The organism is Abiotrophia defectiva ATCC 49176, assembly GCF_000160075.2.
Lineage (GTDB): Bacteria > Bacillota > Bacilli > Lactobacillales > Aerococcaceae > Abiotrophia > Abiotrophia defectiva.
The window spans coordinates 1496082-1552480 of the sequence record NZ_KI535340.1; the positions used below are offsets into that span (position 1 = coordinate 1496082).

68 protein-coding genes (2 of these 68 cut by a window edge) are annotated in these 56399 nt (G+C 43.8%); 53 read left to right on the top strand and 15 right to left on the bottom strand.

From position 1 onward, the window contains the following. The 52 genes from GCWU000182_RS06935 to GCWU000182_RS07190 all read left to right on the top strand — a co-directional run. On the top strand, positions 1-99 hold the final stretch of the coding sequence (locus GCWU000182_RS06935; protein WP_023392101.1) for a lambda-exonuclease family protein. The gene continues 813 nt to the left of window position 1, outside the view; 99 of the gene's 912 nt are visible here — the last part of the coding sequence; its start codon lies off the left edge, out of view; the stop codon is at positions 97-99. A gap of 3 nt (positions 100-102) precedes the next feature. Beyond that, positions 103-300 carry a hypothetical protein gene (locus GCWU000182_RS06940; protein WP_023392102.1) on the top strand — a complete coding sequence of 66 codons (198 nt, stop codon included), beginning with the start codon at positions 103-105 and terminating at the stop codon, positions 298-300. Positions 301-319: 19 nt separating this feature from the next. Further along, positions 320-1234, top strand: a complete 915-nt coding sequence (locus tag GCWU000182_RS06945) for an AAA family ATPase (protein WP_023392103.1) — start codon at positions 320-322, stop codon at positions 1232-1234. A gap of 25 nt (positions 1235-1259) precedes the next feature. Next, entirely contained in the window at positions 1260-1733 is a 474-nt protein-coding gene (locus GCWU000182_RS06950; RefSeq protein ID WP_084796489.1) for a DUF669 domain-containing protein, read from the top strand. A gap of 25 nt (positions 1734-1758) precedes the next feature. Then, on the top strand, positions 1759-3870 hold the full coding sequence (locus GCWU000182_RS09670; RefSeq protein ID WP_023392105.1) for a DNA primase family protein: 2112 nt from the start codon (positions 1759-1761) through the stop codon (positions 3868-3870). 429 nt (positions 3871-4299) lie between these two features. Further along, a complete protein-coding gene (locus GCWU000182_RS06960; protein WP_023392106.1) occupies positions 4300-4740 on the top strand; it encodes a hypothetical protein in 441 nt (146 codons plus the stop codon). After that, positions 4733-4987: a hypothetical protein gene (locus tag GCWU000182_RS06965; RefSeq protein ID WP_023392107.1), complete on the top strand. Its 255-nt coding sequence runs from the start codon at positions 4733-4735 to the stop codon at positions 4985-4987. Before GCWU000182_RS06960 ends, GCWU000182_RS06965 begins: the two co-directional genes overlap by 8 nt. After that, positions 4968-5141: a hypothetical protein gene (locus GCWU000182_RS10210; RefSeq protein WP_023392108.1), complete on the top strand. Its 174-nt coding sequence runs from the start codon at positions 4968-4970 to the stop codon at positions 5139-5141. The genes GCWU000182_RS06965 and GCWU000182_RS10210 overlap by 20 nt, the downstream gene beginning before the upstream one ends. A 135-nt stretch (positions 5142-5276) precedes the next feature. Next, positions 5277-5621, top strand: coding sequence for a hypothetical protein (locus GCWU000182_RS06970; protein WP_023392110.1), 345 nt, complete (start codon positions 5277-5279; stop codon positions 5619-5621). Between the two features lie 188 nt (positions 5622-5809). Continuing rightward, on the top strand, positions 5810-6292 hold the full coding sequence (locus tag GCWU000182_RS09675) for a YopX family protein (protein ID WP_023392112.1): 483 nt from the start codon (positions 5810-5812) through the stop codon (positions 6290-6292). Next, entirely contained in the window at positions 6289-6714 is a 426-nt protein-coding gene (locus GCWU000182_RS06985) for a hypothetical protein (RefSeq protein WP_211234433.1), read from the top strand. The genes GCWU000182_RS09675 and GCWU000182_RS06985 overlap by 4 nt, the downstream gene beginning before the upstream one ends. Further along, entirely contained in the window at positions 6714-7055 is a 342-nt protein-coding gene (locus GCWU000182_RS06990) for a hypothetical protein (protein ID WP_023392114.1), read from the top strand. The genes GCWU000182_RS06985 and GCWU000182_RS06990 overlap by 1 nt, the downstream gene beginning before the upstream one ends. Beyond that, positions 7052-7276, top strand: a complete 225-nt coding sequence (locus tag GCWU000182_RS06995) for a hypothetical protein (protein WP_023392115.1) — start codon at positions 7052-7054, stop codon at positions 7274-7276. The genes GCWU000182_RS06990 and GCWU000182_RS06995 overlap by 4 nt, the downstream gene beginning before the upstream one ends. Next, positions 7270-7503 carry a hypothetical protein gene (locus GCWU000182_RS07000; RefSeq protein ID WP_023392116.1) on the top strand — a complete coding sequence of 78 codons (234 nt, stop codon included), beginning with the start codon at positions 7270-7272 and terminating at the stop codon, positions 7501-7503. The genes GCWU000182_RS06995 and GCWU000182_RS07000 overlap by 7 nt, the downstream gene beginning before the upstream one ends. Before the next feature lie 87 nt (positions 7504-7590). Then, entirely contained in the window at positions 7591-7809 is a 219-nt protein-coding gene (locus GCWU000182_RS07005) for a pyrophosphohydrolase domain-containing protein (RefSeq protein WP_023392117.1), read from the top strand. Positions 7810-7915: 106 nt separating this feature from the next. Further along, entirely contained in the window at positions 7916-8164 is a 249-nt protein-coding gene (locus tag GCWU000182_RS07010) for a glutaredoxin family protein (RefSeq protein WP_023392118.1), read from the top strand. A 2-nt stretch (positions 8165-8166) separates the two neighbouring features. Then, positions 8167-8451 (top strand): DUF3310 domain-containing protein, encoded by a 285-nt coding sequence (locus tag GCWU000182_RS07015; protein WP_023392119.1) that lies wholly within the window; start codon positions 8167-8169, stop codon positions 8449-8451. 195 nt (positions 8452-8646) lie between these two features. Then, the gene (locus GCWU000182_RS10215) at positions 8647-8823 is read left to right on the top strand and encodes a hypothetical protein (RefSeq protein WP_023392121.1); all 177 of its coding nucleotides are present in this window, start codon (positions 8647-8649) and stop codon (positions 8821-8823) included. A gap of 24 nt (positions 8824-8847) precedes the next feature. Then, positions 8848-9309 (top strand): sigma factor-like helix-turn-helix DNA-binding protein, encoded by a 462-nt coding sequence (locus GCWU000182_RS07025; protein ID WP_023392122.1) that lies wholly within the window; start codon positions 8848-8850, stop codon positions 9307-9309. A 177-nt stretch (positions 9310-9486) separates the two neighbouring features. Beyond that, positions 9487-9768, top strand: coding sequence for an HNH endonuclease (locus GCWU000182_RS07030; RefSeq protein ID WP_035364698.1), 282 nt, complete (start codon positions 9487-9489; stop codon positions 9766-9768). Between the two features lie 137 nt (positions 9769-9905). Further along, positions 9906-10220: a P27 family phage terminase small subunit gene (locus GCWU000182_RS07035; protein ID WP_023392124.1), complete on the top strand. Its 315-nt coding sequence runs from the start codon at positions 9906-9908 to the stop codon at positions 10218-10220. A 93-nt stretch (positions 10221-10313) separates the two neighbouring features. Further along, the gene (locus GCWU000182_RS07040) at positions 10314-11873 is read left to right on the top strand and encodes a terminase TerL endonuclease subunit (protein WP_169727605.1); all 1560 of its coding nucleotides are present in this window, start codon (positions 10314-10316) and stop codon (positions 11871-11873) included. A 42-nt stretch (positions 11874-11915) separates the two neighbouring features. Further along, positions 11916-13067: a phage portal protein gene (locus GCWU000182_RS07045; protein ID WP_023392126.1), complete on the top strand. Its 1152-nt coding sequence runs from the start codon at positions 11916-11918 to the stop codon at positions 13065-13067. 39 nt (positions 13068-13106) lie between these two features. After that, positions 13107-13859 (top strand): head maturation protease, ClpP-related, encoded by a 753-nt coding sequence (locus GCWU000182_RS07050; RefSeq protein ID WP_023392127.1) that lies wholly within the window; start codon positions 13107-13109, stop codon positions 13857-13859. Between the two features lie 4 nt (positions 13860-13863). Beyond that, positions 13864-15021, top strand: coding sequence for a phage major capsid protein (locus GCWU000182_RS07055; RefSeq protein ID WP_023392128.1), 1158 nt, complete (start codon positions 13864-13866; stop codon positions 15019-15021). Positions 15022-15082: 61 nt separating this feature from the next. Continuing rightward, positions 15083-15343, top strand: coding sequence for a head-tail connector protein (locus tag GCWU000182_RS07060; protein ID WP_023392129.1), 261 nt, complete (start codon positions 15083-15085; stop codon positions 15341-15343). A 4-nt stretch (positions 15344-15347) separates the two neighbouring features. Beyond that, positions 15348-15722, top strand: a complete 375-nt coding sequence (locus GCWU000182_RS07065; RefSeq protein WP_023392130.1) for a hypothetical protein — start codon at positions 15348-15350, stop codon at positions 15720-15722. Next, complete coding sequence (locus GCWU000182_RS07070) at positions 15709-16056, top strand: hypothetical protein (RefSeq protein WP_023392131.1); 348 nt, start codon at positions 15709-15711, stop codon at positions 16054-16056. The genes GCWU000182_RS07065 and GCWU000182_RS07070 overlap by 14 nt, the downstream gene beginning before the upstream one ends. After that, the gene (locus GCWU000182_RS07075) at positions 16057-16497 is read left to right on the top strand and encodes a hypothetical protein (RefSeq protein WP_023392132.1); all 441 of its coding nucleotides are present in this window, start codon (positions 16057-16059) and stop codon (positions 16495-16497) included. It begins immediately after the preceding gene. Positions 16498-16525: 28 nt separating this feature from the next. After that, positions 16526-17179, top strand: coding sequence for a hypothetical protein (locus GCWU000182_RS07080; protein ID WP_023392133.1), 654 nt, complete (start codon positions 16526-16528; stop codon positions 17177-17179). Positions 17180-17321: 142 nt separating this feature from the next. Further along, positions 17322-17666 (top strand): hypothetical protein, encoded by a 345-nt coding sequence (locus GCWU000182_RS07085; RefSeq protein ID WP_023392134.1) that lies wholly within the window; start codon positions 17322-17324, stop codon positions 17664-17666. 202 nt (positions 17667-17868) lie between these two features. Next, positions 17869-22521, top strand: a complete 4653-nt coding sequence (locus tag GCWU000182_RS09680) for a phage tail tape measure protein (RefSeq protein WP_023392136.1) — start codon at positions 17869-17871, stop codon at positions 22519-22521. Continuing rightward, on the top strand, positions 22511-23230 hold the full coding sequence (locus GCWU000182_RS07095) for a phage tail component protein (protein ID WP_023392137.1): 720 nt from the start codon (positions 22511-22513) through the stop codon (positions 23228-23230). Before GCWU000182_RS09680 ends, GCWU000182_RS07095 begins: the two co-directional genes overlap by 11 nt. Then, on the top strand, positions 23230-25371 hold the full coding sequence (locus tag GCWU000182_RS07100; protein ID WP_169727606.1) for a phage tail spike protein: 2142 nt from the start codon (positions 23230-23232) through the stop codon (positions 25369-25371). The genes GCWU000182_RS07095 and GCWU000182_RS07100 overlap by 1 nt, the downstream gene beginning before the upstream one ends. Before the next feature lies 1 nt (position 25372). Then, positions 25373-26698 carry a pyocin knob domain-containing protein gene (locus tag GCWU000182_RS07105; protein ID WP_023392139.1) on the top strand — a complete coding sequence of 442 codons (1326 nt, stop codon included), beginning with the start codon at positions 25373-25375 and terminating at the stop codon, positions 26696-26698. 16 nt (positions 26699-26714) lie between these two features. Beyond that, a complete protein-coding gene (locus GCWU000182_RS07110; RefSeq protein WP_023392140.1) occupies positions 26715-27989 on the top strand; it encodes a gp58-like family protein in 1275 nt (424 codons plus the stop codon). Positions 27990-28003: 14 nt separating this feature from the next. After that, on the top strand, positions 28004-28312 hold the full coding sequence (locus GCWU000182_RS07115; protein WP_023392141.1) for a hypothetical protein: 309 nt from the start codon (positions 28004-28006) through the stop codon (positions 28310-28312). Then, positions 28293-28817: a hypothetical protein gene (locus tag GCWU000182_RS07120; RefSeq protein ID WP_035364300.1), complete on the top strand. Its 525-nt coding sequence runs from the start codon at positions 28293-28295 to the stop codon at positions 28815-28817. The genes GCWU000182_RS07115 and GCWU000182_RS07120 overlap by 20 nt, the downstream gene beginning before the upstream one ends. Further along, positions 28798-29064, top strand: a complete 267-nt coding sequence (locus GCWU000182_RS07125; RefSeq protein WP_023392143.1) for a hypothetical protein — start codon at positions 28798-28800, stop codon at positions 29062-29064. Before GCWU000182_RS07120 ends, GCWU000182_RS07125 begins: the two co-directional genes overlap by 20 nt. 63 nt (positions 29065-29127) lie before the next feature. Further along, positions 29128-29496, top strand: coding sequence for a hypothetical protein (locus GCWU000182_RS09685; protein ID WP_023392144.1), 369 nt, complete (start codon positions 29128-29130; stop codon positions 29494-29496). Between the two features lie 2 nt (positions 29497-29498). Continuing rightward, positions 29499-29780: a phage holin gene (locus tag GCWU000182_RS07135; RefSeq protein WP_023392145.1), complete on the top strand. Its 282-nt coding sequence runs from the start codon at positions 29499-29501 to the stop codon at positions 29778-29780. 17 nt (positions 29781-29797) lie between these two features. Beyond that, positions 29798-31396, top strand: coding sequence for a glucosaminidase domain-containing protein (locus tag GCWU000182_RS09690; protein ID WP_023392146.1), 1599 nt, complete (start codon positions 29798-29800; stop codon positions 31394-31396). Between the two features lie 235 nt (positions 31397-31631). Continuing rightward, positions 31632-32063 (top strand): hypothetical protein, encoded by a 432-nt coding sequence (locus GCWU000182_RS07145; protein WP_023392147.1) that lies wholly within the window; start codon positions 31632-31634, stop codon positions 32061-32063. Beyond that, positions 32053-32460, top strand: a complete 408-nt coding sequence (locus GCWU000182_RS07150) for a hypothetical protein (RefSeq protein ID WP_023392148.1) — start codon at positions 32053-32055, stop codon at positions 32458-32460. Before GCWU000182_RS07145 ends, GCWU000182_RS07150 begins: the two co-directional genes overlap by 11 nt. Positions 32461-32471: 11 nt before the next feature. Then, positions 32472-32882: a hypothetical protein gene (locus GCWU000182_RS07155; RefSeq protein WP_156905298.1), complete on the top strand. Its 411-nt coding sequence runs from the start codon at positions 32472-32474 to the stop codon at positions 32880-32882. 332 nt (positions 32883-33214) lie between these two features. After that, positions 33215-35047: a translation elongation factor 4 gene (gene lepA / locus GCWU000182_RS07160; protein ID WP_023392150.1), complete on the top strand. Its 1833-nt coding sequence runs from the start codon at positions 33215-33217 to the stop codon at positions 35045-35047. Positions 35048-35199: 152 nt separating this feature from the next. Beyond that, the gene (locus GCWU000182_RS07165; RefSeq protein ID WP_023392151.1) at positions 35200-36261 is read left to right on the top strand and encodes a zinc-dependent alcohol dehydrogenase family protein; all 1062 of its coding nucleotides are present in this window, start codon (positions 35200-35202) and stop codon (positions 36259-36261) included. Positions 36262-36348: 87 nt separating this feature from the next. Next, entirely contained in the window at positions 36349-37098 is a 750-nt protein-coding gene (locus tag GCWU000182_RS07170; protein WP_035364303.1) for an NAD-dependent protein deacylase, read from the top strand. A gap of 63 nt (positions 37099-37161) precedes the next feature. Next, positions 37162-38703: an ABC-F family ATP-binding cassette domain-containing protein gene (locus tag GCWU000182_RS07175; protein ID WP_023392153.1), complete on the top strand. Its 1542-nt coding sequence runs from the start codon at positions 37162-37164 to the stop codon at positions 38701-38703. A 395-nt stretch (positions 38704-39098) separates the two neighbouring features. Then, a complete protein-coding gene (adhE, locus tag GCWU000182_RS07180) occupies positions 39099-41735 on the top strand; it encodes a bifunctional acetaldehyde-CoA/alcohol dehydrogenase (RefSeq protein ID WP_035364305.1) in 2637 nt (878 codons plus the stop codon). Between the two features lie 119 nt (positions 41736-41854). Next, positions 41855-42376, top strand: a complete 522-nt coding sequence (gene msrA / locus GCWU000182_RS07185; protein WP_051372939.1) for a peptide-methionine (S)-S-oxide reductase MsrA — start codon at positions 41855-41857, stop codon at positions 42374-42376. Between the two features lie 4 nt (positions 42377-42380). Next, positions 42381-42830 (top strand): GNAT family N-acetyltransferase, encoded by a 450-nt coding sequence (locus tag GCWU000182_RS07190; RefSeq protein WP_023392156.1) that lies wholly within the window; start codon positions 42381-42383, stop codon positions 42828-42830. Positions 42831-42878: 48 nt separating this feature from the next. On the opposite strand, the gene GCWU000182_RS07195 is transcribed toward GCWU000182_RS07190, so the two are convergent. The 13 genes from GCWU000182_RS07195 to GCWU000182_RS07255 all read right to left on the bottom strand — a co-directional run bounded on the left by GCWU000182_RS07195 (position 42879) and on the right by GCWU000182_RS07255 (position 54561). Continuing rightward, positions 42879-43733: a helix-turn-helix domain-containing protein gene (locus GCWU000182_RS07195; protein WP_023392157.1), complete on the bottom strand. Its 855-nt coding sequence runs from the start codon at positions 43731-43733 to the stop codon at positions 42879-42881. 73 nt (positions 43734-43806) lie between these two features. Further along, complete coding sequence (locus GCWU000182_RS07200; protein WP_023392158.1) at positions 43807-44193, bottom strand: iron-sulfur cluster biosynthesis family protein; 387 nt, start codon at positions 44191-44193, stop codon at positions 43807-43809. A 108-nt stretch (positions 44194-44301) separates the two neighbouring features. Next, positions 44302-45069 carry a M15 family metallopeptidase gene (locus tag GCWU000182_RS07205; RefSeq protein WP_023392159.1) on the bottom strand — a complete coding sequence of 256 codons (768 nt, stop codon included), beginning with the start codon at positions 45067-45069 and terminating at the stop codon, positions 44302-44304. Positions 45070-45083: 14 nt separating this feature from the next. After that, a complete protein-coding gene (locus GCWU000182_RS07210; protein ID WP_023392160.1) occupies positions 45084-46109 on the bottom strand; it encodes a YdcF family protein in 1026 nt (341 codons plus the stop codon). A 100-nt stretch (positions 46110-46209) separates the two neighbouring features. Then, entirely contained in the window at positions 46210-46974 is a 765-nt protein-coding gene (locus tag GCWU000182_RS07215; RefSeq protein ID WP_035364307.1) for a CPBP family intramembrane glutamic endopeptidase, read from the bottom strand. Positions 46975-47022: 48 nt separating this feature from the next. Next, on the bottom strand, positions 47023-48792 hold the full coding sequence (locus GCWU000182_RS07220) for a glycerophosphoryl diester phosphodiesterase membrane domain-containing protein (protein ID WP_023392162.1): 1770 nt from the start codon (positions 48790-48792) through the stop codon (positions 47023-47025). A gap of 135 nt (positions 48793-48927) precedes the next feature. Further along, positions 48928-49269, bottom strand: coding sequence for a zinc ribbon domain-containing protein YjdM (locus GCWU000182_RS07225; protein WP_035364310.1), 342 nt, complete (start codon positions 49267-49269; stop codon positions 48928-48930). Positions 49270-49339: 70 nt separating this feature from the next. After that, positions 49340-49696: a conjugal transfer protein TraF gene (gene traF / locus GCWU000182_RS07230; RefSeq protein WP_023392164.1), complete on the bottom strand. Its 357-nt coding sequence runs from the start codon at positions 49694-49696 to the stop codon at positions 49340-49342. A 70-nt stretch (positions 49697-49766) separates the two neighbouring features. After that, a complete protein-coding gene (locus tag GCWU000182_RS07235; RefSeq protein ID WP_035364312.1) occupies positions 49767-51476 on the bottom strand; it encodes a hypothetical protein in 1710 nt (569 codons plus the stop codon). Positions 51477-51589: 113 nt separating this feature from the next. Next, complete coding sequence (locus GCWU000182_RS07240) at positions 51590-52768, bottom strand: CapA family protein (RefSeq protein ID WP_023392166.1); 1179 nt, start codon at positions 52766-52768, stop codon at positions 51590-51592. Between the two features lie 14 nt (positions 52769-52782). Next, complete coding sequence (locus GCWU000182_RS07245; RefSeq protein ID WP_023392167.1) at positions 52783-53454, bottom strand: thermonuclease family protein; 672 nt, start codon at positions 53452-53454, stop codon at positions 52783-52785. An 8-nt stretch (positions 53455-53462) separates the two neighbouring features. Further along, on the bottom strand, positions 53463-54026 hold the full coding sequence (locus GCWU000182_RS09695; protein ID WP_023392168.1) for a GNAT family N-acetyltransferase: 564 nt from the start codon (positions 54024-54026) through the stop codon (positions 53463-53465). A 70-nt stretch (positions 54027-54096) separates the two neighbouring features. Continuing rightward, entirely contained in the window at positions 54097-54561 is a 465-nt protein-coding gene (locus GCWU000182_RS07255) for a PTS sugar transporter subunit IIB (RefSeq protein WP_023392169.1), read from the bottom strand. 201 nt (positions 54562-54762) lie between these two features. Between GCWU000182_RS07255 and GCWU000182_RS07260 the strand changes: the two genes are divergently transcribed. Then, positions 54763-55926, top strand: coding sequence for a helix-turn-helix transcriptional regulator (locus GCWU000182_RS07260; RefSeq protein ID WP_023392170.1), 1164 nt, complete (start codon positions 54763-54765; stop codon positions 55924-55926). Positions 55927-55983: 57 nt separating this feature from the next. Here GCWU000182_RS07260 and nrdH read toward each other — a convergent pair whose 3' ends face one another. Beyond that, entirely contained in the window at positions 55984-56211 is a 228-nt protein-coding gene (nrdH, locus tag GCWU000182_RS07265) for a glutaredoxin-like protein NrdH (protein ID WP_023392171.1), read from the bottom strand. A gap of 187 nt (positions 56212-56398) precedes the next feature. Then, position 56399 carries a 1-nt sliver of an LD-carboxypeptidase gene (locus GCWU000182_RS07270; RefSeq protein ID WP_035364315.1) on the bottom strand. Its footprint extends 839 nt past the window's final position, so a 1-nt sliver of its 840-nt coding sequence is all that appears in the window; its start codon lies beyond the right edge, outside the window; the stop codon is cut by the window's right edge — 1 of its three bases falls inside, at position 56399.

Sequence of the window (56399 nt, forward strand, 5' to 3'; positions counted from 1 at the left end):
GGTCTCCAAATCAAATATCCAGACATCTACGAAGAGTTTGAGACTGAGACTAAGAAATCAGGCTATGTAAAAATCACAGAAAAGAAAGGTAAGGAATAAACCATGATTAAGAAATTACAGACAACCACTAAGTACTATGCCAAAACAGAGGATGAAGCAGAAGGCGCAGTGATCGCAGCCGAGTCAAAGACAAAAGGGCGCATCGTTAAAAAGTCTATCCAACGCAAGACCTCAAAAGATTCAATTTACTATGAGGTAGTTATCACTGAAGAATTTACCACCTCAAAAGAACAACTATAAAAAGAGGAGCTGATCTAAGATGGCAGTCAATTTAGCAACGGTATTACCACCAAACAAGAAACAAGCAACAGTAGACACACCGCGTAACTTCTTCCTTTATGGGCAAACCATGAACGGTAAGTCTTACCTGGCAGGTGAGTTTCCTAACCCACTCTTCCTAGACACAGACGGTAACGCCAAGGCTAATCCGTTCCCATCACTTGAGTTGCGGAATATCCGAGGTAAAGACGGTAAGATTGAACGTTCAATCATCGACCAACTGGACGACATCATCACTGCCTTGCAGACTCAGAAGCACACTTTCGAGACTTTAGTCCTTGATGTTATTGACGACATCGTAGTCATGATTGAAGCAACTATATGTGACCGCGAGGGCGTCGAGACATTAGCAGACATCGGTTACGGGAAAGGCTATGCAGCATTCAAGTCCATCTTCCAACAGTTGGTGATTGAGCTAAAAGCTTTGCCAATGAACATCGTGTACGTGAGCCGAATCAGCACCAAGATTGAAAACAACGTGACGATTGAAGAACCATCGCTCCCAGAGAAGCACGTTAACATTGTCAACGGTAACTGTGACTACATGATCCAGTGCAAGAAGATTGGTAAGAACTACATCCGACAAGTCAAGATGAAACGCAAGAACTATGTGCGCGAACAAATTGACGATGAAAACATCTTAGCTATCTTAGACACAGTGACCGGGGCATTTGAACGCAGCCGGCAAACGAGCAAGAAAGAGCAAGATGCTATCGTGAAGAAACTTGAGGAAGCTCAAGAAGAAGTTATCAAAGGTGCAGATGTATTTGAAGAAATGGAAGAAGAGGTAGCTCAACAAGTAGCTGAAGCTTTAACCAAAGAACCAGAGCCAACACCTGCCGCACAACCAACACAAGGACTCAAGTCAAGCCGTCCTCGTCCAAAGCTTAAATAACCAAATAGAAAGAAGGAACTAAATTATGTCATTACGAAATCTTATGCAACAAGTTACAGCTAACTACGACCCAAAAACTAACCCATCTCAAGCAGAAAGTATTCCTCCAGGTGAGTACGATGTGGTCATCGAAGCAGTTGGTCACACAGTCTATGAATCAGGCTACGACGCTATCGCAATCAAAGCTAAAATCGTTGGCGGTGACCACGCAGACCGCATCGAGTTAATCAACATCAATGTGGACCCTGGCAATGAGACTTATACTAAATGGCCTAACTTATTGAACAACGCCATCCGGTCAATGACCCAGTTCATCTACGCAACCGGCTTACAACTTACCGACGATGATTGGGAAGACCAACTAACATTAGGACAAGCGGTGGGTGAAGCACTTGGTAAACAATGTGTGCTCCGTATCACTGATACAACTTCGAAGAAATCAGGCAAGACTTATCGTAACTATGAGTTCTTAGCTTATGACGATATGCCTGCTTTCTAAAACTAACTAACAAGGAGATGTAAATATGCCAACTAAATACAAGGTGCATTTGCATCCTATCCCGTACGAATACAAGCCAAATAGCGTTCAAGTGGCGAGCCTAAGTAAAACTATTACCTCGCACACAGAAGAGCTCACAGCGCAAGAATTAGCCGAAAAATTAGCCCAGGGACACACAGTTGTCCTTGGGTTGATGAATGGCGAACGTAAAAAAGCAAACTTCATCTCTCAGCAAGTCTTGATGTTGGACTTTGACAACAAGGTAGGAGACGAGAAAGCCAAAGGGGATGACTATGTCACGATTGCTGATATCTTGGCAGATGACTGGTTCAAAGCTAATGCAGCCTTTATCTACAAGACTTTTTCGTATCAAAAAGACTGGGAGAAATTCAGAGTGGTGTTCTTACTAGATCAGCCACTGACCAAACACGAAGATGTCACTGAAGCTTATAAATGGCTCATGAAGGCCTTCCCTCAAGCGGACCCATCGACAAAAGATTGCAGCCGTCTCTTTTATGGCGGTGAGGAGTACATCGAGATTAACTTTGACAACACCTTGACGATACCGAAGAAAAAAGATGTGACACAGTCAACCACACACACACATCAACAGTCTCATCATTATCCTAAGACCGTCAAGCCTTTAACCAAGCGTCAAAGCAGTCAGATGATACGCGCCTACATCGAACGAGAAAAAGACAACCTGCAAGACTATGGCAACGCCCTCTCAGCAATCACAGTGATTGCGAAGGCAGCCCTGGTCGGTGAGATTGATGAAGAGTCAGCAAGAGAGTATGTCAAACTCTTGGCCATGGATAAGCACATCTGGGAAGCAGAGAATGAACTCAAGCTTAACGAGTTCCTAGGTAAGCGACCTGAAGATATCTATACCAACTACACCTTCCGTCAGAAGTTCGGAGCAGGTGGCAAAGGCAAGAGTGATTTTGATGTCTTCGAGTATGCCAATGAGTTTATCGAACGCTATCAAGTGGTCTACTATAATCAGGCCTTGTTCTTTAGAACAGGCGTGTCGTGGTCAAGTAGTGATAATAAACTGCTTCGCCTGGTGGACCAAGAGGTCAACCTCAAACGCTCAGCTGACACTGAGTTGTTGCATCAGCTAATTAAAAAGGCCCCTCTGATTGAAGAGGAGATTCTCAACATCCAACTTAAGAACGACTACCGCATTGAAGGTGGCAAGGTCAAAGAGGGAGCGGTTGAGGACTTCACACCTTATCTATTGGATGTGGCCTATGATCCAAAAGCCTACGACCAAACAGTTGATGACTTCCTTAACTTCTTAGTCAAGGACAGACAGGACTTGCGACTCATCATTGAAGAGTTACTGGGTCATATCATCATGCTTCAAGGTTTTCCTCATAAGGTCTTCTTCCTGGTAGGGGAAAAGGGTGGTAACGGTAAGTCCACCTTCCTAGAGATGCTGAACAACTTTGTAGGCGAGCTAGGCAGCAATATCAACTTGGAGAACTTCAAAGACCACACTTCAGTGGCTAGTTTAGAGGGGAAGTTAGTAAACATCGGTGACGATATCGACGCTAGCTACATGGAGAAGTCTCAAATCTTCAAGACCCTGGCATCTGGTAACAAGGTGGCCCTTCGTCCAATATACAAAGAGCCATTCACACTGAAGAACAGAGCAACGCTCATCTTCACTGCCAACGACATGCCAGTCTTCAAGGATAAAACAGGTGGGATAGAACGACGCTTAGTTATTCTTCCCTGCGATAACGTAGTTAAGACAGCTGACTTTGAGATTGATAAGAAGCTGTCATCTGATCAGGCAAAGTCCTATATCTTAAACCTCGCCCTCCAAGGTTTGGAGAGGATACGGAGAAACGGTGGGAAGTTGTCTGAGTCTGAAACATTGAAACACGAATTAGAAAGTTACATGGAAGACAGTGACACTGTCCTCAGTTATATCAACAATAAGGGCATTGACCCGAACATGGACCGCAAGATGGTCTACTCCGATTATGTCCAGTACTGTGCTGAGATTGGCCAGACTCCTCATAAGGCGATTGCTTTTGGTAAGCGGCTAAAAGCAAAAGGCTATGAGACGAGAGAGACCAGGAGAGCAGGCGTCAAAATGTTCCTGTATGAGAAGGTAGATGCTTGACCTAAAACAGCCCCTAAGTAGGTAAAAAGGCGAACATCCTTTCTATGGGCTGAAATATCGTTGATATGACGCGGTTTCTGAGAATCAGCCCATAGATAGCCCATAGATGAATTTCAACTTATGGGCTGGTCTAAACCCTTGGGAGAGTAAGCGTCAGCCCATGTCAGCCCATAAGTCCTATATTTTTTTCTATCTTTTAGAGAAAAAAATAATAATAATACATAATTATTAATTATTATTATGAATTTATAGAGAAATAGGAAAAATGGCCAAAAGTTTGGGACTTATGGGCTGAAAGTGGGATAAACGTTGATATGACGCAATTCTTTCAGCCCATAGATGGCAATTTCATCTATGGGCTAGCCCCAAGAAATCTATGGGCTGCTCAAAGATGCGCAAAGTTTGCGACTGATTGAAGAGGTGAATGATATGAACTCACGAGATTGGCCAGATGGTTGGGAGCGAGTTTTGGCGCTGTCAAAAACAGATAGCCAAGGTCGAGCCATTGAGATAACAGACGAAGAGGAGAAAGAACTCAAGCAACTAGGTAGATACTTCTGGGGTAAAGAGACCAGGGGAGAAAGTTCTCCGAAAATTAAAGAGCAGGTGCGAGAGATGCGGCTGAAGTTGGTGAAAGAAAACATCGATGCTATCAACAAGTTTTTACGCAAGCACAAACTCTCTTATGCTGAGTTTGCAAAACTGACAGGTCTGTCGAGAACCTGGTATCCAACCATGGTAAAAGATAAAACGGTCGTTGCTACGGATGTGGCAGATAGGTTGAAAGAAAAGTTCGGTTTGGTCCTGAATAGCAAACGAGACTATAGCCGGATGAGATCTAGAATTTTAAGAGGTGAGAATAATGAGTGAGTTAATTTTGGTAGTTGCGTTACTGATCGCTCTAGGCTCGTGGATAGGCTTAGGGGTTATCTTGTACAAGGAACACCTGGAAGAGCGAGAGAGAGTGACTGAAGAGTGGCGCAGACGAAACGCTAAACCAACAGCTGAAGATTGGCGAGCAATTGGAAAAGATATGGAAAAAGCCATTGAAGGTGTAACAAACAGCATTGACGCAATTTTAGGAAAGGGACGAGAGAATGAAAAAAGTAATCATTGAATTACCAGACAATGCAGGGATGCTCACAATGACTGCCATCGGAACGCAGCAAATAAATTTTCAGATGAGAATAATGGCGGACCAAAGAATTGTTACTCTTAGTGAGCAGGAGACTAAGGTGACGGTTGGTGAAGGTTGGGAGAGTGAAGAGTGATGAATGAAGAAATTGAAGAACTGAAAAAGAAAGTCGAATTCCTGGAGTTGCTCATTGATGTTAAAGACGAGACGATTGATAAGCAAACGAAGACAATTAAGCTACTTATGGATTATCTGAGGAAGGTGAATAGTAATGGACACACAAGTAAGTAAAATTTTAGACCTACTAACAAAAGGCATGGAAGGTGTTCCGGATATTGCTAGCCAGGCATTTCAGATTATGGTGCGAGGGAAGTTCGTTAATGGTGTGGCAACAATCGTATTGGGTGTCATATTGCTCGTGTTTTCTGCTATCGTTGCTATCGCCATCTGGTCGAAGATGAAAGATGATGATGACGGGTATTATGAATGGAGTGTGTTTTTAGCTCTGTTGATTCTACCAATCATATTAGGATTATGTTACCTGTATGGCGGTATCACTAGCGTGATGGCACCAGAATACGACGCGGTGATGACGCTGCTGAAAATGGTTAAGTGAGGGCGATGAGTAATGAAAACATACGAAGAACTACTAGCCGAAAATGATAGATTGAAATCCTGTATGAAGTATATGAATGAACTGATGGCATTGGAAATCTTACAGGTAAATCAACTACTGAGAGAGAGGGATAGCCTGAAGCGTCGCATTGCTTATTTGGAACAAAAGATTGAGGGGTTGGAGAAGCGATGATACCAAAATTCAGAGCGTGGTACAAAGGAAAAATGTATAAGTCCAGAGTTATTGTATATAACGGACAGGTGTTCTTGAATATGGCAGACTTTAATAGCTGCATGGTAAGAGACGGAATCGAATTGATGCAGAGTACAGGATTGAAAGACTGCGACGGTCAAGAACTCTTTGACGGGGATATTATCGAATTTGATGACACCATTTGTTATGAAGATGAGTCATACGGTGAAACTAATGAAGTTACCGGCGGAGAATGCGATATAAAGAATTTAGCTGTTGTTAAAATCAAAGAAGGTCTGGAGATGATTCTGGAAGATTACAAGTATGGTGGAGATTTATCAGAAGATAGCGCATCCGAATTACTCGCCTGTATATATGCCGAATATATTGATTTGAATGAGTTTCTATCTAACCCTACAAACTTCAAAATTGTTGGTAATGTCTACCAGAACAAAGACCTATTGGAGGTTAAAGAGTGATGAACGAATTACAACCAGGAAAACACTACAGACACGTTAATTCCGGCAAGGTGGTAATGCCTGTAGGAATAGCCTTAGAAGAGGACACCTTTCGGAAAGTTGTCGTTTATGTTGAGAAAGTCCCATTAACCGATAATGTTTGGACCAGGCCATTAGACCAGTTTATGGATGGGCGTTTTGAATTGGTGGAAGATGGCAAGGAATTAAGACCGGTTGCCGGCTTTCCAGAATTTAAGCCAGTGCTAGATCCAGAAAAAATATTGGCTGAAAATGAGGAACTCAAATTACAGGTAAATAGCCTGCGCTATCAAAGGTCCGAGATGAAAGATGAACTATGGCAATTGAAAAGTGAAAATAAAATGCTCAACCGACGCATTGATGATTTGAAGTGGAAAGTTGAGACAAGCGAGGTGCCGTTCTGATGAATAAAAAACGCATCAAACAACTCATCAAGAAAACACCTGCTTATGATTACCAGAATCAAGTATTAAGAAAGCATGGCGAATTCATCCATCAGTATTGTGCTGACCGTATGGAACAAGCCTTGTACAACTACCTAGGAGCCACGATGATGGTGCTTCGTGATAAGTACGGTTTCGGCCGGCAAAGGTTAGAGAACACGATGAGGGACATAACTGTCCAAGTGGGCCACATCACATCCAAGCATGCTACTGCTGAGGATATGATAGCCCTTATCGAGAGCGAGACAGGTTTTAATTTACCTGCTTTCGTTGCCAAAATGTATGAGGAGAACAAGCGATGAAACTATATACCATTTTGTACAGTGATCGTTACGAAACAGGTGCAGATATGCCATCTGTAGACGGTCAAGCATTTAAGACTAAGAGTGAAGCCAATTCTCATTTAATGAATAATAACTTCAAGTATCATCATGGCTATTTCTATCCTTACTACAAGCGGAAGGCGAGAAAAGAAACAATGGCAAAAATCATTGAATTGGAGTTAGGGGACGAAACATGTTAGATGTATTTTTAATCGCCACAATCGTGGCACTCATTCTATTGGCTGCGGTCGGCTTAGACCGTATCGTGTGCCATGTGATCAGACGCAAGCAAGACCGAGATAAGATTGAACGTAGCATTGCTATCTTAGGTCAGACAAGTACTGACCTGGCGGAAGGTATGATTGAGCTTCTGGAACGTGTGGAAGCCCTCGAAAATAAATCAGAACAAGGAGACAATCAACAATGAACAACAAAACATTAGATGAACTAGTACCATTGGTTAACGACTGGTTCCAAGACCGCAACCTAGCCTTTTGGTGATGGCTTAGGTCAGTTGCAGAAACTGCATGAAGAGGTTTACGAGCTGGCTGAAGCTCGCATCGTCAACGACTTCGGTGCTGAGGTGGATGCGATTGGTGATATTACCGTCGTGCTAATCGGCTACTGCTTACAACGTGGTCTGACATTAGAGCAATGTCTGGAATCAGCCTACAATGAAATCAAGGAACGTACAGGTAAGGTAGTCAACGGTGTATTCGTCAAGGATAACTAAAATTTGCTAGAATCTAGGAGTTTTAAGATTGAAGTAATATAAATACTTGCCTTTGGCTTAAAACGCCTTAGAATTGAATTATTTGAGTTTTTGAGAGGTGTAAATTATGGAAAAGAATATTACAGTCTATGGTAAGCCAAATTGTCCGCATTGCGAGTTAACGAAAGCTTACCTCAAAGCAAAAGACATCCAGTTCAACTACATCGATGTGACAGTGGATGCTGCTGCTTTGAATTCGATTCAAGAGCATGGCTACCAACAGTTACCTGTGGTATCTATCAATGACTTCGAATCTGCTTGGTCCGGACATAGCGTGCCTGCGTTAGTTCGGCTAGCGATGTGGGATGGTGAGTGAGGATGAAGAAGAAGGAGATTTATTTGGGCGGTGAGTTAGTTTATACGAGTGACGACACACCCGATACTGACCCTGTCCAACCTAACCACTACCGCCAAGGCAAGACAGACTTGTTTGAAACTTGGTATCTAACCTATCCGTTTAACGAGTTCCGAGCGATTATGAAGTCTCATATCGCCAAGTATCTCCACCGTTACCAAGACAAGAACGGAACAGAGGACCTGGACAAAGCGTCTTATTGTATTAAACGCCTACGTGAGTACGAGGAGCGTGAAGCAAATGTCTAAGCCTTCCGAGTTAGAGTTAAGAGTCAGAGAAGAGCAGCGCGCCTTTCTCAAGACCAAAGCCACTCAGTACCGCAAGTTAGCTATCTCGCACATGTATACCAACGTGCCACGATACAATCAGCTTATTCGTGAGGCTAGGAAGTTTGACCTGTGCGCTGAGTTGATTTGTCAGACAGTCAGTGAGGAGGAAAGTGAATGATTTGGATCATCGTAATTATCCAAACGATTGCTATCGTGAGGTTGTGGATAGTAGTTGATTACTTGATTGAGTGGATAGGAAAATTAGGAGACGACCTATTGGAGCTTGATAAACTCCAACAACAAATCATCGATAGCAACAAACAACGAATCGAGGCTCTTGAGCATCGATGACTTTAGCACACTAGAAGAAAGAAGGTGAGTAGCATTAAGTTCGAATGGTTAAGAGATTACATAGAGCGTGAGGAACGTATCACTTATCTCAAGTGGAACCTGGCCAAGTCAAAAGCTGAATTGGCTAGATGGGTCGAGGGGGATTTGCAAAATGTACGATTGACCCAGGGCTCACTTTCTGCGAATTTGGAAAATAACATTATCCTTTTAGCAAAAGAGCTCGACACTCTTTATGCTGAACAGGACGAACTCAACTCACTGATTCAAACGTTCAAGGGCGTTGACCAACAGATTGTGCGGCTCAAGTATATCGAGGGACTATCATTGGAAGCTATCGCTGAGACACTAGGCTACTCCGAGTCACACATACAGAAGAGACATGCAGAGATACGCAAAAATGTTTGTTTTATATCTGAATACATGGCTAACATCCATAAGTACCACAATGAGCTAGAAACCATCTACAAGGATACCTCAATAGAGTAGTTGCACAAAAGTTGCACTATTTCAGTGCATGGTTCCATTGAATCTTATGAGGTATGATGGTAATGTCAAAAGATTACACAAGAAGCTACTGGCCTATGCTAGTGGCTTTTTACTTTAGGTGGTGAGGTTATGGGACATGACTTAGATCAGCTAATTCATCTAGCACGCAAGCAAGACATGGAGACAGAGTTCAACAGTCGGACAAAGCGCAACCAGTTCTATTGGTCAAGCGAATGGAGGAAGCTGAAGCACTCAGTCCTTAAGCGTGACCATCACGAGTGTCAGCTGTGCAAGCGTGAGGGTAGACTCACACTTGATAACCTAATGGTTCATCACATCAAACCACTAGAGTACTATCCATTGCTTCGACTCGATGCGGACAACCTGGTGACTCTGTGTAAAAACTGTCATAACAAGGTGCATGGACTGGTATCCCAGTACAGTGACGAGTGGTGGTAAGTTGTGAAAATCTAATGAAAATTTAATTTTTGACCCCCTCAAAAGATTTTTGAATTTTTAGAAAGCTCTTTCAGCGGGCGTCCAGTCGACTCCGGCAAAAATTAACTCATTTTTACAAAAGAAGGGAGGGAAGACGCGTGAATGCTATTCCTCGTACTAAGATAGAGAAATATTGGTTAGACCAGTTTGATGCTAACGATATCCAGGCACAATTGTTGGTACAACGCTATTCTTTGTTTATCAAGAACCAACGTTCGCTTCAAACAGAAATCAACAAGCAAGGTGTTCAAATTGTGGTCAAGAATGGTAGCCAAACATTCAACAAACCTAACCCTCTCTTGAAAGAATTGCGTGACCTGGAAAAGGAAATTGCAAAAATGGAGAAAGAATTAGGTAAGCGTGCGGAGGCAACCGCAAAGGCAAAACCTAAGGCGCGACAGGGGCTGGTCTAGATGCTTCGTCAGCAATATGTTGATGCGTATATTAGAGAAATAGAGTCCTGCCGATATGTCGTAAACGAACATCGACTCTTGGAAGTCCGATGGATGGAAGAGGTCGTACTTAAGTTAAAGGGTGCTTACTACGATGAGGAGCAGATAGAGAACTGCATCAAGTTCGCAGAGAAGTATTTCTTCAAACTTGACCTATTCCAAAAATATCTCATTGCCAATGTCTTCCTCTTCTATGCTGACGGGGAAGTCGTTTTCGATGAGTTCTTCATTACCATGGCTCGTGGTAATGGTAAGAACGGGTTCATCAGTGTAATGGCCAACTACTTCATTAGCCCACTGCATGGCATCCAAGAGTACAACGTGGCTATCACTGCCAACAGTGAGAACCAAGCCATGACATCCTTCAAAGAAGTGCACAACATGCTGAAGCGCAACCCTGACCTTACGGACAGTGGTTACTTCAAGAATGGTACTTCTAAGATTATTGGCTTGGACACTCAAAGTGAGTTCGTCTATCGGGCCAACAACGCTGCCACTCAAGACTCGTTCCGAGACGGTTGCTTGTTCTTTGACGAGATCCACCAGTTTGAAGATTATAGCGTGATTGATGTTCAGACTTCTGGTCTTGGTAAGCGTAAGAACTCAAGAACCTTCTACATTGGTACTAATGGTTTTGTTCGTGACTCTGTCTATGATGACATGTGCTCACGAGCCAGAGACATTGTAGAGTCGGAAGAATTGATAGACCACATGTTTCCTTTCGTGTGTACGCTCGATTCTCCTGATGAAGTCGAAGACGAGAACATGTGGCAGAAAGCTAATCCGATGTTCCATGGTAATATGAGTGATTATGCAAAGACACTGTTTACTAAGACACAGCGTCAATGGCAGAAACTCAAGCTTGGTATTGGTGACAAGGCTAGATGGCTAACTAAGAAGATGAACGTGCTAGGCATCAAGCAGTCTAGTAACGTGGCCACGCAAGAAGAGATTATCAAGGCAGCGCGTCCTTACGGATCACACGAAGGGCACAAGTGTATTGGTAGTGTCGACTTATCCAGTGTTAAGGACTTTACGGCCGTTGGCTTACTTTACTTGGATGATGACGAGAACTACAACTGGTACACTCATACCTTCGTGCTTAAAGAGTTCTTGGACAGTGAAGCCTTGGCTGCACCAATTGATGAATGGGAGAAGCAAGGACTGCTGACCATTGTAGATGGGCCACTCATCACAGAGACGATTGTTGCTGACTGGTTCGATGAACAATCTTCTCTATTCGACTTTGACACTATCGTTATTGATAGTTACAGGGCTAGTGTCCTGCGTCCTGTGTTAGAAGATAGAGGGTTTGAGGTTGAGGTCATCAGACGCTCGCCTGGTGTACAAGCGATGATAGGCACATTGCTAGAGTCGCTATTCGCCAATGAGCAAATTATCTTTGGTGACCCAACAATGATGCGTTGGTACACGTTCAATGTTGTGGTTAAGCGTGATAAAGACGGTAACCCACGATACGAAAAGAAAGAACCTATCAAGCGTAAGACTGACGGGTTCATGGCGTTCATACATGCTTTGTATGTGTTCAACGAAAACATCACAGAGTATCAGCAACCACAAGAGTTCCTGTTCTCTGATTTTTATAGTGGATAAATTTTTGACCTGTCATAAGTCGTAAAAAGGGGCGGAAAAGGGGTGACAATTATTGGGCTATTAGATTGGATTCTTAGACGCAATCAAGACTTTGATATCTTGGACTGGGACGAGCTTAAGTCTGTATACAAGACAACTCACTTGAAGCAATCGGCTGTTGACATTGTTATCGGCAAGATCATCACGATGAGTTCACTTGTACAGTTTAGGTCGAAGGATGAAACCTTAAACCGAAAGCTGAATGTAAAACCTAACCCAAACCAAAACGCACAAGAGTTCAGAGCAGAGTTGATTAAGCGGCTGCTTTGCGACGGAGAGTGTTTGGTGGTTAAGCTAGGCAACGACTTATTCATTGCTGACGGGTGGGTAGCAGATGGTTCTGTGACCAAAGAAAGAACCTACAAGCAAGTGTCTGTAGGGCAGTTGAGCCTGACCAAAGAGTTCACTTCTTCTGAGGTCTTCCACTTCAAGTATCACAACGATAAGCTGAATCAGTATCTCAAAAACCTAGATGAGTCATACGCTAAGTTATTCCAACGTATGATTGAGGTCCACATGAGAGAGCAGCAGATTCGGGTCTACGCTAATTTCAAGGGTATGAAATCAAAATCAAACCTGAATGATGATGCGAAGAAAAACGTTGATGTCTTTACAAAGTTCTTAGCAGGGATGAAACGAGAGTTGGAACAATCTTCAGTTGCTGTGGTTCCTCGACAAGGGGATGACTACGATATTGAAGAAAAATCTCAAAACCACCTTGGGCGGAACGTTGAAGAGGTCGGAGTCATTGAGAACATGTACATCGCTCAAGTGGCCAAGGCACTGCAAGTGCCAACGCCAATGTTTAGTGGTGACCTGGCGGATGTCAGTCAGCATAGCGAGAACATGGTTCGTTGGTGTATCAAACCTTTGATGACTTTGATTGCGACTGAGATTAACGCAAAATTCTTTACTGAGTCAGACTTGAGCAAGGGCAAAGGTGTGAAGGTCAACTTGATAGAGGTCCTTTACAGTTCTGAACTTCAAATGGCGTCTCACGTAGAGAAGATGATAGGGTCTGGAGTGTGGACTATCGATGATGCCTTGGAGATTCAAGGCAAGCCACGAGAGAACACAATTGTCACAACTCGTCGATATCTGACGAAGAATATTGCACCACTTGATGAAAGCACTGGCGCACCGATTAACGGTTAGCTAGGGCTATTTTTGTGGTCTTAGGAAAGGAGGAAGAGGATGTCAAAACTTAAAAACGTACCGTTTGAGTTCAAGAATGAAGCAACCGAAACAGGACATATCCTGACTTTGAGTGGGGCCGTACGGAAGAGATACTGGACAGATGATGATGCTGTCAGTGCAAAGCTAGTACGTGACTCTTTGGAAGGTGTAGATAAGCCAATCTTAATCAAGCTTAACTCTCCAGGTGGAGATGTGTTTGAGGGGATTGAGATTTACAACTATCTCAAGAACCACAATCAAAGCGTCACAGTTGAGATTACTGGTGTGGCTGCTTCCGCTGCTTCCATCATTGCCATGGGGGCGGACAAAATCATCATGAACACTGGTACAACACTCATGATTCATGAAGCATCTAGTTTTGCTTTCGGTAACAAGACCGACATTCAGAAGGTGCTGAACGCCCTGGAAACGATTGATGCTTCTTTAGTTGCAATCTATGCAGAGCGCACTGGCATTGACACTGATGAAATCAAAGACTTGTTGAATGCAGAAACGTGGTTAACTGCGGAAGAAGCTGTCGACAAAGGCTTTGCCGATGAAGTGAAAGCCAAGTCGAAAGAGGAACAAGAGAGCGAAACGGAAGAAGAGAAAGTAGAAAATTCTATCAATATCAACGTTGACGCCAAATTGATTTCTGGTCGCTTAGATGATCTGGAAAAGATGATTAAAAATGTCATCCAAAACAAACAGGATGAGGAACCTGTCGCAAAACCTCGAAACTTAATGTCTAAACTTAGAGGAGGACTATAACTTTATGGAAAAATTTAATTTAACACCTGAACAAATCAAGGATAAGTTACGCGCATCATTGAAAGACTCTGATGCTACTTTAGAAAACCAAGTGGACGCAATCGTGGAGAACATGTTCTCAATCGCTGAGAGCAGCGCAAAACAAGTGAAAGCAGAGTATGCTGAGCTTGGCCACGTACAAGACGAAGCTATCTTAGCAGCTCGTGGTATCCATGTGTTGACCGCTGAAGAAACTAAGTTCTATAACGAAGCTTCTAAGAGCGGTGGCTTCAATTCAAACACTATCTTGCCTGAAACAATCATCGAGCGTGTGTTTGATGACTTACAAAAAGAACACCCATTACTTAAGTTAATCAACTTTGGCTTAGGTGTGGCGAAAGAGAAAATCATCCGTTCTCGTCGCAAAGGTAAAGCAGTTTGGGGCAAGCTCCACAAGGATATCGAAGGGCAATTAGATGCTGACTTCGGTGCAGAAGAAATCACTCAACTTAAGTTGACTGCTTTCATGCTTATCTCTAACGACACCTTAGAACTTGGTGCTCGATGGATTGACCGTTACGTTCGTCTCTGCTTGTCTGAAGCTATCTCTGAAGCTTGGGAAGAAGCAATTATCGACGGTGACGGTAAAGACAAACCACTTGGTTTGATGCGTAAAACTTCTGGCGATACTGGCGGTGTGTTCCCTGCCAAAGAGAAGAAAGGTGACTTAACCTTCAAAGACCCTGCAACTATCATCAAAGAGTTCGCTGCATTGATGAAAGGTTTGTCAACTTACAAACGTTACATTGGTTCAGATGACACTACCGGTTCTGATGAAGTCCGGAAAGTGGACGGTAAAGTTCATTTAATCGTGAACCCTTCCGACTACTACGACATCGTGGCACGCGCTACTGTTCAAAATGTCAATGGGGCTTACGTAACGAACTTACCATTCATCCCTGCTGATCACATCATCGAATCAATCTTCGTACCAAAAGGTAAGTTGATTGCGTATGTTGAAGGTGAGTACAACGCTGATGTTGCGATGAAAGACAGCATCCGCAAATCAGAAGACCGCTTCATCATGGAAGACGCTACAGTCTACGTTACTAAGTTGTTAGGTCATGGCCGACCAACTAACGCAGACGCAGCGCACGTTTACGACATCAAGATTCCCAGCTAATGCCCCGGCAGGACCTGGGGCACCGGCTTCACCTTCTCCAGTACCGGGAGGGTGATAGTGAATGGAGACTTATCTTCAGGAGCTAAAACGTAGACTTCACATCTTACATGATGATGACGATGACAACTTAAAGAGTTTAATTGAAATCGCCCACGCCAAAGTAAAACACTGGTGTGGCGATTTTGATTTAACTGATCCAGTTGGTCGTGACTTAGTCTTTGAACAAGTCCGGTTCATCTACCATGGCAAGACTGAGTTGTTCTACACACTATTCGCAAGCGACTTAAGCCAGTATGGTTTCACGCTAGCGACAAAGGAGTAAAGAAATGCAATCACCAATACACCAGGTTTACAACGATGGTGTGGTGACCTTCAGTACTAAAGAGCCTAATAAGGATAAATTTGGCACACCGATTGGTGGCCAGGCAACAAAGAAAGTCTGGCGCAAGTATTGGTTCAAGGATATCTGGATGCGGTCTGAGGAAGTGGTCGCTATGGCATCGTTAGGAACAAAGGAAACGAAAAAGATTGCGGTAGATGGTAAGCAACAGATTGACTCAAGCATGATTGCGACGATTGGTGGAATAGACTACGAAATCTTTTCGTGCAACTATTCAGAGCGTCGCGACAGGACCGAACTATCCTTGGTGCTGCCAAGGACGAAGGAACGGAAGGTAGGTGCAAGACATGACAACAACTAAGGAACGCATCTTTGATGCTCTAAAAGACATTGAGGGTCTGTCAGTAGTCTATGCACTAGATTATCAAGATGATATAGAACTGCCTTATGTTCGGTATCAACTGTTAGAATCGAACGCAATTTACCTCAGTAATGAAGAGCATAATACAAGAGCACGCTACCAACTCGATTTATACAGCCTACAAGCCCTTGATGTACAGGGTGAAGGTATTTTATCGACTGTACGTTCAAAACTCCGTACAGAGCATCTGAGGGCCACTCAGTGGCAAGAAGCACCCTACACTGATTCTTCAGCAGAGGAGACAGTCTATCGTTACATGATAGAGGTGTGGTAGATGTCTCATAGTTTTGGGTTTGACCTTGCGCTTAGTGATGTTGAGAAATACACCAGGCGCGGGAGAACAGTCAAACAAAAAGTCGGTGAATATGCTGACCAGGTTGTAACCAAGGCTCAATCTATCGCCACCTCGCGCGGTCTGTTTAAGACTGGTGCGGGGGTTGGTGGTATTGAGAAAGAAGACAAAGGAAGTGGGTACGATGTGGGTTGGGCCAACCGGCCAAACTTCCACTTGTACTTTCACGAGATTGGCTTTCACGCTTTGGACAACCGTCATGGTAAGCAGCGTATAAAGCGAGATAGCAAGGGCAAGAGACAACGGTCTTACCGAGGGTCACGCGCCACTTATGTAGCACCTACACCTCATTTAAGGCCCGCATGGGACCAACTTGAGGGCAAGTATTATGCAGAGATTCAACGGTATTTAGCCGGTGAATAAAATCAACTAATAAAGGAGACAAAATTTTATGGCATTAGAAACAGTAAAACGCGCTCTGTTGACCGGTGTTGGCAGTATGCACGTACAAAAGATGACAAACGGCGATTTAGTTAGTTCATCTGTAAAACCAACTTATGATGAAAAGACATTCGCAACTCCATCTGTTCAGAAGTTAGGTACAGCATTAACTATCGTGGACAAGAAGGTTTATCTTTCTAACCAACTCCACACACTGATCAAGAAAATCACCAAGGCAGAACTTACACTTGATGCAGGTTACTTCCCTGAAGGTTTAGCGGAAGAACTACAAGGTATGAAGAAAGTAGGGGAGAAAGGCGCATGGGCTATGCCAAGCAACCCTAAACCAATTCCTTTCCGTTTAGGCGTACCTTTCACTGATGAGAACAACAACTCATTGGTTATCAACTTCCCTTACTGCTTCTTAACTCCAGTAGAGCAAAGTGCAGAAACTGAAGGTGAAGACTACAACGAACAAATCAAACAGTTCAAGATTGAAGCTTTACCTTTACCATTCGAAGTTGAGATTGACGGTCACAAAGACAAGTATGTATTCCACCAAGTTGACTTGTCTAACTCTGACTCAGCTGCTTACTACGACGAGAAGAAATTGTTGCAACAAGGTTGGTTTGACGCTGAAACTTTAGACGCAGCAAAAAAGTAACAACCCCTGCTTCACCATCGCCTGCATCACCTCAACCAGGTGCAAGTCCAGGCGGTGTACCAGTGGTACCAGGGGGATAATAAAAATTAGTTGGAGGGGCACACAATTAGTGTCCCCTTCATTTTTATAGGAGTGAAAATTAATGAGTATCTTCAAGACACAATTAAAAAAGATGAAAACAAGAATTTTGGGCCACGAAGTAGAGCTCAAGGTTAACAACGCAGTCTATTTATATCTTCAATCGTTATTTGGTCTAACTCAAGGGTCATGGGGCGAAGAGTATGAAAAAGAAAATGTTATCGGCGGTGCTAAATTCGTGGTTGCGGTATTGGCAGCCAATGGGTATGAAACCACCTTAGAAGAAGTGTTAGAAAACACAACCTTTATCGACATTCAAACTTTCTTAACCGACTACCAACTCATCATCTTGTCTGATGCTGAAGAGCAAGCAAAAGGTGACTCAAAAAAGGGAAAGGCGAAGAAGTAGACTACGACCACCTCTACTTCCTTTGCAGAGAATGGTTTGGGATGACCAAGGAAGAGTTTATGTTTGAACACGATCTCCATTCGGTGGCGTATTTGTTAGAGAAACATGCAAAGTTTAATGGTATGGGTTCTAGTGACAAGGAAGAAAAGCTCACTGAAACATCCGCTAAGTCATTCTTTAGTATTTAAGAAAGGGGGACACTATGGCACTAAGAAAAGCAGGGTTATCCCTGACGCTCGAAGGTAAGGCGGAGTACCTATCCGGCTTACAGAGCATTGACAACCAACTGCGTATTAGCCAAGCTCAACATAAGGCGATGGCAGCAGCATTAGGTAACAATGCCGGCATCACTGCTACTTACAAAGCTAACATGCTAGGTCTATCTAGCAGTTATCAGTTAGCTAGTCAGAAAGTAGATGCTTTAGCCAATCGTCAGAAATTACTTCCTGCTATCCAAGGTCAATTAGAATCGTCTATCCGTAAGACAGCTAGTGCCTTGGACGAAAGCCAACGCAAGCAGGACACGCTAAAAATGGCCTACGCTCAAACTAAGACTGCTTCAGACCAACTCAAACAATCACAGTCACAACTCACTGCTGAGTACAAGACTTCCTTGTCTGATACTAAGTCATTAAAGACAGCCTTAGACGAAGCGAGACAGGCCCACAAGCGTAACTCTGATGAGGTCAAGTCCGCTAAAACTGCCTATGAGCAGTCTAAGCAGAAGACCGCAGAATTAAAAGCCAAGTTGGTTGAACTTAAAACCGCAACAGGTGAAGCCAGTGCTAGGACTCAACAAGCAAAGGCTGCTTATGATGCGTCAAAGAGCGCAACCAAGGGTTACAAACAGTCATTAAACGAACTGACGAAAGAACTTGAATCAGTTAAGAAAGAAGCAGGTGATTTACCACTTAAACTTGCACAGGCTCAAGAGTCAATGAATAAGTTGCGTAACGAACAGCAACAACTTCATAAGGCCTGGAGAGATAAAGGTGGGTGGTTAGCTGACCCGGCGCAACAACTTCAAGGTTTCGGTAGTAAGTTGATCCAAAATGGCGAGCGAATGAACGCTCTGGGTAACACGATGACATCTAGGGTTACTGCTCCTATCCTAGCAGGGTTTGGGGCGGCCACTAAAGCAGCTGCCGACTTCCATTCTCAAGTTGGTGCTTTTGGTCCGTTGTTATCAGGTGGTAAGCCAATCACCAATGAAATTCGTCAAGAGATGAATCAGTTAGGTTCAGCAAGCCGACGCATGGCCATTGATTATGGTGCAAGCACCTCAGAGATTAACCAAGGTATGGCCGAACTTATCCGTACCGGTTACTCGTCTCAACAAGTGCTAGGTATGTTGCCTAACATCTTAAACGCGTCGATTGCATCGGGTGACAAGTTCGCCGATGTCATGAGCGTATCGTCTCAAGTCTTAAGTCAGTTTAACCTTAGAGGTAAGACTTACGAAGAGACACTTAGAAACTCAACACGAGTCACTGACTCACTGACCTACATAGCAAACGCCACCTCTGCAGGTTTTGCTGACCTTGGGGAAGGTATGTCTTATGTCGGTCCGGTTGCCCACTCACTTAATATGAGCGTGGAAGAAACCGCGTCTATCTTAGGTATCTTGAGTGATAATGGTATTCAAGCATCTAAAGGTGGTACTGCCTTGCGTGGTGCCTTATCACGACTCTTGAAACCATCCAAGCAAAACCGAAAGGCCTTTGCAGCCATGGGGGTTGCAGTAGAGGACTTCAAGAAAGGGACTATCAAACTCCCTGATATCATCGACACCATCAAGAAGAACACCGCAGGGTGGACAGATGAACAACGTGCGGCAGCCTTAGCTATGGCCTTTGGTACTGAAGCGCAGACTGCTATGAACGCATTGGTTATGCAGGGTGGTGATGCCTTGCGTAACATGACTAAAGAAGCTGAAGGGGCCAAAGGGGCTACTGAAGCTATCGCTCAATCGATGAAAGAACTGCCTGAGTTTAAGTTCAAACAAGCAACTGCTCAACTGAAAGACTTAGGTATTGAAATTGGTAGTAAGTTACTACCGCATGTTTTGAAAATTGTAGAGGGTGTCCGAGCTTGGATAATGGCCTTTGAGTCATTAAGCCCTGCCACACAGAACGCTATTATTAAGGCCGGTCTGTTCTTAGCCGCCTTGGGTCCAGTGTTAAAAATCTTAGGTAATTTAACCAAGGTAACGGGTCTAGCGTTTACAGGTGTAGGTAAATTGTTCCAAGCATTAGGTAAGTTCACTACTCCTTCTGGTATCCAAGGAGCTAAAAATGCACTAGAAGGTGTCGAAGGCGCAGCAACTAGAGCAGGTGCAAGCGCAAGCTTGTTCAGCAGTCCTTGGTCAATAGCAGGTGGTGTGGCAATTGCGGGTGTTGCAGGTTTCGTAGCTTACTTAGCTAATGAAGCAGTGGCTCCTATTGCAGCACACCAACAAGCTGTGGCGTTGACTAAAGGTAAGTATCAAGAGTGGTTCACTGCAGTTACATCAGGTAAGGGACTTCTAGACAGCTTAAGCAAGGCAGCGAAAGAGCACGCTGACAATTCTACTAAAGCCTATGAAGAAAATATGAAAGAAGTTATAGCCACTAACCGTCACATCCAAGAGCTTGGTAATAAGCTTTTCAGTAATAAGAATTGGTGGGAAAACCTCACATATGATCCAAAGAAACTGATTGATATTAACGGTAACTCGACAGTTCTTCGCTTCGATGACTTGCGTGCCAAAATGAAAGAGTTTGGCGTAGTCGCTGAGGAAGAGGTTCAACGAGTCAAGAATGCCATGCTTGAGTACAATACTTGGCTTGGCGATTCGTTGGGTCAAACAATCTCAGCATTCAATAAACATAGAATTATTGATGAAACATGGGCCAATGCCCAAATGACCGCAATCGGTAACGTAACTAAATCAGTTGTCGAAAACTTAAACAAACAACAACAAGCTGATGTTGAGCTCCTCAATCAAAAAAGGCAACACTTTAACTGGGATGATGAAAGGTACAATCAAGAAGTAGCTAAAGTTCAATCGGCTTACGATCAGAAACGACAAGTTATTACCGACGCTGAAGCAAGCATTCAAACTATCCTTCGCAACGCAGCCAAGGAAGGGCGAGAACTGACGGACGCAGAAGTACTGTCAATGATTAAGTCGTATCAAAAACTCGCTGAAGGTGCAGGTCAGTCGTTATCCTCTGTTGAAGGTTTGATGAAGACCTTTGGTAACAACTTAAGCATCCTTGTTACTAGTACTGGTTTAGACTTCTTACGCCAACAAGGCATTATCGATGAAGCAACAGCTAAGACGATTGCTAACCTTGGTAGCACAGAAGAAAAAGTCAAAATGCTCAAAGAAGCTTTAGAAAAAGTCAATGAGGTTGAACCAGAAGTTAAGGTTAACGTTGATACTTCCGAAGCGGCCGCCGCCCTAGACTTCGCCAAAGCATGGAACGAGTTCACACCAGAAGAAAAACTACTAGCGTTGCGAGAACGCGGTGCTGATGTCGCTCAGAAGATGCTTGAAGAAATGGGCAAGTGGGACTCGTTAACACCTGAAGAAAAAGAACTGGTGACTAACATCAAGAGTCCTGAAGACTTCGAGAACGTGATGCACCAATTAGTAGACTGGAATACCCTCCCAATGGAGACAAAGATTCTCAACTTGGAATCCCAGGTGGCGAACCAACAACTACTTGAAGCAATTCGAGGAGCTGACCTTTGGAACAACCAAGAATTTTTCGCTAAGTTCATCAAGATTGACACCAACAGTCCGGATGCGCAAACGCAAATTCAAGCGTTAGTTAATGAGTATCTCCAAACTCAAGGCTTGCCACCGGTCAACCTTCAAACCGACTCCAATGCTGAGGAGACTAGCGAAGAGTTAGATAACTTAGACGATACAGTCGGTAAGGTAAACGGCAAGAAAGCCACGATCACTGCTGAAGCACACACAGAGCCAGCTAAGACTAATCTCTTAGACCTCAACTTAGCTACCGCAGGGATGATGACTTACAACGGACGCAAAGCCACGATATCAGCAGAGACTCCTGGGGTGCCTGAAGCAACTCAGAACACCAATGCTTATAACTTGGCGGCGGCCGGGGTTGAGAGCAAATCTTCAACCATTACCACCGACATTTTCTCTATGGTGGCCAACACCTTGGCAATCTTAGGGTATAACATTGCGACCGGAGCGATGAAGAACACGAGTTCCACTGCTAACTCAAGTACTCCTGGGATGCTAGGAAATACAACCTCTATCTTGGGGTATAACTTAGCAAGTGGTGCGATGCGTAGTACGTCATCTACTGCATCAACTTACACGCCTGGCATCTTCGGTAACATCGCTGCGGTATGGTCGTGGATAGGGGCCTTAAACAGCACCTATTCTAAGTCTTCGACTTTAACCACTTACGTGGATAAGGTTTACCGGACTTTCGGGGCCCATGCCAAGGGTGGACACATTGGCTTACACGCTACTGGCGGTCATATCCCTATGTTCGCAGGCGGTGCGGGTAACGTACCAGTTGGCTACACAGGTATTGTGGGTGAAGCAGGTCCAGAGATTTTCCAAGTAACCAAACGCGGTGTGACTATCACGCCATTGAGTACTGGTGAGAAGATGAGAGGTATTGAAGATGTCGTGCGTCAAGCCACTGGCAACGCTGGCAAAGGAGCTGGTCAGTCAATCACTATCAACATCACTATTGACCAACCAACAGTAAGACAAGAGTCTGACTTAGAGCGACTCAGTGATATGGTCCAAGGGGCTATCACTAAGGCACTTAAGCGAGACAAACTAATGATGAAGGGAGTGGCGGTGGGCCATGCTACATGATAATGCGCTAATTATTAACGGTAAGTCGACCGCTGACTTACCTTTTTTAGTGGCCGTTGAAGAAAATGATGCGGTCAGATACGCCAAGCGAAAGGATAAGGTCTTTGAGGAAGAGCGGGTAACCGGCTACCTTAAACAATCTATCGAAGCTTATGAGGGTATCAAGAAGTCCTACAAGCTATGGTGTAAGACTGACAGCAAGAAAGAGTTGCGTAAACTCAAGGCTATGTTATCCGAGGAAGGGTGGTTCACACCTTCTGATGAGCCTGACTTACGTTACTACTACATCAGCTTAGACACTGAATGGGAAGTGTTAGATGAGGTCATGGGCTATCCTGTGACGCTTGTATTCTACTGCCAACCATTCGGCATGGAGACACCTCAAGTGCAGACAATGACCAACGGTCAGAAGTTAACCAACTACACCAATGCTCCAATGTTCCCACTGATTAAGGTAACTGGTAAAACAACTAGTGAGACCTTTGTTCAGATTGGCGAACAGAAGATGTATCTGAAAGAGTTGCAAGAGGGCCAACCGGTCTTTATTGAATGTACACCAGGTAAGCAAGATGCTTACACCAACGGAAAACAGTTACTCAATGAACGTGTCAGAGGTAATTTCTTCATCGTTCATCCTGGTGATCATATCGTTAACTTCGGAGAAGGCATCACCAACTTAGAAATTACTTGTCGATGGGGGTGGCGTTAGTGATTAGCTTATACCCACCAACGCAGACAGAGTTTAACTACCATGGAGACATCATCAATGCAGCCTATGACTGCCACGTTAAACGAGACGATACATTCTATGTAACTTTCAAAGTGTTGATTGATGACACAGAAGAATACAAGAAACTCAAGCGTGAGATGATTGTAAGAACCTACACTCCAGACGGTCTTGATGCTTTCCGTATCTGGGATATTGAGAAGCACAATGACTACATCCAAGTCGAAGCTATGCACGTCATCTACGACATGCTGACCTATGAGATTGACAAAATCAATATCAACAATGGGACCATGCTAGATGCGCTGACTTCTTTCAAGAGCCAGTTAAGACCTGGACATCCTTTTACTTTCCACACAGCCATTGACAAGAGACGGACCTTTAATACCGACAAGGAACACAAAGGTAAGTTTCCTGCTATGGAAGTATTCATGGGTGGTAAACACTCTATCGTCGGTACGTGGGAAGCTGAACTGTTGCTTAACGGTTATGATATCCGACTCGTAGAAGCACTGGGCCACCACACCCAGGCTTTGTTATACGAGCATAAGAATATCAGTAGCTTCGAGGATAAGACTTCTAACAAAACGCTTGTCACACGTATTCATGCACGAAGTGAGTTTCATCATCATGATACGGAAGAAGAAAAGGAAGCTAAGCAAAAGAAAAAAGAAGAGGATGCCAAAGAAAAGGCCCGGCTCAAGAAAGAAAAACACGATCGTGAGCAGGCTTATTATAAGAGTCTGAACAAGTATCAAAAAAGAGTCTATCGTGAAGCGCAGAAGCGCCAACGAGAGAAAGAGAAACTTGAAGCCGAGAAGAAGAAGGAAGAAGACAAGAAACGTAAGAAAGAGGAGAAAGAGGAAGCCAAGAAACCTACTATCATCGAGGTGACGGTTGACAGTCCATTGATTGACCAATACAGCATGGTATATGAAAAGTCTTACGAGAACAATGAGATTGAAGACCCTGACGAGTTGATACGTTGGGCTATGGCTAAATTCACTCACGAGAAAGTCGACTTACCTTCGCGCAGCATCAAGGTTGAGACCAACATTATTGACGGTACACCTATTGCTTACGGTGACACTGTCATGCTGAGATACCTCACGCATGATGTTGAAGAAGAGATTAGATGTATCGCTTATGACTATGACGGTATCAACCGAAACTACCGTAGCATTGAAATGGGCTCTACCGTACCTACTGTGGCCGAGACCTTATCTCAGACAGTGTCTGACAAGGTTGAGGTCAAAGAAGCGGTAGAACGGCAAGTAGCATCTATTATGGCGGCCAACGGTAGCAATCGTGTCTACTTCGGGCCGGAGCAACCGGACAGACCACGAGAAGGGGATATAAGATTCTACTATCCTCAAGACCACCCGGAAGATATCACGACTCAAGTGTTTGAGGACGGGGCGTGGGTCGACAAGATTAATATGTACACTGCCGAACGTATTCAGGAAGCCATCGACGATATGGAAGCAAGGGCCGATGAAATCACAGAGAACCTTGACGGTATCGACGGTACTAAGATTGAAGACATGGCCAAGAAGATTCAAGCACTTGATGATCAGGCGAAACTTTCAGTCGGTATCATCGGTAACGATAAAGAGCAAATCTTCTCTGCTAACCGCATCCCAGTTGAGTTTGACACCGAGCATGGTGTCACTATCACAGTGGAAGACGGCAAGATAAGCTTCAAGCACAACGGTTCGGGTTTTACTCCTGGTCAGCCTTATACGCTAGCAGGTATTAACCGGTTTGTAGAGCGTCCTTTTAGTCTGCTTACGGTAACTGGTAGCTTACCAATGACGGTAACTGCCAAGCCTAATAACGTTAAATACCCTACTCGTGGTGGGCAAGGTAATAGCGTAGAAATACCAAAGGCCTACCATGACACCTATGTCGTGACAGCAATCACTCAAGGCAAGGTGCCAAGGGTGTATCAAGCTCATGTCGACAAACCAACTACTGTAAAAGTTAGCCAAGATGATGCGAGTGCACATGAGCTCGTTGAGGTTGACGGAACAGTAAACAAAATTACCCACACAGGTAGAGACGCATACGCTCTGTGTTTGCTACCTCATGTGGAAACAACTATAAGATTGGGGGACTGGTGATATGGCATTTAGCCAATTACAACTAACCAACGCAGGGACCAGGGAGCTTGCCAAGGGTGGCGCACTGGTCTTGACTAAAATAGCCCTGGGAGACGGTCAAATGGGTGATGTGGCCACAGCTAGTGGTCTCGCTCGAAAAGTCTGTGAAGTAACGCCTACGGTAACATCAGACAACGAGTACCAGGTAATTGAGGGTGTGTTCGACAACATTGCGCTCGACATCACTGCAGAGAAGAACATCCAAGAAGTTGGGGTCTTTGGCAAGGTAGGGGAAGGGGCCGATGTGCTCCTTTACTATGCCAAAGGTAATGCCTTTGTGTTCCCACCAAAGACGCAACAACAGATGACGGTTAAGATACCGTTTAGGGTTAAGATTGTGGGCAATCGAGAAGTGACCGTAAGTCTTAACACTCAGATGAGTGGCATGGCAACTGCTGATTCGGTGAATCGGGTGAGTGAAACTTTAGGTAAGTTGAAGAGTGGCACAACCATTGAGCAGGCGCTAGACCTACCCGGCCTAAAGGTCTTGCTTGGGTCTACTGGTAAACAACGAGCACCACAAGACCTAGACACACTAGGAACGCCGGGGATTTACTGGTACGAGCAGAGCCACAACGCAAGCAGTAAAGGCATTGCTTCCGGTTATGGCTTTATCCTTGTGTTTAGCAATATGGTAGGCAGTCCGGGTCAAGCCGGCAACTTTACTTGGCAAGTGTTTTATGGAACTAACGGCCGCATTTGGGTGAGAACACGCGTAAATAATGGTGCTTGGAGCGTTCAACCGGTAGCGAGCGGTGAATACCTAACTAACACACTAAAACGCCTTGGGCTTGATGAATGGGGCCTGGGCTTCAATATCGCCACTTGTCCTAGTGGAACTAACTTTGGCACCTTCCTAGCATCAAACACGGTGCCTATTGGCTTTAATATCGTCAAGGACAACAACGCGCCAATGAAGGAAGTATTTGTATGGAAGTCTTCCAATACATACGCTTATTGCTTTTCGCCACGCCACAACGGCGGTTTCTTAGTAAACTCATTGCAGAACGGGCGCTTTGGAGAATGGCGAGACTTAGGCCAAGGGCTTACGGTACAAGTAAGTTCTAATCAGGACTTTGGCGACTACTTGCGAAGCAATGCGGTTCCTATCGGTATTTCCGCGCAAAAGGACAGCAGAACCGGTGCTTTCGGTACGGTCACTAAGATAGATAACAACAACATCTACTTCACCGGGGCCATGAGAGAGCAAGGTAAGACTTACCAGGTAGCTTATGCTATTGTCGACGGTGTGGTGCCTAGTGCCTTTACTAAATGGGCCCTCACGTAAGGTCGGGTGATGGAACATGAGTCTTAACCTAGACATTGAAGTGAGCGGTCTGATTGAGCGAAAGACGCTGATTGCAGGTGACGGAGACTTCTCTATTACCTTTATCCCTAAGACTCCAGACGATGTTATCACTTTGTACAACGCTAGCATCTTCCCGGATATGTTGGGGGATAACATTCTGACTCAACTAAGACTTGTTCATGGTTCAGACCCTGGGCCATATATCAAGAACACTTCTGAAGCGAGTCGTATTGCTCAAATCTTTAATCACTTACAACAATTTAGACTGGACTTCACCTCGCTTAGAGGCGACCTTGAAAGCCAAATTGTCTTGAGTCGTACTGGGCTATTGGCTCAGTTCGTGGACAATAACAACAATGTCAGAACTGACATCGCAAGTATTGCAGGCAAGTTACTCAGCAAGGCAAGTTCGACTGCTGATGATAAAGTAAGTAGTTTAAGAGAACAGACTGAGCGTATGATCCTGGACAAAGTAACATCACACAATTATGAGTCTATCTACAAGCAACAAGCGGACAGTATCTTAGCTGCCTTGAGACAACCGGGCAAGCCAGACGCCTTAGTGAGTGTCTTAAACCTCACACCTGAAGGTGTACGCATTAAAGGTAAAGTCATTGACTTAGACGGTGATGTCAACATTGACAGTGCTTTTGCTAAGAAACTGACCACTGAGAGTCTGTCTGCTGAGAACATTGAAGCGGTCATGGGTAACTTTGGTTCCATCGTCGCACAGAAATTAGATGTTAATAAGATAAGCGGTAATAAATCAGAGTTCCTTCAATCGCTTTGGCGAGATACCACTAGCGTGGTAGAGGTCAATGGGAAAGGGATAACCGCTATCCATAACGACGGGTCCAAGACAATGATAACTGCTGAAGGTCTCTATCACGAAGAACAAGGTGGAAGCTTCAAGACCTCTTACCTAAAGGATGTTATCACCGTAACGAACATCATAAACGATGGTCGCGAAAGTGGCGGTGAGAGCATCGGTGTTCGAGACGGTTATAAGTGGGTTCAGTTACCTGACATCTACAAAGGTAAGCAATTCAGAGCGCAAGCAGCAATCTCTGATACTGAGACTTGGCGTGCCGGTTCGGACTATAACGAAGGATACTTGCGCTTATTGCGTACGGTGTCTTATGTGGTCCAAGACAAAATAGACTATAAGAATGCGAGGGTGCCAATAGTTGGGTATGCTCACGTATTCAACGCACGAACAGGGAGCCGATACAACTATCCTATTGTGGCTCAGTTGTTCGTTAACTATTAAAGGAGGTACTCGATTTGAAGAATAGCGAAATACTAACGCTCCAAGCGGTAATGAACCAGGTAAAGGACCAACCAATCAAGGGCGGTCTTAAGTTCAAACTGTTGAAGATTTTTCAAGTCTTGGAGCCTTCTGTACGCATCATTATTGATGCGCTAGAAGGATGCAACGAAGAAGAAGCCAAAGAAGTATTGGCTCAAACACAAACAATTGACTTACCAACACTGACGATGACAGAGCTAGAAAGCCTTGAGTTATCTATCTCTCAATTGTCGGTGTTGATTGAGTTAGCAGGAGGTGAACAAGATGCCGGAAATGAAAATTAACAGTCGATTCTTACTACGAGACGGTGAAGCTACACGCGTCTATATCTCGTCAGTAAGCGGTGACTACACAGCATTTGAGCGTGAGATTGAGGGGAACCACTTAAGCACCCCCGACTTAGATTTAGCAGAATTAGTTATGCAGGCGGTCTACAAAGACACCTTCCAAAAGTACGCTATGAGCGACGCTATCAAACAAGCGGACCAAACAGCAGAACAGGTGCATAAGTTGACTGAACTGCTTCAAAAGTCTAACGCAACAATCGAAACGCAGGCTACTCAATTATCGGAAAGCAACAAGCTGATGCAGACCGTTAAAGAATCAATCCTTGAACAAGCAAACAACAACGCCAATCTGTTGGATCATACAGACTTATTGGACTTCCAACTTAAGGCGGTAGCGAAACATCTTAACATTACTTTGCCTGCAGAACTTCCTGAGGAAGAAGAGGAAGCTGAGGAAAAACATGAAGAAGGAGATGAGCATCATGTGGTGGAAGGTTCTTAGAGAGAAAGTATCTGTCTACATTGCTAACGTTCGGTTCATTATGAAAGGGGGTGAATCATTCGTGGCTACTTACATGTTATATGCGTTGAACATTGCAGATGCTGAGCAAGCATTTAGTTCTGTTCCGCGTCGTTACAAGAAAGGCGTTCGCCGCCAACTCGAAATCTTAGGCATGCCTGAGTTAGAACACATGACCTTAGATGAGCTTAAGGCTCGTAAGGCCGAAGCTGAAAAAGGTGAAGAGTAATCACCTAAATAAAAAGAGCGTCTAATTTAACAGACGCTCTTTTCTTTTGAAGGAAGTGAATCTATGAGTGTAACTGAGTTCACCGCTGTGCTTGGCGCGTTTGGGGCGGTGGTCAAAATTATCTGGGATATGGTCCAATCAAACCGGAACATATCCAAACAAATCTCTGAGGTGTTGGAGAGAATGAACACCTTGGAAATTAATCAAAAAGACCTGCATGATGTGGGACAAGCCAACAGTTTGGCTAATAGAAATTTAACACGCTATCGTATCAGGAAAGAGATGATGAAAGCAATTCAGAACGGATACGAAACGTATGACAACTTTCAAGAGGTTGTCAACTTAGTAGATGGCTACCATGCCACTGGTGGCAATGGGGCCATTGATGCACTGTATGAAGAATACAAAAAATTACCACGGAGGGGAAAATAATCATGAACATTAACTGGAAAGTAAGATTTAACAAAAAGAACGTAGCATTCTTAGCACGTTTCGCGATTGCTATCTTGATGCCTGTATTGGCTTATCAAAACCTCAAGCTTGAGGACTTAACAACATTTGAGACATTAGGGAAACTGTTTGTATCTCTGTTCAGCAATCCTTACTTAATTGGATTGACATTTGTCAATGCCTTTAACCTTATCCCTGACCCTACTACTGCTGGGCTAGGAGATAGTGAACAAGCATTAACTTATGAGGCTCCTAAAGAGTCCTAAGAAAGGGGTGAAGCCGTATGTTGCAATACGGTAATTACACGCTCTCGGATGACTTGATTAGCAAGATGCAGAAGGTGGCTAGGCATTATGACCTAGTCCCTTCTTTTGTCATTTGCCAATTATGCCACGAGACTGGTTGGGGGCAACATCCTAAGTCAACATCTGCGAGGACAGATAACAACTGGGGTGGCGCAACATGGTACAAAGATTCAACTGAACCGTTCACAAGAGGGAGTGGAGTCACTGTAAGACCAGGTCTAGCTCGCCCATCTGACGAGGGTGGCTACTATATCCACTATGAAAGCGTTGAAGACTACTTAAAAGACTTTGGATGGCTTCTACGAAACGGTGGCTATTACAAGTGTAGTGGCAAGAAAACACTTAGAGAGTATGCTTTAGGGCTATTCAAATATGGCGGAGCTGTCGCGGACTACGCTGGTGACGGAACCAACTCCGAGAAGGTCTTTAATTCTTACTACAACAGCATGAAAACAATCCACGATGCGCTCAATGCAGATGGCTCGTTGGATAGAATCGACAAGGGGGAATCTAGCAATATGGCAAGTGCTCAAGATGTATTAAATGTATTCAGGAACTGGCTAGGTGGGCAAATGTATGGTGGGGTTCATAATGAAATCTTATCCATTTACAATTCTCAAAGCCCTCTGCCGGTAGGTTATAGAATGACTAGTGATGATGACTGGTGCGATGCAACGGTCACCGCTGCATTTAGGAAAGCTGGCCTATCATCGTTGGTAGGTGGAGAATGTGGCGTACAACGCCATATTGCTATTTTCCAATCAAAAGGCATCTGGATTGGTAAATCATATCCACAAGCCGGGGACATTATCACATTTGATTGGGACGGTGGCGGTTTTGCAGACCATATCGGTATTGTTGAGTCTGTTAGTGGCAATACGGTAAATACCATCGAGGGTAATTCTGGCTCCCCATCGGCTGTTCGGAGACGGTCTTACGCTTGGAACCACTGGCAAATCAAAGGGTACGCTAGACCTAGCTATGGCTCTGGTTCCGCTTCATCTACTGCTTCAAGTGGCTCTAAATCAGTTGTAGATGTAGCTCAAGAAGTCATTAATGGTCAATGGGGGTCTGGCGAAGATAGAAAAGCTCGCTTGACAGCTTCCGGTTACGACTACAATGCAGTCCAAGCTAAGGTCAATGCTATCTTAAGCGGTGAGTCTGTGGGCTCTTCCGAGGTGAAAGAAACCGGGTGGCTTAAGAACGAGACCGGTTGGTGGTACAGAAACGAAGATGGCTCATGGCCAGCAGACCAATGGCTCAAACTGTACGATTACTGGTACCTCTTTGACGAGGACGGTTATGCTTATGCTAAGCGTTGGGTGTATCGTGACGGTAAGTGGTACTACTTTGACGAGGCCTGCCGAATGGTTATCGGTTGGGTTCGATACGAAGACAAGTGGTATCACTTGGAAGACAACGGTGAAATGTCATCTAAGGAATACGTTCCAGGCGGCGACGGTCGTTTGTACTATGTCAAAGAAGATGGCTCAATGCTTGAGAACACTGAAATTACAGTTGCTGAAGATGGTTCTCTGATTGAAAAAGCAACTGGCAACATCGTCGGTAAATTCTAGGTCCAATATTTTAGACCAAAACAAATAAGTCCGGTATTCCGGACGCTTTTTATGACATTACCCCTGGGCTTCGGCCTGGGGGTTATTTTTTTTAACCAAAAGTAAATATTTGTTGAAATAAAGGAAATGATTTGCTATCATGAAGCCAAAGAGAGTTACCGTAAGTAGTTATAGGTGGTTATAGGTAATTATAAGTGGCTATAGGTGATTGTAAGTAACTAGGAGGAGACATAAGATGTTAGGAAGATTGTTTTTGTGTCAAGGTTCAGATATCTCAGGAGATGACACGATAATCACTAATCCGATACTATCGCAAGTCGTTACTTCGCTTCCTGCAAAGGTATCTTTTACTATCGTTGGATGTGTAATGGTAGAAGACGTAGACAAAGAGGCTTATAACGTTGTTATAAATCTAAAGGATTCTACTGGATTTATTATAAACAGAATTGATGGAACCATTGAAAGACAAGGTGACGGTTCTGGAGTAGAAAAATGGAAAACTGCAATTGTTTTTAATGTTGGTGTTCAAGACATGGATATTGTAAGCGATGGTATGCACACATACGACTTATATGTAGATAGAGAATTAGTTGATACATATAGTTTTTTTGTAAGCGTAGATAATCAGCTAGTTGATGCGAGAGGTGTTGATAAAAATGAAGAATAAAGCTTTTAGCAACGCAGGCAAAGTTTTTGCCATAACTGCAGTGGCTGTAAATTATCAACCTGTAACAATCCAATTACCAGAATCTGATAATATCCCAGGAATTGTTCAATCAAATACATTGTATTTTGAAAAAAGTGAAGCTAATAAGTCAAACAGCATCGAGTTAAAACTTGTACCTAACATAGATAAACTATCCGCATTAGTCAAAAACATTTATGGAAATGACTATGAAGAGAGATATGGAAAAATAGAAATTCATCAAGAACCAGGGGATGCCATTGGTTTCTTCCATGTATTCGCTGATTCTAAAAGTTTTGAAGAAAAGAAAGAAATGTTAGCGTTACTTAAGAAGGAAATTAAGAAAGAGTCACTTCCATACGCAGCACTATTAGGGTGATATATATGTATATGTATCAGTGGGATAACAACGAAAGGATTGCAGGTCGGCTGTTTGATATTGCAGACAAAGCTGGGAATGATTCTGGTTTAAAAGATGGCGCAGAAAGAGCAGCAATCGGGAGATTGTATTACGCTTGTTATAATATGGCTAACGACATTGTGCTTAATCATTTTATATACAGGGAGAATATACCACAGTTTAATGGAGGTTCCCACGAAAGAACAATAAACGCACTTTCATCATGCCCTACACATGGATATAGTGAAGAAGAGATAGCAAAAATCATTGATGAACTTATAGACCTTAAGGGGTATAGACACCACGCAGACTACATAAAACGTAGCCCTATAAGTGAAGATGAAATTAAAATTGCGAAAGAACTATATGAAAGCTTGCGACTTAAGCTATTCAACTTCTAGCGTTGGGTTTGTCCAACGCTTTTTATTTACCACATGGGGCATTCATGGGGCAGACTTACCTATCATTTATCTTTATGTATCTGATTGAGTCTTTTAGTAGCACTGTCATATATAGGTTAATCCGTATTGGTCTGAGTGAGTCCGTACCTTGACATGTTTGAAGGCAAATAAGTCTAAAGGCTGGAATCTTCCAGCCTTTTTCTTTTCTTAATTTTAGTCAGCATTCCTTGGCTTAACCCTAGTCTTAGAGCCAAAAATTTGGTACAATAGACCAGTGTATTAGTGCCAGATGGCACTCCCATCTAGATAAATCTGTACGAAAGAGGAAGCCTATGAATCCACAAGAATTACAAGCACTCCGAGCCCGCCAGGAGAAAATTCGTAACTTCTCCATTATTGCCCATATTGACCACGGTAAGTCCACTCTGGCTGACCGTATTTTACAGTTGACTGAGACGGTTTCGGACCGGGAAATGCAGGACCAACTCTTGGACTCCATGGACTTGGAGCGGGAACGAGGCATTACCATTAAACTTAACGCTGTTGAACTGACCTATAAGGCTCAGGATGGGGAAGAGTATATCTTCCACCTAATTGATACCCCAGGGCACGTGGACTTTACTTATGAAGTGTCACGTTCACTGGCAGCCTGTGAAGGGGCCATCTTGGTCGTCGATGCCGCCCAGGGGATTGAAGCTCAGACTCTGGCCAACGTTTATTTGGCTTTAGATAACGATTTAGAAATTCTGCCGGTCATTAACAAGATTGACTTGCCAGCGGCTGATCCTGAGCGTGTTCAAGTTGAAATTGAAGACGTCATTGGCATTGACGCTAGCGAGGCCGTTTTCGCCTCAGCTAAATCTGGTATTGGGATAGACCAAATCTTGGAGCAAATTGTCCACAAGGTACCAGCCCCTCCAGGCGACCTGGAAGCACCGCTTCAGGCCTTAATTTTCGACTCTGTCTACGATTCCTATCGCGGTGTTGTCTTGAATATCCGGGTCATTAATGGTGTCGTGAAACCTGGCGACAAGATTCGTTTGATGTCCAACGGCAAAGAATTCGATGTAGTGGAAGTCGGGGTCTTCAGTCCTAAGCCCGTCCAACGCGACTATCTCATGGTAGGGGATGTGGGCTATATCACGGCTTCTATTAAGACCATTCAAGATACGCGAGTAGGGGATACCATTACCTTGGCCAACAATCCGGCCCAAGAACCCCTAGACGGCTACCGTAAGCTTAATCCCATGGTCTATTGCGGTCTCTATCCAGTCGAGTCTAACGACTATAATGATTTGCGGGATGCCTTGGAAAAACTCCAACTCAATGACGCGGCCTTACAATTTGAGCCTGAAACTTCGCAAGCCCTAGGCTTTGGATTCCGTACGGGTTTCTTAGGCTTGCTGCACATGGACGTTATTCAGGAACGTCTGGAACGTGAGTTCGACATCAACCTGATTACTACAGCACCTTCGGTTATTTACAAGGTCAAAAAGACCAATGGTGAGGAAATCATCGTGGATAACCCGTCTGCTATGCCAGATCAAACCGTCATCGATGAAATCTACGAGCCCTACGTTAAGGCCTCCATTATGGTGCCTAATGAATATGTTGGCGCAGTCATGGACATCGGCCAACGTAAGCGGGGTAACTTCATTACCATGGATTATCTGGATGATTACCGGGTCAATGTGGTCTATGAATTACCCTTGTCAGAAATCATCTATGACTTCTTCGATAAGCTAAAATCCAATACCAAAGGCTATGCATCCCTTGACTACGAATTAATTGGCTACAAACCATCTAACCTTGTTAAGATGGATATCCTGCTCAATGGCGACCTGATTGACGCCTTCTCCATGATTGTCCACAAGGACTTTGCTTACGGTCGTGGCCGTGAATTAGTAGAAAAACTTCGCGGCATCATTCCGCGTCAACTCTTCGAAGTACCTGTTCAGGCTGCTATCGGTAATAAGATTCTAGCGCGTACCACCATTAAAGCCTTGCGTAAAGACGTAACGGCTAAACTCTACGGTGGGGACGTCAGCCGTCGTAAGAAGCTCCTCGAGAAACAAAAAGAGGGGAAAAAGCGGATGAAACAAATTGGGACGGTGGAAGTCCCACAAGAAGCCTTCATGGCTGTCCTACAAATGGACGAAGATTAATATCTATCAAGCTCCCAGCCACTATGGTGGGAGTTTTTTTTGTATAAACAGAAGGTCAAAATAATTAAGTAATCGCTTGCAATCATCTAAGAAAAGGTTTACAATATAAGTGTAGTATATTTCACAAATTTCACAATAAGGAGGAGAATACTATGAAAGCATACACTTATGTTGAACCTGGCCTAGCTAAATTCGTTGACAAGCCAAAGCCTGTCATCTTGAAGCCAACGGATGCAATTGTTCGTATGCTTAAAACGACCATCTGTGGGACAGACCTCCACATCATCAAGGGTGATGTGCCAGCTGTCCAAAGTGGGACGATTTTAGGGCACGAGGGGATTGCGGTTGTCGAAGAAGTTGGATCCAGCGTGACTAACTTCAAGCCTGGCGATAAAGTCATTGTTTCTTGCGTCTGCTCCTGCGGTAAGTGTTATTACTGTAAGAAGGGGATTTATGCCCACTGTGAAGACGAGGGTGGTTGGATTTTCGGCCACTTAATCGACGGTACACAGGCTGAATATCTCCGCGTTCCACACGCAGACAATACCCTCTATAGCCCACCAGCAGGTCTTAGCGATGAAGCCTTGGTTATGATTTCAGATATTCTACCAACGGGTTATGAAATTGGGGTCCTCAAAGGTCGGGTAGAGCCAGGTTGTAATGTGGCTATTATTGGTTCTGGACCAGTTGGTTTGGGCTCACTCTTAACCGCTCAGTTCTATTCTCTTGCTAAGATTATCATGGTGGATATTGATGATCACCGCCTAGATACCGCCCTCAAGTTCGGCGCTACCCATAAGGTTAATAATTCCGATACTGCCAAAGCCATCAAGGAAATCTTTGACTTAACGGATGGTCGTGGGGTTGACGTGGCCATTGAAGCGGTTGGGATTCCAGCATCCTTTGACTTCTGCCAAAAGATTATTGCAGTTGACGGCCGTATTGCTAACGCGGGTGTCCATGGGGTCCCTGTGCAATTCGACTTAGATAGACTCTGGATTCGCAATATTACCGTAACAACTGGCTTAGTATCAACTAATACCACACCACAACTGCTGCAAGCCCTAGAAGCTCAGAAGATTCACCCTGAAGAGCTTGTTACCCACTACTTCAAATTGTCTCAAATCGAAGAGGCTTATGACGTCTTCCGCGATGCTTCTAAGAATAATGCCATTAAGGTCCTGATTGAAAATGACCTTAGCCCACAAAGTTAGGGCAAGATGGATAGCATTTATGCCTAAGTGACGGGGCCTGGGCTCGGTCACTTTTTTATGTCACAACAGAAGATAGGAGGGAAGCCTATGCAAGAAGACATTCATGCTCTACAAACCATCATTAACGACAGTCATCACCTAGTATTTTTCGGTGGTGCAGGCGTCTCAACCGAATCGGGTATCCCTGATTTTCGCAGTGCCCAAGGCGTTTATAGTCAAGATTTAGGTAGAAACTTTTCAGCTGAACAACTGATTAGTCATAGCATGTATCAAAAGTATCCCCAGCTTTTCTATGATTTTTACCGTAAGCATTTGATTTATCCTCATGCTAAGCCAAATGCTGCCCATATCTTTCTAGCACAGTTAGAGGCCAGTGGCCACTTGGACGCTGTCATTAGCCAGAATATTGACACCCTACATGAAGCCGCTGGTAGTCAATGCGTTCTCAAACTACATGGGACGGTTGACCGAAATATATGTCAGGAATGTGGCAGAGTCTATGACCTTAAGAGCTTTCTTGACGCTTATGATAGTCAGGGCATTCCGCGCTGTCCCCATTGTGGTGGCGTGCTTAAACCAGATGTTACCCTCTATGAAGAGTCGCTTAATATGGAGGTTTTTGACCAGGCTATCTTAGCCATTCAGCAAGCCGATACCTTGATTGTAGGAGGCACTTCTTTAGTAGTCTATCCGGCTGCAGGTCTACTGCAATATTTTAAGGGTAAACATTTGGTGGTCATCAATAAGCAGGCCATCCCTCAGGATGACTGGGCAGATTTAGTTATTCATGCTCCTATTGGGCAGGTTTTCAGCCAATTAGTGCTACCAGAGCAATAAACCCTATTCAAAGCTAACAGAATAGACTATAATAGGAAGGAACTGTCAATTTGGAGGAAAGACATGAGTATCTTAAGCGTATCAAATCTTACCCATGGATTCGGCGATCGGGCCATCTTCGAAGATGTCTCCTTCCGCCTACTCAAAGGGGAACATATCGGCCTAATTGGGGCCAATGGTGAAGGAAAATCAACCTTCATGAACATTGTAACAGGTAAGCAATTGCCAGACGAAGGCAAGGTAGAGTGGGCCAAGTATGTTACAACAGGCTACCTAGACCAACACAGCGTCCTTAAGCCTGGGCAAACCATTCGCGATGTCTTGCGCATGGCCTTTGATGATTTATTTGCCATTGAAGCGCGCATTAGCGAGGCCTATGAAGAGATGGCGACCGCTGATGACCAAACCATGGCAGACCTATTAGAGGAAGTAGGGGAGCTACAAGAACGCCTGGAAGTCCACGATTTCTATACCTTGGATGCTAAAATTGAAGAAGTGGCTCGTGCTCTTGGTATTACCGCCTTTGGTTTAGACACAGACGTCACCTCACTGAGTGGGGGACAGCGGACCAAGGTCTTATTGGCCAAGTTACTCTTAGAAAAGCCCGATATCTTGCTCTTAGACGAGCCGACCAACTACTTGGACGCCGAACATATCGAGTGGCTTAAACGTTACTTGCAAAACTACGAAAATGCCTTTATCTTAATTTCCCATGATATCCCATTCCTTAATAGTGTTATTAACATTATCTATCATGTGGAAAACCTCAAGCTCAGCCGCTATGTTGGCGACTATGAGAACTTCCAAGCAGTCCACGCCATGAAGCGTGCACAGTTAGAAGCAGCCTATGAACGGCAACAGAAGGAAATCGCGGACCTTAAGGACTTCGTCAACCGCAATAAGGCCCGGGTAGCAACACGTAACATGGCCATGTCCCGTCAGAAGAAATTGGATAAGATGGAAGTCATTGAGCTACAGGGCGAGAAACCTAAGCCAAAATTTGACTTCCAGTCTGCCCGGACGCCTGGCCGCTTCATTTTCGAAGCTAATCAATTAGAAATTGGTTATAGCCAGCCCCTGACCAAGCCGCTGGACCTAGTCTTTGAACGTAACCAGAAGGTGGCTATCATCGGGGCCAACGGGATTGGGAAGACAACCTTACTCAAGAGTCTCATGGGCCTTATTCCGGCCTTGGGTGGCCAAGTCGAGCAAGGGGATTACTTGGAAATTGGTTACTTCGAACAAGAAGTGGCTTCAGGTAACCGTCAGACGCCATTAGAAGCTGTTTGGAATGCTTTCCCAGCCATGAACCAGGCTGAAGTTCGCGCGGCCTTAGCACGTTGTGGCCTGACTTCTAAGCATATCGAAAGCCAAATTCAAGTCTTAAGTGGGGGAGAGCAGGCCAAGGTTCGCCTTTGCCTACTCATGAATGCTCCGCATAATGTCTTGATCTTGGACGAGCCGACCAACCACTTGGACGTTGATGCCAAGGAAGAATTGGCTAGAGCCCTCAAAGAATACAAGGGCAGTATCCTCATGGTTTGCCACGAACCTGAATTTTATCAAGGTTGGGTCGACCAAATTTGGGACTTCAATCAATTTTAACAAGCCAAAGCCAAAGTTTGTTCACTTTGGCTTTTTTTCATGTCTTAAAGCCGATATATCAAGATTATTTTATAAACTCAACTTCACAAAGTACTTGTGAATCTAAAATCCGAATAGGCAATATATAATTTATTATATAGTAATTCTAGGGTTTTTACTAAAAATGATAAGGTTTTCTATTCACATAAGCATTTAGTTAAAATACTGATAAGTCAATATTTGAAAACGTTTTGAAAACAGACTTCACATTGTGGGGTGTTTTCATAAAGAGCCATTTGCAAAAAAAGACCGGCAATATAAAATTTTTATCGTTTAGTTATGAACAAGTGCTTTACTTTTTGAAAACAAAGGCGTATGATGAAGATGTAAATAAAAAGAACTTAGGAGGAACATCCATGGTTGAAAAAGAAGATAAGAAGTTAGAGGCTCAAGCCCATGTTGATGAGCTTGTCCAAAAAGGCTTAGTAGCTCTTGACGAATTTCGTCTCTTAGACCAAGAACAAGTAGACTACATTGTGGCTAAAGCCTCAGTTGCAGCCTTAGACCAACACGGGGTCTTAGCTAAACACGCGCTTGACGAAACGGGTCGTGGGGTATTCGAAGATAAGGCCACTAAGAACCTCTTCGCCTGCGAGCACGTGGTTAACAACATGCGTCACACTAAAACAGTTGGCATCATCTCAGAAGACGATGTGACTGGCTTAACCTTGATTGCTGAACCAGTTGGGGTTATCGCTGGGATTACGCCAACCACCAACCCAACTTCTACCGCGATTTTCAAGTCTTTGATTTCATTGAAGACGCGTAACCCAATCGTCTTTGCCTTCCACCCATCTGCCCAAGAATCTTCTGCTCACGCAGCACAAGTTGTTTACGATGCAGCAGTAGCAGCAGGGGCACCTAAGAACTGTATCCAATGGATTACTTTACCATCTATGGAAGCAACTTCTGCACTCATGAATCACCCAGGGATTGCGACGATCTTAGCAACTGGTGGTAACGCCATGGTTCGCGCCGCTTACTCTTGTGGTAAGCCTGCCTTAGGGGTAGGGGCTGGTAACGTACCTGCTTATGTAGAAAAAACAGCTAACATTCAACAAGCTGCGCACGATATTATCATGTCTAAGTCTTTCGACAACGGGATGGTCTGTGCTTCTGAGCAAGCTGCCATCGTAGACAAAGAAGTTTATGCTGAATTCAAGAAAGAACTTGAGTCTTACCATGTTTACTTCGTTAACAAGAAAGAAAAAGCCTTGTTAGAAAACTACTGCTTCGGCGTAAAAGCCAACAGCAAGAACTGTGCAGAAGGCAAACTGAACGCTGATATCGTCGGTAAACCAGCTGCTTGGATTGCGGAACAAGCTGGCTTCAGCGTACCTGAAGGCACTAATATCCTAGCTGCCGAAGTGGCTGAAGTAGGGCCAAAAGAACCATTAACTCGTGAAAAACTCTCACCAATCATTGCTGTACTGAAATCAGAAAATACTGAAGATGGGATTGCTAAGTCTCGTCAAATGGTTGAATTCCATGGTTTAGGTCACTCTGCTGCTATCCACACACGTAACGAGCAACTGGCTAAAGACTTCGGTCGTGAAGTTAAGGCAATTCGTGTTATCTGGAACGCGCCATCTACTTTCGGGGGGATTGGTGACGTATATAACGCCTTCTTGCCATCCTTAACCTTGGGTTGTGGGACTTATGGTCGCAACTCGGTTGGCAACAACGTCAGCGCCGTTAACTTGTTAAACATCAAAAAAGTGGGGAGACGTAGAAATAATATGCAATGGTTTAAAGTACCTTCAAAAATCTACTTCGAACGTGACTCCATCCAATATCTGCAAAAGATGAAGGATGTAGAGAAAGTTATGATTGTGACGGACGATGCCATGTTCAAATTAGGTTTCGTTCACCGTGTCATCGAGCAACTCTCCCTCCGTCCTAAGAAAGTTACCTACACCATCTTCTCAGATGTTGAACCAGATCCAGATATTACAACCGTTGAACGTGGGGCAGCCCTCATGCGTGAATTCCAACCAGATACCATCATCGCTTTAGGTGGGGGGTCTGTAATGGACGCGGCTAAAGTAATGTGGATGTTCTACGAACAACCTCAAGTTGACTTCCGTGACTTAGTACAGAAATTCATGGATATCCGTAAACGTGCCTTCCGCTTCCCAGAATTAGGTAAAAAAGCTAAGTACGTTGGGATCCCAACCACTTCTGGTACCGGGTCTGAAGTAACACCATTTGCCGTTATCTCTGACAAGAAGAATAACCGCAAATACCCATTGGCTGACTACTCCTTGACCCCAACAATTGCCATTGTGGACCCAGCCTTTGTCTTGACCGTTCCTGCATCCGTTACTGCTGATACTGGTATGGACGTCTTGACTCACGCAGTGGAAGCTTATACTTCTACCTTGGCTAACGACTATACAGATGGTTTGGCTCTACAAGCAATCAAGTTAGTCTTCGAAAACTTAGAAAGCTCTGTTAAGAATGCTGACTTTGAGTCACGTGAGAAGATGCATAACGCCTCAACCATGGCAGGTATGGCCTTTGCCAACGCCTTCTTAGGGATGTCTCACTCTATGGCTCATAAGATTGGTGGTTTCTTCCACACCGTTCACGGCCGTACTAACGCCATCCTCTTACCATACGTTATCCGTTACAACGGGACTCGTCCAGCTAAGGCTGCAACTTGGCCAAAATACAACTACTACAAGGCCGATGTCAAATTCCAAGACATTGCTAAGATGTTAGGCTTGCCAGCTTCAACACCTGAAGAAGCAGTTGATGCTTTAGCAAAAGCAGTCTATGACCTAGGTGTTCGTGTCGGCATCGACATGAGTATCAAGGGCCAAGGCGTGGATGAGAAGGAATACATGGACACAGTTGAAGAGATTGCTTACTTAGCATACGAAGACCAATGTTCACCAGCTAACCCACGCTTACCAATGGTAGCTGACATGGTGGAAATCCTCCAAGACGCTTACTATGGTTACAAGGAACGTCCAGGACGTATCAAATAATAGCAAGTAGCTAACTATTCTAGCACCAGGTGCCTGGCACATGGTGCTTTTTTGAGGACGTCTATTTTGGGCTTATGTTATAATAGAAGTATCAAGAGTCGAGAGAGAGGGGTATGACTATGACAGAAACACTTTATTTAGCAGGAGGCTGCTTTTGGGGCATGGAAGGCTATTACAAGCGCCTGACAGGTGTGGTGGATACAGAAGTTGGCTATGCCAACGGCAAAAGCCCACAGGCCACCTATCAAGGTCTTAAAAGCTCAGATCATGCAGAAACCCTAGCCATTCATTATGATCCTAGCCAGGTCGATCTTGCGACATTAATTAGCCATTTCTTCCGCGTCATTGATCCTTTTAGCCTCAATAAGCAGGGCGGTGACATCGGTCGTCAGTACCGCACAGGAATTTATACCACTAGCGCCAGCCAAGAAGCAGCTGTTAAGGCTTTAGTGGCTACTTTTGAGCAAAGAGCAGGGCGACCAACCGCTGTTGAAGTGGTGCCATTGGCTCACTTTGTGCCAGCCGAAGACTATCATCAAGATTACTTAGATAAACACCCTGCTGGCTACTGTCACATCAAACTGGCCTGGGCCGATCAAGCCTTATCGCCAGCTGAAAATTTAGCAAGTCAGGAAGGGTGATAAGATGACTGGTGCTATTGAAATTCGACTAGCTCAAGTTGAGGATGCGACGGCCCTTCAAAAGCTGGCCAGCCAAGAATTAGGCTATGATTATCCCCTAGAAGCCTGCCAGAAACGCCTAGAGGCTCTCTTAGCGGATGACCAGCAGATTCTTTTAGTGGCTTGCAGCCAAGAAGCGCCTAAACAGGCCTTGGGCATTGTCCACGCCAGTTACTATTATTCCTTTTATGGCGACCCCGCTTATAATGTCATGGCACTAGCGGTCGACCAGGACTATCATCACCAAGGAATAGGGCGGCTTTTAATGCAAGCTTTGGAGGCCCGAGCTATTTCAAAGGGTATCCACCATGTTCGCCTCAACTCCGCTAGCCATCGTACTGGGGCCCATGACTTTTATCAGTCCATTGGCTATGATTGTTACAAAACCCAAAAAGCCTTCAGTAAAAACCTATGACTACAAAAAAATCCCATTATATCATATATGATATAATGGGATTTTGCTTTAGATATGAGATTGAAATTGCTTAATACGTGCCAATAACTGACTATTGCCATTAAATTTAGCAAAGGCCAACGCGTCTGCGCTATATGCCTTGATTTGTTCCACCTCTAAGCCCTGAGCTTCTGCATTCTGGGCAAGTCGGAAGTAGAGACGATCCACGTAATTGGATACCGAAGCTTGGCTAGAAAGACTGATGCCATGTAGCAAGAGGCGGTTAGACTGGTCATATTCCTGGGCTGTCGCATAGAAATTAGCTGTGTGCAGGATAATATTGAGGATACGCCATAATTCCTGGCTATTAGCCGGCTCATAATCTAGCAGCCCGTCTTGAGCTTTCTCAAAGTAGTGGTGGGCCCGTTCGGATTCACCTGCATTAGCATAGGCTAGCCCTAAGCCAGCTGCCGCCAAGGAACTATAGAGAGGCTCGAAGTCGGTATGCAAATCGGTCATTAGTTGATTTAAGTAGAAGAAACTATCATTGATTGAAGCCTTGGCCAAGGCAGCCAAAAAACCCTTAAGATAAAGATAGCGTTTCTTAAGCGAAAGGGGACTCACTTGCTTGGCATCCACAGCCGCTAGTTCCTGACTGGCCAACTTGTAGTCCGCTCTTACAAAGGCATTTTCAGCCGCTTCAATATGTTGATAAAGTTCTGTTGATTGGACATCTTGACGTGGGAAGAGCTCGCCCAAACTCATATCTAATCGCTGACACAAATCCAGTAAAATTTTAACAGAAGGGACTTGGCCTTGATTTTCAAAACGACTCAGGGTGGCTTGGGTACAGATTCCTTGGCACAATTCAGACTGTGAAATCCCTAATGACTTGCGCCGTTGAATAAATAACTGAATATCCATAGAGGAAACCTCCTAAATATTGCGCTTATAAGTGACTCTATTATAGCATGCTAGAGGTCATTTGTCATCGTTTTCACGAGTTAGGAAGAGCGACAATCAAAGGTAATTTAGGTGTGATTTGTCCTGCATCACTTGATAAGGTCAAGGCTGGGTAAGCTGGATCAAAGCCAATCTTATGTTGATGATCAAACATCATATCATAGAGGGGATTGAGGTAGACAGGCTGGAAATTGGTCTCAAATTTGCTTGAATAAAGCTTAAAAGGCACCTCAGGGTCATTGTCGGCCACAAGGAGCAGTCGATACTTGCCCATCACATTGCAGTGACAGCCAACTGGATCCTCATTATAAGGGCTATTGCCATCCACATAATCCATGAGGATGCGATAAGATTTGCTATCAGCCTGGGACAGCGCTTGTTGGATAAAGTCGATTGCTTGATTTGTAAATTCAAAATTCATATTAGAAATCCTTTCTAAGGGAAGAGACATGGGCTAGTAAATAGCCAAATCATTTCTCATATCCGTGAGTTAACATAATATACATTATAGGATAATTACTTATAGAGTCTAGTTAGACTCCTTCTTGGCCAATAAAGCCAGATATTCTTCTAGAGTTAAGCCATTCTCATAGATAAAGCCCGCATGGACCTTACCGACATAGCGAAAATGCCACGGTTCAAAGTTATAACCTGTAATGGACTCTTTCTTTTGCTGGTATCTTAAGATGAAACCAAAACGATGGGCGTTATTGGCCAACCATTTGGCAGAATCTGTCTCTGAATAGCTAGCCTCCAGTTCACCACCATTATCCAACCATTCGGTGCCTAAAAGGTCAATAGCCAAGCCCGTCGTGTGTTCAGAAGCATTTGCTGGCGCGAAATATTGATTGGTGACGGACTCTGCATCAGCTTGACTTAAGCCTTGAGCTAGATAGTTTTGGATGCTTAGATTACGGTTATTTTCTTGTTCTTCAACTGACCGGTAGCCTGATACGACCCGATAATAGAAACCATCCTTAGCGGCAGCTTCCATTAAGTCCTCTAAAGGCTTGACTAAATCCTTATGATAGATATTGCCATAGCTGTCCCAAGCTAGCTCTGGTTCTTCTTTATCTGAATTAGGATTATTCTTATTAACTAGCTTAAGCAGTGGATCATCACTATGTGCGGTCACTGGTAGTTTTTCAATTAAAGCATCGACTTTCATATCTTTGTTGCTTGTTTGTATTTCTTCTAAACTAGGTAATTTGTAGCTTATTTTTGCCTGCACAGCTAATGAAGCTTGCAAGAACATGCTGCAGGCAAGTAAGAGATAAATCAACTTTTTCTTTTGCATAGAGCCTTCCTTTCTTAGTTAAGTAAGCCATGTAATAGATATAAAACCAGTGTTAGTCCCCACAAGCCCCCTATCAAGGCCAAATGTAGGCGCCAGGCTAAGGTCAAATAGCCAATAAATTCGCGTAAAAAAGCATTAATCGAAAAATAGAGCTTAGTCTTGGCGCCATAACCTTGACACTTAAGGCCTAGGCGCCGCGCCAGAATAAGGGAACGCAACAAATGATAATAGTTGGTGACAATGACAAAGTCCTCTCTCCCCTTTTCCATTAGCTTATAGGAGAATAGAAGATTTTCATGGGTATTACGAGACTGATTGTCGACCAGAATAGCTGATTGGGGCACGCCTTGTCGCAGGGCGTAAGCCTTCATCGCCTCCCCTTCTGAGATAACTTCATCTGGCCCCTGGCCACCTGACATAATCAGGGTCACGTCTTGAGGGCGGCGACGCCAGAGTTTGATGGCCTTATCAATTCGACTGGCCAGCAAGGGCGTCACTTCTGTCCCATTCAAGCCAGCCCCCAGTACCACGATGTAAGAATAGCGTGGTTTTACGAAATGGATAAAGTTGAGAATGTTGGTAACGAAAAAGATACCGACTAAGACGGCAAAATAGAAAATGGTGCTTCCCATGAGCCCATAGATGACATTAAAAATTGGCCAGTTGAGTGACAAACGATTTGCTAGAATCGGCCAAATGACCATATAGCCAATCATGCCAAATGCTAGCATAAGGGCTAAGGAATTTACTAGATTGAAGCCTTCGCGCCGAATTAGGGTAATGCCCGAATAAATAAGAGCTAGAAAACTGATTAAAGGCGCCAACATCAAAGTCAAAATGAAGAGGGCTCCTAAGACGACTAAGATGACAGCGAAAAATTGCCATTCTAGCACGAAGGTCAAGTAGATTCCAATAATACCAGCTAATGAGCCCGAGACCAGGAACCAAAATCCTAACCATAAGGTTCGCTTATCATGCCAATATATCCAAAAGAATGGCGAGCTGACCAAGACAAGTAGTAGTAAAAAGAGAAATGTCATAATCTAATCCTTTCAGTAGTGCGGTGCCCTAAGTGGTCATATAAGTTTGATTGTCAGAGAAGTCTATGGGATTTTCTTGATCCTTCCGATTTGTCGATTTTTAAATAACCGACAAGTCTCTTGCTTTATTATTTTGCGCTCTAAGTACAAGAAGAATCGCCACTACAATAATGATTACTTTGCATGCATAAGAGATATTTTCATTACCACCAACTGCTAATTGAGACAAAACATTTATTAAGGAATGTGTCATGACACATATCCACAAACTCTTTGTCTTTATAAATAAGGCAGATAAAATAAAACAATTGGTCAACAATCCAAGTAAAAATCCAAACGTTCCTACTTGTGACAAGGTTCCTTCAATGTAGAAATAGGCGAAATGCCAAATTCCCCATAGGACAAAAGTCATTAAAGTTGAACTAAGATAGCTACGACGCTCCATGAGTATGGGTTGAAAAACATATCTCCACCCTACTTCCTCAATCCCACCAAAAAGGATTGCTTTAAGAAATAAGATAATCGGAAGATACCAGGCATTCAAAACTAGTTTTCCATCAAAGCCTAGATAGCAAAAATCTAATAACAAGAAGGCAAGGACCCATAAATAGCTGCTGATCTTTTGCTTGATAGCGAAAAAATCCTTTAAAATTCTCTTCCCACTGTATTTTTTGTAGCTGACTGCAATAATGATTCCCCATAGAGCGGATGAAACGCCCCCTAATCCAATAGCAAGCATTCCTATTGGCGTCGTGTAATCTACAATCATCCCCAAATTTCGTAATATAAAAACGATCATCGATATGATCCATATTTGCCCTAAGGATCCTAATAGATAAAGGAAAATTGCTTTTTTACGACTCATACCTTTCCCCCTCATTTCCAAGTTGTCAGCTTACCCATTTCGATTCTTTCAGAACTGTGGCGCCATAAGTTGTTCTACACGTTCAAAGTAAGTTTGATGGTCTGAGATACCGTATTGGATTTCCTTGAGTGTTTCCAGTTTGTCGGTAATAATGCCGTCTACAGGCCGATAGAGAAAGTTTTGTATTTCCTCTTCATCATTGATGGTCCAGACATAGACTTCTTTCCCCTCTTGATGAGCTTGACTAGCTAGCTCACTAGTATAGGAGAATGCCTCTAAGACATAGAAATCAACCTCATTTTTGGCAAAAGGGCCAAACTGTAGTGGAATCACATAGCCAGTTTTAATGGCTGGATTAAGGGATTCGATAGCGTCAATGGCCTCATGATTAAGGGACATGACAGGATAACGACTGCTTATCCCCAATTCTTGGAGTTTTTCTACAATCAGCTGGGCATAATTATCCGGCTCTTTGCCATGTGGCTTTAGCTCAATTAGAAGATTAATATCCAGCTCCTGGGCTCGTTTAACAAATTCCTCAAAGGATGGCAGTTGGCTTTGATAGTCTCCCTGACTGAGCGTCAGCCCCACTAATTCATCATATGTCATATCCCAAACTTCTCTATTGATACCCGCTAAACGCTGTAAGTTGCTGTCGTGCATAACAACTAGCCTTTGATCCTTGGTCATTTGGACATCCAGTTCTACCATGGTTGCGCCATTTTCAGCTGCTGCTTCCAGGGCTTGAATGGTATTTTCTACGCCCTTTTCTACATAGCCGCGGTGGCCAATAATGGCTTGCTGGGACTGATAGGTTTGACTGGCCAGTAGAAAGGCATTCTCCCCTATTTTGAAGAAAATCAAGCTGAACACTAGTAAAAAGATACGGCGACGGTGACGGCGATGACGTGGTTCAATTAAGACTAGCGAATCGGCCAATTCTGGCGCCAGAACCTGATCCACTAAGATAATCAAGGTTCCGACTTTGGATAGGATAATCACCGTGAAGGCAATAAACTTGAGAATTGACAAGAGCAGCGCTTGGACTATAAAACTATTACCGGAGGGATCTAAGGCCCTGGCCGCTTCTATAAATACGCTAATCAAGCCTACACTAATTAAACCTAGGACAAAACCGAAAATGGCGAAAGTTAATAAAAGTTTCCACTTCTTAACTTGGGTCATTTGCCAACTTTCCCTTAGCGATTTGACAAAACTTTGGTCCTTAATCATCATAAGGGGCATAGCGTAAATTAAGCGAAGGTTGAGATAGAAGAGCAGAATGGCTAGGATGACCACAAGGACGGTTCCCTGCCAAGTTTTAAGAAACTCACCTGTGATGAAATCAGGTATCCTGAGGCCGTTGGTCAGTGAAGACTGCATGACTAGGCCGGATATGGGAATCGTGATAGCGATATAGCCAAGAAAATAGAAGAAGCTCAGGCCAAATAAATGGCGTAAACGACCTAGTGCTTGGCGAATGACCGCTCCGTAGGAGATTTCCTTTTTAAGTTGACGAGCATAAATGACATAAATCAAAACCGACAACTCTATAAAAAAGAGGGCCGCAAAACAGAGGGCGAAGAGAAGAAAAGCTAATAGACTATCTGGCTGCCTCATTAGGTAAGAAATATTATTTAAATCCAAATGAGTCTGATTGCCCAAGATAAGGGCTAGACGGAAAATCAATTTTAGAAGGTAACCGCCTAAGTAGCTAATGGTAATTTGGAGAATAGCTGCAATCGTGACAAAACTTAGCAAATGTCGAAATAAGAGCAAAAATAGTTGCTTCAATGAGTGTCGCATGGTCTGCTGCATATTCTCCCCTCCTCTCCATGATTCCTTATGCACTTCCTATTGTAACCTAGAATCAGCCTGACCCCATCAGTCCACAGGCCGATTTAATCGGCAAAAAACCCGTTCTTGACGTAAGAACGGGTCCTAAGACGCTGGTTATTTCTTGACGTAAATTGATTTGAGATAAAGGCTACCAATGCCATCAATCTTACATGCAATGTCGTGACCATCAACAGGCTCATCAATCAAACGGATATTTTTAGCCTTGGTCCCTTGTTTAATCGTTGTCGTTGCATTCAACTTAAGGTCCTTAATGACCGTGACACTGTCACCATTCTCAAGTTGATTGCCATTGGCATCGCGAATAATCCCAGCTTCAGCACGAGCTACTTCGTCTTCCTGGGTCCATTCATGGGCACACATTGGGCAGACAAAGAGCTGGCCATCTTCGTAGGTATATTCAGAATCACATTGCGGGCAATTTGGTAATTTAGACATCTTCTTCCTCCTTTTTGCTTAGTCTCAGTATAGCAGAATCAGCTAAGAGGAATCAAGAAGATTTTAGTAACTAGCGCTTAACAAAGGCTAGAATCTCTTCTGGACTTAGGGAGCTGTCACACTTAACGTGAACCCCTTCATTGTCTGAAAAGAGGAAACCTGGTACAGTTGGCACTTGCCATTGATCGCGTAATTGTTGCACTTGGCTCAAAGTTTCTGGATTTTGTGAGTGCAGATAGGCCACTTTTAAGCCAGCTTCTTGTGCCAATGGGCTAAGTTTAGCCACAAAACGACGACAGTATGGGCAGCTTTCACGGCCAATAAAGAGGATGCCACCATCTTTGGCGTCCATCAATGCCTTGGCTTCTTCAGGGCTAACCGCTTGGAATACTTTGACTTGTTCTAGGTAGTTTGCTACTTCATTCATGAATTAATCACTCCTTTGCTTTTTACCCTTTTATTATACGATTTTTCTGGCCTATCACAAAATGCTTTGCTTAGTCAAAATGAATGTCTTTGAGTTTCTTGCGTTCACGGTAACGACGGTAGAGATAGACCGCCACAATAATAGCGGCTAAGCCACAAAGTGCCAAGGCTAAGGTCATGTAAAAGGCTTGCTCGCCTGTATCGGGTAACTTGACACTGCCCTTGCCTTTATCTTGACTGTTCTCATTGGCTTGATCTGAATTGGCACTGGCTTTAGCTTCTTTTTTAGATTGGCGAGAGGGAGCTTGGTGCTTGGACTTGCTCTTATGATTCGCGTTCTTGGCTTGCCGTTTATTAAGTCGCTCCTTAAGTCGCTTTAGTGTCTCGGGATTATTATCCGCTGATGATTCAGAACTAGACTCTGACTGGCTTTGACTTGAGTTTGAGGTTTCTTGATGCCCTTGACTGCTTGAGTCTCTTATCTGTCTATCATAATCGGACGGTGTCCAATCTCTAGTAGAATTATGATAGTTGCTATCACCCAACTCACTTTCTGAACTGTTGGCCTCAGGATGTACTGACATCAACTCTGGTACAGTTAGGAAGGAATCATCTTCTATGTCAACTGCTTGCCAACTTTGACTGGCTTCATGATAGCGGACTAAATGTAATTGATAACGATCCACCAAGGCTTGTAATTTTCCTTGGGCTTCTGCTCCATAGTGGTGGGCGTTAAGATAGTCGGCTAAACCTTGTTTAAGAGCTTGGAAAACTTCTTGGTTAATGGATGTCAGATAACGATACTGGCCGATTTTGAGTTGGTAGACTTGATCAAACTTCGCTTGCAATGTCGCCTTATCACCTGATTGGTAGTAGTGACGCAAGGCAAGATTAGCCAAAATTTCTACGTCAAAGAGCGATAGTTCCTGCGCATACTGATAATAGGTCTCCCCTTCTGGCGAAAGATGTAAATCCTGTTTGCCCTCCAATTGCTTGTTAACCTCGTCCATATTGCTAGTTTCTGGTGAAAATAAAGTCTCAATTTCTTGGTACTTAAGCTTCTGATAGGCTAAGGGAACAATCTGCTTAAGCACTTGATTAACCTGCACCAAATAGTCGGCCAAGGTCTCGCTAGCGGGATTAAGTGGTAGGCTGTCGGCACTGACATAATGACTGGAATAAGGATAAAGCAAACAAGCATTTAGGGCTGTTTTGTTGGATTTAGATTGCTCTAATTGGTCTTCTTTTTGATGACGCTCATAATCCAAATTGGCCATCTCTGATTTGATTCGCTCTAGGTCAGCCTGTTTTTCTTGTTGCTCAGTCTGAGCACTCGTTAAGGCTTCTTGCAGACTAGCCACTTGAGGCTGATTGGCTAAAGTGGCTGCCTGCTGGTCTTCACTCGCTTGAGCTAATTCAGGATTTTCTTTTACTAAGGCTTGATAAGCACTATCTAGGGCTTGATCTAGCTGATCATGTAGGGATTTGACTTGATCGTCAAGCTTGGCTAACTCAGCCTGGACTTGCTTAGCTTGTGCTTCTAGGCTAGCTAAATCGGATTCTTGCTCCCGCATCTGACTGGCTAAGTCTTGGGAACTGCTAGTGTCATTTTCGTCTGCTTGAGTCATTTGACGGATTAGGCGGACGCAAGTCGAGGCCTCAACTGGTGTTTTATTAACAGATTGAGATAAAACATAGGCTGATTGTGCCCCTACTTGACTGGCTAGCATGATGACTAGCAGTGAGCCAGTTGTCAGGACAGCTTTTATTTTTGATTTCATACTACTCCCCTCCTTATATAAATACCCCAAACAGGCTATTTTTATCCGAAAAATCAGCATAAAAAAAGAAAAGCCCATCCTAGCAGGCTTTTCTTTTATATAAAATATGTATTTTAATCCAAATAGTCCACGACTTGGACCTTGTTAGTAAAGCGCGTCATACGCTGACGGATTTCGTCCATGAGGGCTTGGCCATTGGCAATATTGTATTTTTGCCAGTCAGCTAGTGGCACAACCAGGTATTCAGAAGACTCTGGCAGGCCAATATTATATGTTGGCATAAAGCGCATGCTATCCAAAACAACCTTACCGTCGTCTAACTTACGGTAGGTAAATTCTGTGATGCCCCCCACCTTGGTTGCTGCCTCATACTGGCCGGTCAGGAAGTTACCATGTGAGAAGAGACCGGCTTGCGATTCATTATAGTAGATAAAAGGCTCTAAAACGTGTGGATGGCCGCCTAAGACGAAGTTGGCGCCAGCATCACGAGCCAATTGATGGGTCGCAATCTGGTCTGCTGTCGGCATGGTCTCATACTCTTCCCCATTTTGAATAATAACAACTGAGACATCCACCTTGCTATTCAAGTCTTTAATCTCTAGTGGCATGAGTTCCTTATCAATCAAAGTTGCTAAGTACTGCTGATTCTGAGGACGTTCCAAACCATTAAGGCCATAAGCATAGGCCAAAAAGCCAACCTTAATACCGTTTCGTTCAATGATGCGAGGCGTATTATAGTCCTCCCAGCTCTCATAAGAACCCACATACATCATATCCCGTTGTTTGAGGGCTTTAATGGAAGCTAATACCCCCTGTGCCCCCATATCCATGGTATGGTTGGACACATTGTTGACAATATCTACCCCAACATTTTTAAGGCTGTCAACAATCTGTGACGGTGCATTGAAGAAGGGATAGGTCCCTAAGCCGACAGATTCCCCTGCCACAATGGTTTCCATATTGGCTACAGTGATATCAGCATTTTCTAAGTAGGATTTGACTGGTGCTAACATGCTATCAAAATTATAGCCATTAGCAGTTCGCGCCCGTTCATAGACAAAGTCATGTAAGAGAATATCGCCAATAGCTCGTACGCGTACAGTTTGGCCTCCTTGGCTCGACTCACTATTTTGCTCAAGAGACTGCATTGCTGACTCATTTTTATCAATGTTCATTTGAGCCTGAACCAATGACTGAGGTGTCCATAAGGTCAATAGGCTCAAAGCTAAAAGAAGTTTGCGCTTGATCTTAAACTTGATCGCTTGATGTGATGGCTGATTACTTAGCTGCATAGGCGATTCCTCTCTTATTCTTGGATAGTAAATTTCCCCTTATCGTTAACATAGTTTGGGATGGACCAGATACCCTTCTTAGCATTCTTAGCTTGCTTTTGCGCCTGTCTCAAGGTCTTTTCTTGACTATTGTTAGGGGGATTGACATAGGAAACCGAAGCCAAACCTTCCTTGACTAATTCCAGGGAAACTAGTTTGTCATCTGCATAGACATAGGCAAGTGCCCGGTCATAATCATCAGCATAGGGACCCTTGTCAAACTCAAGTCTTACTTGCTTGGCATTGGTCAGTAATTCTTGGTTGCGATGGGCTGCGTCTTTGCCGTATGGTTGAGGCTTAAGACCTTCCTTAACTGATTCTGGCGTGTCAATCATCAGATAACGAGTCCGGAATTCGTGGCCATTCAATGAAAGCACGACCGTATCCCCGTCTACAATGCGGACAAAGTTAACCGGTATTTTTTGGCCCTTTGGCAAGACCTGATAGTTGGTCCCAGTAAAGGCCTTGATATCAATCTGGTCGCTAGTAGAGCCAGAATTTTGCGCTCTTTGACTAGACTCAGGGCTATGGCTCTGGTCCTTAGGGCTATCCTGGCCACCCGGACGGAAATACCAGATTAGCACCAGAATTAAGAGGCCAATGACTAAGCGAATCCAATCTTTAGCTGTGTAGTCTTTAAAGTTCATACATCCTCCTAGGGGCTTACGATTTTTTGCATATGATGGTAATCATGGCCTGAAAACGATACTTTGTCGCTGACTTCAAAGCCTAAGCGATGGTAAAGTGCTTTGGCTCTGGGATTGACTAAATCGCAATTAAGCCCTAAAACTGTACCTGGCGTGTGTATAGTATCTAGATGCTTAATAAGGGAGCTCGCGATTCCCAATCCTCTTGCCTCAGGGGCCACGACTAGCATATCAATGTACCATTCGTCATCGCGACTTTCGCGAGTCAGGACGAAATCTCCTAAGTCTGGGTGATCACCAAATTGCTGCTCTATGAGACGATCATAAGCGGGTTCTAGATTGCCAGGGTAACCTAAGATTAAGCCCTGGATCTGACCTGTATCCCTAGATTCATAAACCCAGCAATTTTGGTAAGTGTACTTTTGTTTAGGATCTATGAGATGTTCTAGCATGGCTTGCTTGAAGGTCTTATCATCTAAGGTCACATAGGGTTCAAATTCCATATCTTGCCAGATAATGGCCATCAAATCATAGAGAAGAGGCACATCACTGGCCTGAGCTGGTCGTATCATCGGGCACTTCCTAACATTTAGAAAAATTGAAAAACAAGCCCAAACCAAGGGCCTGAACTTGTTCTAGTGCTTAAAATTCGTAGGTCGCATCTTCGGACGGAATCCGTCTTACTTCAACCTTAGTCCCTGATTGCGCCTGACTAGTTAGCCAATCCATTTCCTCTTGGCTTAAGGAAGTAGAGGCCGCAATATGGCGTTTACCAGGTGACATATCCAAGTTACCAATATTGATATAGGGAATTTTGATTCCAGCAGCGACTATGCTTTGCAAGTCACGTATGTTTTCAAAAATTAGTAAGATCTTTTTATCTGAAGATAAGTTTGGAAGCTTATCAATGGCTCCTTGCAAGCTATAGTAGCGTGTAGGGTAATCATCTGGCACGGCCATATCTAGCAAGCCCTGCTGAACCTTATTTTGCGCAAGGGCATCGTTAATCACAATGATTGTATTGATTTCGAGTTTACTGCACCATCGAACTGAAATCTGACCATGGATGAGTCGATTATCAACTCTGGCCATTTCGATTGTTGGCATTGAGAATTCCTTCCTCTCATGACTAAATACTTTCTACAAACAATAGTATAATGCTATTTAGCGCCAGTTACAACTCTATTGACTGAATCTTAGCCATTTTTAATTTATCCTTTTTAACTTTTAGGACATTTTTAGTGATTAATAACCAAAATTGAGGTATACTAAAAGAGTAAATGCCCGAAAAAACAAAGGGGTGAACCTATGTATATTAAGACGTCTGCCTTTGCTCATGCTGACTATTTTGATTCCCTCACTAATTTTGACATGGATGGTCAGAAGCACCATAAGAAGTCCTTGACTATTAATCGCCAGAAGTCAGATAGTTTTCTTAAGTTTCCTGATACGGTGACCATTACTGCTAAAAGCGGGATTGCTCTCATTATTATGACCCATAATCCCTATCTAGTAGATACCTATCAGGAGTTTGTTCTTCAAGGCTCTATCGAGCTGCATGCCAACATCTGTTTTAATATTCTCTCTATTACGGATGAATGTAGTATTATTTTAGAGCCGCGCTTTAATCACCAACCAGAATTAGTACCTGCTAAACAAGCCCTTAAGGTGCGGGATTTTGTAGAAGAGATTAAAATTGAGAAAGTTTATGGCTTTTTCTACCAGGTTAAGACAGCGCCCTATCGCTTCAGTAATGACCAACACGACTATTTTGAGATGACCATTGTCGACCAAGGCGAACTAGTCCACGAAGTTGACGGAGTCAAGCACACGGCCAAGCGCCACGATTGTATGCTCTACTATCCTAAGCAGCGTCATAGTCAAATGGTTAAACGCGACGGTGTGTCCACCTATCTATCCATTATGTTTCAGGCTAGTGGCATTAGTCCCGAGCTCAAGAATAAGATTGTCCACCTCAGCAATCACTATACCCAGGTCATCGAAAAAATGGTTGAGCTATCCAATCATCCTGGGGCGCCATTCTATGCTGATGAAATGATTACGCTCTTTAAGTCGGTCATTATCCAGATGCTTAAGAGCGATCAGGCTTTTTATGATGAGCCCAGCACTTCTATGCGCGAGAATTACGAGAATGAGCTATTCCAATCCATCGTGGATTATCTTCACCATCATGTGGAAGCTGAGAACCAGGTTAATGATTTGGTCAATCACTTCAATTTATCTCGCTCTACCCTACAGCTACTATTTAAAAAGTACGCCAATATGACGCCTAAAAACTATATTAACCAGCTTCGACTCAAACGTAGCAAGCTCTTAATTAAGGAATCAAAATTAACCCTATCTGAGATTGCTGAAACTTTGGGCTACGGCTCGCTCCAGTATTTCTCTCGAGTTTTTACCCAAGAGTACGGTATGAGTCCATCCCATTACGCCAAACAACTCCTCAAATAAAGATAAAAGCCCCGCCTGTCTCCAACTTTGGACTAGGCGGGTCTTTTATTATAAGTCTTAAGCTAGTTTTTCTAGCATGTCTGGACGGAAACCAAAGAATGGTTCGATGCCGTCAGCTACTACAACAGGCAAGGATTGGAAGCCAAGTGCTTGGACACGAGCTAGGGCCTCGCTATCTTGCATAACGTCTACTGCAGTGTATTCTAGATTGTGTTGATCTAAGAAACGCTTAGTAAAATCGCATTGCATACAGTTTGGTTTGGAATATACCGTAATTTTGTTCATGAGTAGGATCCCCCCTTCGAATTTACTTTACTATCATAACCCGATTGGAAGAAAAAGGCAATCTATATCTAGTGAAAATTTTTGGTTTAATAAATTTTACCTACTATATATAGTGTCGCCTCACGAACATTCCCCGATATAAGTCAAGTAAACGTTCAGTCATTTTTTGAGAAGTCAATAATCATTTT

What these genes read in the sequence shown, in the direction of transcription:
- GCWU000182_RS06940 (WP_023392102.1), top strand. Translation starts at nt 103, where the DNA reads ATGATTAAGAAATTACAGACAACCACTAAGTACTATGCCAAAACAGAG.
- GCWU000182_RS06945 (WP_023392103.1), top strand. Translation starts at nt 320, where the DNA reads ATGGCAGTCAATTTAGCAACGGTATTACCACCAAACAAGAAACAAGCA.
- GCWU000182_RS06950 (WP_084796489.1), top strand. Translation starts at nt 1,260, where the DNA reads ATGTCATTACGAAATCTTATGCAACAAGTTACAGCTAACTACGACCCA.
- GCWU000182_RS09670 (WP_023392105.1), top strand. Translation starts at nt 1,759, where the DNA reads ATGCCAACTAAATACAAGGTGCATTTGCATCCTATCCCGTACGAATAC.
- GCWU000182_RS06960 (WP_023392106.1), top strand. Translation starts at nt 4,300, where the DNA reads ATGAACTCACGAGATTGGCCAGATGGTTGGGAGCGAGTTTTGGCGCTG.
- GCWU000182_RS06965 (WP_023392107.1), top strand. Translation starts at nt 4,733, where the DNA reads ATGAGTGAGTTAATTTTGGTAGTTGCGTTACTGATCGCTCTAGGCTCG.
- GCWU000182_RS10210 (WP_023392108.1), top strand. Translation starts at nt 4,968, where the DNA reads ATGAAAAAAGTAATCATTGAATTACCAGACAATGCAGGGATGCTCACA.
- GCWU000182_RS06970 (WP_023392110.1), top strand. Translation starts at nt 5,277, where the DNA reads ATGGACACACAAGTAAGTAAAATTTTAGACCTACTAACAAAAGGCATG.
- GCWU000182_RS09675 (WP_023392112.1), top strand. Translation starts at nt 5,810, where the DNA reads ATGATACCAAAATTCAGAGCGTGGTACAAAGGAAAAATGTATAAGTCC.
- GCWU000182_RS06990 (WP_023392114.1), top strand. Translation starts at nt 6,714, where the DNA reads ATGAATAAAAAACGCATCAAACAACTCATCAAGAAAACACCTGCTTAT.
- GCWU000182_RS06995 (WP_023392115.1), top strand. Translation starts at nt 7,052, where the DNA reads ATGAAACTATATACCATTTTGTACAGTGATCGTTACGAAACAGGTGCA.
- GCWU000182_RS07000 (WP_023392116.1), top strand. Translation starts at nt 7,270, where the DNA reads ATGTTAGATGTATTTTTAATCGCCACAATCGTGGCACTCATTCTATTG.
- GCWU000182_RS07010 (WP_023392118.1), top strand. Translation starts at nt 7,916, where the DNA reads ATGGAAAAGAATATTACAGTCTATGGTAAGCCAAATTGTCCGCATTGC.
- GCWU000182_RS07015 (WP_023392119.1), top strand. Translation starts at nt 8,167, where the DNA reads ATGAAGAAGAAGGAGATTTATTTGGGCGGTGAGTTAGTTTATACGAGT.
- GCWU000182_RS10215 (WP_023392121.1), top strand. Translation starts at nt 8,647, where the DNA reads ATGATTTGGATCATCGTAATTATCCAAACGATTGCTATCGTGAGGTTG.
- GCWU000182_RS07030 (WP_035364698.1), top strand. Translation starts at nt 9,487, where the DNA reads ATGGAGACAGAGTTCAACAGTCGGACAAAGCGCAACCAGTTCTATTGG.
- GCWU000182_RS07040 (WP_169727605.1), top strand. Translation starts at nt 10,314, where the DNA reads ATGGAAGAGGTCGTACTTAAGTTAAAGGGTGCTTACTACGATGAGGAG.
- GCWU000182_RS07050 (WP_023392127.1), top strand. Translation starts at nt 13,107, where the DNA reads ATGTCAAAACTTAAAAACGTACCGTTTGAGTTCAAGAATGAAGCAACC.
- GCWU000182_RS07055 (WP_023392128.1), top strand. Translation starts at nt 13,864, where the DNA reads ATGGAAAAATTTAATTTAACACCTGAACAAATCAAGGATAAGTTACGC.
- GCWU000182_RS07060 (WP_023392129.1), top strand. Translation starts at nt 15,083, where the DNA reads ATGGAGACTTATCTTCAGGAGCTAAAACGTAGACTTCACATCTTACAT.
- GCWU000182_RS07065 (WP_023392130.1), top strand. Translation starts at nt 15,348, where the DNA reads ATGCAATCACCAATACACCAGGTTTACAACGATGGTGTGGTGACCTTC.
- GCWU000182_RS07070 (WP_023392131.1), top strand. Translation starts at nt 15,709, where the DNA reads ATGACAACAACTAAGGAACGCATCTTTGATGCTCTAAAAGACATTGAG.
- GCWU000182_RS07075 (WP_023392132.1), top strand. Translation starts at nt 16,057, where the DNA reads ATGTCTCATAGTTTTGGGTTTGACCTTGCGCTTAGTGATGTTGAGAAA.
- GCWU000182_RS07080 (WP_023392133.1), top strand. Translation starts at nt 16,526, where the DNA reads ATGGCATTAGAAACAGTAAAACGCGCTCTGTTGACCGGTGTTGGCAGT.
- GCWU000182_RS07085 (WP_023392134.1), top strand. Translation starts at nt 17,322, where the DNA reads ATGAGTATCTTCAAGACACAATTAAAAAAGATGAAAACAAGAATTTTG.
- GCWU000182_RS09680 (WP_023392136.1), top strand. Translation starts at nt 17,869, where the DNA reads ATGGCACTAAGAAAAGCAGGGTTATCCCTGACGCTCGAAGGTAAGGCG.
- GCWU000182_RS07095 (WP_023392137.1), top strand. Translation starts at nt 22,511, where the DNA reads ATGCTACATGATAATGCGCTAATTATTAACGGTAAGTCGACCGCTGAC.
- GCWU000182_RS07105 (WP_023392139.1), top strand. Translation starts at nt 25,373, where the DNA reads ATGGCATTTAGCCAATTACAACTAACCAACGCAGGGACCAGGGAGCTT.
- GCWU000182_RS07110 (WP_023392140.1), top strand. Translation starts at nt 26,715, where the DNA reads ATGAGTCTTAACCTAGACATTGAAGTGAGCGGTCTGATTGAGCGAAAG.
- GCWU000182_RS07120 (WP_035364300.1), top strand. Translation starts at nt 28,293, where the DNA reads ATGCCGGAAATGAAAATTAACAGTCGATTCTTACTACGAGACGGTGAA.
- GCWU000182_RS07125 (WP_023392143.1), top strand. Translation starts at nt 28,798, where the DNA reads ATGTGGTGGAAGGTTCTTAGAGAGAAAGTATCTGTCTACATTGCTAAC.
- GCWU000182_RS09685 (WP_023392144.1), top strand. Translation starts at nt 29,128, where the DNA reads ATGAGTGTAACTGAGTTCACCGCTGTGCTTGGCGCGTTTGGGGCGGTG.
- GCWU000182_RS07135 (WP_023392145.1), top strand. Translation starts at nt 29,499, where the DNA reads ATGAACATTAACTGGAAAGTAAGATTTAACAAAAAGAACGTAGCATTC.
- GCWU000182_RS09690 (WP_023392146.1), top strand. Translation starts at nt 29,798, where the DNA reads ATGTTGCAATACGGTAATTACACGCTCTCGGATGACTTGATTAGCAAG.
- GCWU000182_RS07145 (WP_023392147.1), top strand. Translation starts at nt 31,632, where the DNA reads ATGTTAGGAAGATTGTTTTTGTGTCAAGGTTCAGATATCTCAGGAGAT.
- GCWU000182_RS07150 (WP_023392148.1), top strand. Translation starts at nt 32,053, where the DNA reads ATGAAGAATAAAGCTTTTAGCAACGCAGGCAAAGTTTTTGCCATAACT.
- GCWU000182_RS07155 (WP_156905298.1), top strand. Translation starts at nt 32,472, where the DNA reads ATGTATCAGTGGGATAACAACGAAAGGATTGCAGGTCGGCTGTTTGAT.
- lepA (WP_023392150.1), top strand. Translation starts at nt 33,215, where the DNA reads ATGAATCCACAAGAATTACAAGCACTCCGAGCCCGCCAGGAGAAAATT.
- GCWU000182_RS07165 (WP_023392151.1), top strand. Translation starts at nt 35,200, where the DNA reads ATGAAAGCATACACTTATGTTGAACCTGGCCTAGCTAAATTCGTTGAC.
- GCWU000182_RS07170 (WP_035364303.1), top strand. Translation starts at nt 36,349, where the DNA reads ATGCAAGAAGACATTCATGCTCTACAAACCATCATTAACGACAGTCAT.
- GCWU000182_RS07175 (WP_023392153.1), top strand. Translation starts at nt 37,162, where the DNA reads ATGAGTATCTTAAGCGTATCAAATCTTACCCATGGATTCGGCGATCGG.
- adhE (WP_035364305.1), top strand. Translation starts at nt 39,099, where the DNA reads ATGGTTGAAAAAGAAGATAAGAAGTTAGAGGCTCAAGCCCATGTTGAT.
- msrA (WP_051372939.1), top strand. Translation starts at nt 41,855, where the DNA reads ATGACAGAAACACTTTATTTAGCAGGAGGCTGCTTTTGGGGCATGGAA.
- GCWU000182_RS07190 (WP_023392156.1), top strand. Translation starts at nt 42,381, where the DNA reads ATGACTGGTGCTATTGAAATTCGACTAGCTCAAGTTGAGGATGCGACG.
- GCWU000182_RS07195 (WP_023392157.1), bottom strand. Translation starts at nt 43,733, where the DNA reads ATGGATATTCAGTTATTTATTCAACGGCGCAAGTCATTAGGGATTTCA.
- GCWU000182_RS07200 (WP_023392158.1), bottom strand. Translation starts at nt 44,193, where the DNA reads ATGAATTTTGAATTTACAAATCAAGCAATCGACTTTATCCAACAAGCG.
- GCWU000182_RS07205 (WP_023392159.1), bottom strand. Translation starts at nt 45,069, where the DNA reads ATGCAAAAGAAAAAGTTGATTTATCTCTTACTTGCCTGCAGCATGTTC.
- GCWU000182_RS07210 (WP_023392160.1), bottom strand. Translation starts at nt 46,109, where the DNA reads ATGACATTTCTCTTTTTACTACTACTTGTCTTGGTCAGCTCGCCATTC.
- GCWU000182_RS07215 (WP_035364307.1), bottom strand. Translation starts at nt 46,974, where the DNA reads ATGAGTCGTAAAAAAGCAATTTTCCTTTATCTATTAGGATCCTTAGGG.
- GCWU000182_RS07220 (WP_023392162.1), bottom strand. Translation starts at nt 48,792, where the DNA reads ATGCAGCAGACCATGCGACACTCATTGAAGCAACTATTTTTGCTCTTA.
- GCWU000182_RS07225 (WP_035364310.1), bottom strand. Translation starts at nt 49,269, where the DNA reads ATGTCTAAATTACCAAATTGCCCGCAATGTGATTCTGAATATACCTAC.
- traF (WP_023392164.1), bottom strand. Translation starts at nt 49,696, where the DNA reads ATGAATGAAGTAGCAAACTACCTAGAACAAGTCAAAGTATTCCAAGCG.
- GCWU000182_RS07235 (WP_035364312.1), bottom strand. Translation starts at nt 51,476, where the DNA reads ATGAAATCAAAAATAAAAGCTGTCCTGACAACTGGCTCACTGCTAGTC.
- GCWU000182_RS07240 (WP_023392166.1), bottom strand. Translation starts at nt 52,768, where the DNA reads ATGCAGCTAAGTAATCAGCCATCACATCAAGCGATCAAGTTTAAGATC.
- GCWU000182_RS07245 (WP_023392167.1), bottom strand. Translation starts at nt 53,454, where the DNA reads ATGAACTTTAAAGACTACACAGCTAAAGATTGGATTCGCTTAGTCATT.
- GCWU000182_RS09695 (WP_023392168.1), bottom strand. Translation starts at nt 54,026, where the DNA reads ATGATACGACCAGCTCAGGCCAGTGATGTGCCTCTTCTCTATGATTTG.
- GCWU000182_RS07255 (WP_023392169.1), bottom strand. Translation starts at nt 54,561, where the DNA reads ATGCCAACAATCGAAATGGCCAGAGTTGATAATCGACTCATCCATGGT.
- GCWU000182_RS07260 (WP_023392170.1), top strand. Translation starts at nt 54,763, where the DNA reads ATGTATATTAAGACGTCTGCCTTTGCTCATGCTGACTATTTTGATTCC.
- nrdH (WP_023392171.1), bottom strand. Translation starts at nt 56,211, where the DNA reads ATGAACAAAATTACGGTATATTCCAAACCAAACTGTATGCAATGCGAT.